The sequence below is a fragment of the Acinetobacter sp. YH01003 genome (genome assembly GCF_013420525.1).
Lineage (GTDB): Bacteria > Pseudomonadota > Gammaproteobacteria > Pseudomonadales > Moraxellaceae > Acinetobacter > Acinetobacter towneri.
The window spans coordinates 1-57,671 of record NZ_VOXY01000013.1; the positions used below are offsets into that span (position 1 = coordinate 1).

39 protein-coding genes and 12 pseudogenes (1 of these 51 running past the window's edge) are annotated in these 57,671 nt (G+C 39.3%); 20 read left to right on the top strand and 31 right to left on the bottom strand.

Annotation, left to right across the window (positions count from 1 at the left end; all coding sequences use genetic code 11):
* Positions 1 to 196: 196 nt before the first annotated feature.
* Positions 197 to 1,362 (top strand): IS3 family transposase gene (locus FTT70_RS10510; protein WP_119285041.1). Its coding sequence is split into 2 segments (ribosomal slippage): positions 197 to 455 and positions 455 to 1,362, totalling 1,167 coding nucleotides; the frame shifts between segments, so codons are not numbered across the junction.
* A gap of 234 nt (positions 1,363 to 1,596) precedes the next feature.
* Positions 1,597 to 2,055, top strand: a complete 459-nt coding sequence (locus tag FTT70_RS10515; protein WP_077170035.1) for a DUF523 domain-containing protein — start codon at positions 1,597 to 1,599, stop codon at positions 2,053 to 2,055.
* 126 nt (positions 2,056 to 2,181) lie between these two features.
* Here FTT70_RS10515 and FTT70_RS10520 read toward each other — a convergent pair whose 3' ends face one another.
* Positions 2,182 to 2,970, bottom strand: a complete 789-nt coding sequence (locus FTT70_RS10520) for an aminoglycoside adenylyltransferase domain-containing protein (protein WP_038350081.1) — start codon at positions 2,968 to 2,970, stop codon at positions 2,182 to 2,184.
* A gap of 277 nt (positions 2,971 to 3,247) precedes the next feature.
* Here FTT70_RS10520 and FTT70_RS10525 point away from each other — a divergent pair.
* A protein-coding gene (locus FTT70_RS10525) for an IS3-like element ISAba14 family transposase (protein ID WP_099046175.1) occupies positions 3,248 to 4,392 on the top strand; the annotation gives its coding sequence in 2 pieces (ribosomal slippage) (positions 3,248 to 3,512 and positions 3,512 to 4,392; 1,146 coding nt in all).
* A 172-nt stretch (positions 4,393 to 4,564) separates the two neighbouring features.
* Here FTT70_RS10525 and FTT70_RS10530 read toward each other — a convergent pair.
* Positions 4,565 to 4,786, bottom strand: coding sequence for a helix-turn-helix transcriptional regulator (locus tag FTT70_RS10530; RefSeq protein ID WP_004658364.1), 222 nt, complete (start codon positions 4,784 to 4,786; stop codon positions 4,565 to 4,567).
* Positions 4,787 to 4,980: 194 nt separating this feature from the next.
* On the opposite strand from FTT70_RS10530, the gene FTT70_RS10535 reads away from it, so the two are divergent.
* A complete protein-coding gene (locus tag FTT70_RS10535) occupies positions 4,981 to 5,232 on the top strand; it encodes a hypothetical protein (protein ID WP_004658363.1) in 252 nt (83 codons plus the stop codon).
* Positions 5,233 to 5,484: 252 nt separating this feature from the next.
* Here FTT70_RS10535 and FTT70_RS10540 read toward each other — a convergent pair.
* A pseudogene (locus FTT70_RS10540) lies at positions 5,485 to 5,628 on the bottom strand (antitoxin HicB); the annotation flags it as partial.
* Here FTT70_RS10540 and FTT70_RS10545 point away from each other — a divergent pair.
* Positions 5,628 to 5,852 (top strand): annotated as a pseudogene (locus tag FTT70_RS10545) (efflux RND transporter permease subunit); the annotation flags it as partial. The pseudogenes FTT70_RS10540 and FTT70_RS10545 sit on opposite strands and share 1 nt — an antisense overlap.
* Positions 5,853 to 5,936: 84 nt before the next feature.
* Here the strand turns inward: FTT70_RS10545 and FTT70_RS10550 are convergent.
* Together FTT70_RS10550 and FTT70_RS10555 are read right to left on the bottom strand one after the other, a co-directional pair.
* Positions 5,937 to 6,824 carry a cation diffusion facilitator family transporter gene (locus FTT70_RS10550; RefSeq protein WP_127800877.1) on the bottom strand — a complete coding sequence of 296 codons (888 nt, stop codon included), beginning with the start codon at positions 6,822 to 6,824 and terminating at the stop codon, positions 5,937 to 5,939.
* Entirely contained in the window at positions 6,811 to 7,542 is a 732-nt protein-coding gene (locus FTT70_RS10555; protein ID WP_005245162.1) for a transglutaminase family protein, read from the bottom strand. Before FTT70_RS10555 ends, FTT70_RS10550 begins: the two co-directional genes overlap by 14 nt.
* Positions 7,543 to 7,621: 79 nt before the next feature.
* Here FTT70_RS10555 and FTT70_RS10560 point away from each other — a divergent pair, with 79 nt between their 5' ends.
* A complete protein-coding gene (locus FTT70_RS10560) occupies positions 7,622 to 8,035 on the top strand; it encodes a Cd(II)/Pb(II)-responsive transcriptional regulator (protein ID WP_179989169.1) in 414 nt (137 codons plus the stop codon).
* Positions 8,036 to 8,076: 41 nt separating this feature from the next.
* Here the strand turns inward: FTT70_RS10560 and FTT70_RS10565 are convergent, their stop codons facing one another.
* Both FTT70_RS10565 and FTT70_RS13715 read right to left on the bottom strand, forming a co-directional pair.
* Positions 8,077 to 9,276: an integrase arm-type DNA-binding domain-containing protein gene (locus FTT70_RS10565; protein WP_005245164.1), complete on the bottom strand. Its 1,200-nt coding sequence runs from the start codon at positions 9,274 to 9,276 to the stop codon at positions 8,077 to 8,079.
* Positions 9,277 to 9,461: 185 nt separating this feature from the next.
* Positions 9,462 to 9,563: pseudogene (locus tag FTT70_RS13715) on the bottom strand (recombinase); the annotation flags it as partial.
* Positions 9,564 to 10,053: 490 nt separating this feature from the next.
* Here FTT70_RS13715 and FTT70_RS10570 point away from each other — a divergent pair.
* Positions 10,054 to 10,530, top strand: a pseudogene (locus tag FTT70_RS10570) (transposase); the annotation flags it as partial.
* Between the two features lie 33 nt (positions 10,531 to 10,563).
* Positions 10,564 to 10,827 (top strand): annotated as a pseudogene (locus FTT70_RS10575) (integrase core domain-containing protein); the annotation flags it as partial.
* A 120-nt stretch (positions 10,828 to 10,947) separates the two neighbouring features.
* On the opposite strand, the gene FTT70_RS10580 reads toward FTT70_RS10575, so the two are convergent.
* The 6 genes from FTT70_RS10580 to FTT70_RS10605 all read right to left on the bottom strand — a co-directional run bounded on the left by FTT70_RS10580 (position 10,948) and on the right by FTT70_RS10605 (position 23,781).
* Entirely contained in the window at positions 10,948 to 11,466 is a 519-nt protein-coding gene (locus FTT70_RS10580; protein WP_179989170.1) for a hypothetical protein, read from the bottom strand.
* Complete coding sequence (locus tag FTT70_RS10585; RefSeq protein ID WP_179991388.1) at positions 11,456 to 12,844, bottom strand: hypothetical protein; 1,389 nt, start codon at positions 12,842 to 12,844, stop codon at positions 11,456 to 11,458. Before FTT70_RS10585 ends, FTT70_RS10580 begins: the two co-directional genes overlap by 11 nt.
* Positions 12,845 to 12,942: 98 nt before the next feature.
* A protein-coding gene (locus FTT70_RS10590; RefSeq protein ID WP_179991387.1) for an IS3 family transposase occupies positions 12,943 to 14,018 on the bottom strand; the annotation gives its coding sequence in 2 pieces (ribosomal slippage) (positions 12,943 to 13,766 and positions 13,766 to 14,018; 1,077 coding nt in all).
* 236 nt (positions 14,019 to 14,254) lie between these two features.
* Positions 14,255 to 14,875 (bottom strand): hypothetical protein, encoded by a 621-nt coding sequence (locus tag FTT70_RS10595; protein ID WP_154320123.1) that lies wholly within the window; start codon positions 14,873 to 14,875, stop codon positions 14,255 to 14,257.
* Between the two features lie 18 nt (positions 14,876 to 14,893).
* Entirely contained in the window at positions 14,894 to 21,937 is a 7,044-nt protein-coding gene (locus tag FTT70_RS10600; RefSeq protein WP_167846512.1) for a hemagglutinin repeat-containing protein, read from the bottom strand.
* Between the two features lie 86 nt (positions 21,938 to 22,023).
* Positions 22,024 to 23,781, bottom strand: a complete 1,758-nt coding sequence (locus FTT70_RS10605) for a ShlB/FhaC/HecB family hemolysin secretion/activation protein (protein WP_154320126.1) — start codon at positions 23,779 to 23,781, stop codon at positions 22,024 to 22,026.
* Positions 23,782 to 24,086: 305 nt separating this feature from the next.
* Here FTT70_RS10605 and FTT70_RS10610 point away from each other — a divergent pair, with 305 nt between their 5' ends.
* Positions 24,087 to 24,425, top strand: a complete 339-nt coding sequence (locus FTT70_RS10610) for a transposase (RefSeq protein WP_154320127.1) — start codon at positions 24,087 to 24,089, stop codon at positions 24,423 to 24,425.
* Here FTT70_RS10610 and FTT70_RS10615 read toward each other — a convergent pair.
* A pseudogene (locus tag FTT70_RS10615) lies at positions 24,410 to 24,712 on the bottom strand (transposase); the annotation flags it as partial. The gene FTT70_RS10610 and the pseudogene FTT70_RS10615 sit on opposite strands and share 16 nt — an antisense overlap.
* A 335-nt stretch (positions 24,713 to 25,047) precedes the next feature.
* On the opposite strand from FTT70_RS10615, the gene FTT70_RS10620 reads away from it, so the two are divergent.
* Together FTT70_RS10620 and FTT70_RS13720 are read left to right on the top strand one after the other, a co-directional pair.
* The gene (locus FTT70_RS10620; protein ID WP_094069408.1) at positions 25,048 to 26,280 is read left to right on the top strand and encodes an ATP-binding protein; all 1,233 of its coding nucleotides are present in this window, start codon (positions 25,048 to 25,050) and stop codon (positions 26,278 to 26,280) included.
* Between the two features lie 38 nt (positions 26,281 to 26,318).
* Positions 26,319 to 26,405, top strand: a pseudogene (locus FTT70_RS13720) (HNH endonuclease); the annotation flags it as partial.
* A gap of 268 nt (positions 26,406 to 26,673) precedes the next feature.
* Here the strand turns inward: FTT70_RS13720 and FTT70_RS10625 are convergent.
* Positions 26,674 to 27,501 (bottom strand): annotated as a pseudogene (locus tag FTT70_RS10625) (TonB-dependent receptor domain-containing protein); the annotation flags it as partial.
* A gap of 474 nt (positions 27,502 to 27,975) precedes the next feature.
* Between FTT70_RS10625 and FTT70_RS10630 the strand changes: the two are divergent.
* Together FTT70_RS10630 and FTT70_RS10635 are read left to right on the top strand one after the other, a co-directional pair.
* On the top strand, positions 27,976 to 29,529 hold the full coding sequence (locus FTT70_RS10630) for an esterase-like activity of phytase family protein (RefSeq protein WP_167846514.1): 1,554 nt from the start codon (positions 27,976 to 27,978) through the stop codon (positions 29,527 to 29,529).
* 67 nt (positions 29,530 to 29,596) lie between these two features.
* Complete coding sequence (locus FTT70_RS10635) at positions 29,597 to 30,478, top strand: hypothetical protein (protein WP_094069355.1); 882 nt, start codon at positions 29,597 to 29,599, stop codon at positions 30,476 to 30,478.
* Between the two features lie 22 nt (positions 30,479 to 30,500).
* Here the strand turns inward: FTT70_RS10635 and FTT70_RS10640 are convergent, their stop codons facing one another.
* A complete protein-coding gene (locus tag FTT70_RS10640; protein WP_094069354.1) occupies positions 30,501 to 30,704 on the bottom strand; it encodes a hypothetical protein in 204 nt (67 codons plus the stop codon).
* 390 nt (positions 30,705 to 31,094) lie between these two features.
* Between FTT70_RS10640 and FTT70_RS10645 the strand changes: the two genes are divergently transcribed.
* The 3 genes from FTT70_RS10645 to FTT70_RS10655 are packed head-to-tail and all read left to right on the top strand — an operon-like array spanning position 31,095 to position 34,234.
* On the top strand, positions 31,095 to 31,397 hold the full coding sequence (locus FTT70_RS10645) for a type II toxin-antitoxin system HigB family toxin (RefSeq protein WP_154320130.1): 303 nt from the start codon (positions 31,095 to 31,097) through the stop codon (positions 31,395 to 31,397).
* Between the two features lie 31 nt (positions 31,398 to 31,428).
* Positions 31,429 to 31,800 (top strand): type II toxin-antitoxin system HigA family antitoxin, encoded by a 372-nt coding sequence (locus tag FTT70_RS10650; RefSeq protein ID WP_000354814.1) that lies wholly within the window; start codon positions 31,429 to 31,431, stop codon positions 31,798 to 31,800.
* Between the two features lie 25 nt (positions 31,801 to 31,825).
* Positions 31,826 to 34,234, top strand: coding sequence for a DEAD/DEAH box helicase family protein (locus FTT70_RS10655; RefSeq protein ID WP_094069352.1), 2,409 nt, complete (start codon positions 31,826 to 31,828; stop codon positions 34,232 to 34,234).
* A gap of 44 nt (positions 34,235 to 34,278) precedes the next feature.
* On the opposite strand, the pseudogene FTT70_RS10660 reads toward FTT70_RS10655, so the two are convergent.
* Positions 34,279 to 35,193: pseudogene (locus FTT70_RS10660) on the bottom strand (type II toxin-antitoxin system HipA family toxin); the annotation flags it as partial.
* Positions 35,190 to 35,495: pseudogene (locus FTT70_RS13725) on the bottom strand (transcriptional regulator). The pseudogenes FTT70_RS10660 and FTT70_RS13725, both read right to left, overlap by 4 nt.
* 237 nt (positions 35,496 to 35,732) lie before the next feature.
* On the opposite strand from FTT70_RS13725, the gene FTT70_RS10670 reads away from it, so the two are divergent.
* The gene (locus tag FTT70_RS10670) at positions 35,733 to 37,046 is read left to right on the top strand and encodes an ATP-binding protein (RefSeq protein WP_070153175.1); all 1,314 of its coding nucleotides are present in this window, start codon (positions 35,733 to 35,735) and stop codon (positions 37,044 to 37,046) included.
* Positions 37,047 to 37,189: 143 nt separating this feature from the next.
* Here the strand turns inward: FTT70_RS10670 and FTT70_RS10675 are convergent, their stop codons facing one another.
* The 13 genes and pseudogenes from FTT70_RS10675 to FTT70_RS10735 all read right to left on the bottom strand — a co-directional run bounded on the left by FTT70_RS10675 (position 37,190) and on the right by FTT70_RS10735 (position 52,307).
* Complete coding sequence (locus tag FTT70_RS10675; protein WP_154320131.1) at positions 37,190 to 38,308, bottom strand: hypothetical protein; 1,119 nt, start codon at positions 38,306 to 38,308, stop codon at positions 37,190 to 37,192.
* Between the two features lie 10 nt (positions 38,309 to 38,318).
* The gene (locus FTT70_RS10680) at positions 38,319 to 39,323 is read right to left on the bottom strand and encodes a YecA family protein (protein ID WP_070153169.1); all 1,005 of its coding nucleotides are present in this window, start codon (positions 39,321 to 39,323) and stop codon (positions 38,319 to 38,321) included.
* A gap of 18 nt (positions 39,324 to 39,341) precedes the next feature.
* Positions 39,342 to 40,691, bottom strand: a complete 1,350-nt coding sequence (locus FTT70_RS10685; RefSeq protein WP_154320132.1) for a type II toxin-antitoxin system HipA family toxin — start codon at positions 40,689 to 40,691, stop codon at positions 39,342 to 39,344.
* On the bottom strand, positions 40,681 to 40,971 hold the full coding sequence (locus FTT70_RS10690; RefSeq protein ID WP_070153163.1) for a helix-turn-helix transcriptional regulator: 291 nt from the start codon (positions 40,969 to 40,971) through the stop codon (positions 40,681 to 40,683). The genes FTT70_RS10685 and FTT70_RS10690 overlap by 11 nt, the downstream gene beginning before the upstream one ends.
* 467 nt (positions 40,972 to 41,438) lie before the next feature.
* Positions 41,439 to 41,546, bottom strand: a pseudogene (locus tag FTT70_RS10695) (helix-turn-helix domain-containing protein); the annotation flags it as partial.
* A gap of 110 nt (positions 41,547 to 41,656) precedes the next feature.
* Positions 41,657 to 42,220, bottom strand: a pseudogene (locus FTT70_RS10700) (response regulator transcription factor); the annotation flags it as partial.
* Between the two features lies 1 nt (position 42,221).
* A complete protein-coding gene (locus tag FTT70_RS10705; RefSeq protein WP_154320133.1) occupies positions 42,222 to 43,898 on the bottom strand; it encodes a phosphoethanolamine transferase in 1,677 nt (558 codons plus the stop codon).
* A 368-nt stretch (positions 43,899 to 44,266) separates the two neighbouring features.
* Positions 44,267 to 45,631, bottom strand: coding sequence for an ATP-binding protein (locus FTT70_RS10710; RefSeq protein ID WP_004974307.1), 1,365 nt, complete (start codon positions 45,629 to 45,631; stop codon positions 44,267 to 44,269).
* A complete protein-coding gene (locus FTT70_RS10715; RefSeq protein ID WP_242770618.1) occupies positions 45,632 to 46,282 on the bottom strand; it encodes a response regulator in 651 nt (216 codons plus the stop codon). It lies immediately after the preceding gene.
* Positions 46,283 to 46,366: 84 nt separating this feature from the next.
* Positions 46,367 to 47,674, bottom strand: coding sequence for a TolC family protein (locus FTT70_RS10720; RefSeq protein WP_004974304.1), 1,308 nt, complete (start codon positions 47,672 to 47,674; stop codon positions 46,367 to 46,369).
* The gene (locus FTT70_RS10725) at positions 47,674 to 47,997 is read right to left on the bottom strand and encodes a DUF3240 family protein (RefSeq protein WP_004974301.1); all 324 of its coding nucleotides are present in this window, start codon (positions 47,995 to 47,997) and stop codon (positions 47,674 to 47,676) included. Before FTT70_RS10725 ends, FTT70_RS10720 begins: the two co-directional genes overlap by 1 nt.
* Complete coding sequence (locus tag FTT70_RS10730; RefSeq protein ID WP_004974298.1) at positions 47,990 to 51,073, bottom strand: efflux RND transporter permease subunit; 3,084 nt, start codon at positions 51,071 to 51,073, stop codon at positions 47,990 to 47,992. The genes FTT70_RS10725 and FTT70_RS10730 overlap by 8 nt, the downstream gene beginning before the upstream one ends.
* Positions 51,074 to 51,083: 10 nt before the next feature.
* Entirely contained in the window at positions 51,084 to 52,307 is a 1,224-nt protein-coding gene (locus FTT70_RS10735) for an efflux RND transporter periplasmic adaptor subunit (protein WP_004974297.1), read from the bottom strand.
* 686 nt (positions 52,308 to 52,993) lie between these two features.
* On the opposite strand from FTT70_RS10735, the gene FTT70_RS10740 reads away from it, so the two are divergent.
* The 3 genes in view from FTT70_RS10740 to FTT70_RS10750 are tightly spaced (each overlapping or abutting the next) and all read left to right on the top strand, a layout consistent with a single transcriptional unit that may run on beyond the window.
* Positions 52,994 to 53,698 carry a hypothetical protein gene (locus FTT70_RS10740; protein ID WP_094069346.1) on the top strand — a complete coding sequence of 235 codons (705 nt, stop codon included), beginning with the start codon at positions 52,994 to 52,996 and terminating at the stop codon, positions 53,696 to 53,698.
* A complete protein-coding gene (locus tag FTT70_RS10745) occupies positions 53,685 to 55,955 on the top strand; it encodes a hypothetical protein (protein ID WP_070153152.1) in 2,271 nt (756 codons plus the stop codon). Before FTT70_RS10740 ends, FTT70_RS10745 begins: the two co-directional genes overlap by 14 nt.
* Positions 55,939 to 57,671, top strand: partial view of a tyrosine-type recombinase/integrase gene (locus tag FTT70_RS10750; protein ID WP_154320135.1) — the 5' portion only. 1,456 nt of this gene lie beyond the right edge of the window; the window shows 1,733 of its 3,189 coding nt (coding positions 1-1,733); it begins with the start codon at positions 55,939 to 55,941; the stop codon falls past the right edge of the window. The genes FTT70_RS10745 and FTT70_RS10750 overlap by 17 nt, the downstream gene beginning before the upstream one ends.

Consider the following 57,671-nt stretch of genomic DNA (forward strand, 5'->3'; position numbering starts at 1 on the left):
GCATGTTCCGCGTCCTTGCAATACTGTGTTTACATACAGTCTATCGCTTAGCGGAAAGTTCTTTTACCCTCAGCCGAAATGCCTGCCGTTGCTAGACATTGCCAGCCAGTGCCCGTCACTCCCACTCTATTGATGTGTGCTTAAAAAACAGGAGGGTTTAACTTGGTAAACTATACATACTCATTAGGAGTTTACCATGAGCAAGAAACAGAAGACTTACACCGCAGAATTTAAAGCTGAAGCCATAAAAGCCATTGAAGAGAACCAAGGTAATGTATCGGAATCCGCTAGACAACTTGGCATTTCAATGCAAACCCTTTCGAACTGGAATAACAAAGCAAAGGCTGGAACTTTAGCAGGCACAAAACAGTATTCGCCCGATCTAAACGCCTTACTCGAAGAAAATAAGAAGCTTAAACAACAGCTCAAAACAGCTGAAATGGAACGTGAATTTTTAAAAAAGGCAGCAGCGTACTTTGCCAAAGAAAGTCAGTGAGGTACGCCTATATGAAATCGCAAAGCCACTTATTTCCGATTATTTTAATGGCTCGATTACTTCGTGTATCCGTTTCTCGCTTTTATGATTGGCTAAAGCGAGGCATGAGTAAAAGATCAATTCAGCGAAATCAGCAGACAATTTTGGTCAAAATAGCCCATGAAGAAACCAAACAAAGCTATGGCTATGTTCGATTAACCAAGCATTTACAAGCGCAAGGTATCAAAATAAGTACGTATGCTGTGCGCCAAATAAAAAAATCAAATCAGTTGTATTGTAAGCGCCATAAGCGTTTCAAAAGAACCACGAACAGTGATCACAACCGTTCTATTTATGACAATTTACTCAAGCAACAGTTTTCAATGACGAAGCCTAATCTTGCGTGGTCGAGTGACATTACCTACATTTGGACGGCTGAGGGCTGGTTGTACTTGGCAGCTGTCAAAGATCTTTACACGAAACAGGTTGTTGGCTATAGCTTAAATGAGCGCATGACAGCCAAGCTTGTTTGTGATGCATTGAATATGGCTATTCGCAATCAGAAACCTGCTAAAGATCTCATTGTACATTCAGATAGAGGCAGCCAATATTGCAGTAATGAATATCGAAACTTACTTGAGAAATTTGATTTTCAGGGTTCAATGAGCAAAAAAGGCGACTGCTTTGATAATGCACCGATAGAGAGTTTCTGGGGCATACTCAAAAATGAACTAGTCCATCATCGCAACTACAAAACAAGGGAAGAAGCCAAAGCGGATATTACAAAATATATAGAGTTATTTTATAATCAGCGAAGAATTCAAAAAGGCTTGGATTTTAAGACACCAAATCAAATGGCAGAAGACTTTTATCGGTTAGCTGCCTAGAATCTCCCAAGTGAAAGTCTCCTGCTAATTCAGCACACATCACTGTTGATAAATTTTCTAAACAAAAAGGATCAAACTAATCTATAAGCTTTGTGGGTTAGAAAAAAAATAACTCACTTTGCATTGATCATATTTAAATTCTTGTTTTATCCATAGCACTAACCTATTAATTTTAAAAAATAATAGGTACTGGCTAAATAGCAAATCGATACATATCTTTTTCATAGAGGAAATATGATTTTAGTAAGTTCTTGTCTGGCTGGCTTAAAGGTACGTTATAACGGGACGCATAGCTTAAACGAAAAAATCGAAAAATTAGTCAAAGATGGAAAAGCTACTATGGTATGTCCAGAGATTCTTGGCGGTTTATCAACACCACGCGAACCTGCCGAGATTTCGGGAGGTAATGGCGATGATGTCTTAGATGGAAAAGCCTGTGTAATTGAAAAATCAGGAAAGGATGTGACTTCAATCTATATTGAAGGGGCATATAGAACTTTAAAAAAAGTTCAATTATTAAAAGCTACTCTGGTAGTGCTTAAAGAAAATAGCCCTTCATGTGGTAGTTCAATGATTTACGATGGTCAATTTAATGGGAATAAGATCTATGGCAATGGAGTTACCTCCGCTTTGCTTAAACGTCATAATATAAAAGTCATTTCAGAAGAAACTTTTTGGCAACTTTTACCCTAGTTCCTCCGCTTTTATTTAAAATCTTCATGCAACTCCAACCACGCCCCCCTTTGCAATATCAAGTCTCTTCGGTATTTAGAGATATAGTGAGGTAATAATCTAAGAAGCATATCCATTACTTCCACATCAGTTAAAAAGTAGTGGTTCAATTTTATGCTGTAATTCTTTAACAATTTTAGCAAGCTGATCATGTAAAACTAACCAACATTGCTCATGACCTTGCCCAATATATTCATCTATTATGAGTTGCAAAATGTCTTGATCTATCTGACTTAAGAATTCTAAAAACCATGTCGCAGCAACATCCTTGGCAACTATTGTTTTATGATCTAATGTATAAGCTATACGGCATAGCGCTAAAATTTGATTACATTCATCCTGATCGTCTTTCCAATGAGCAATAATTTGTGGATAAGTTTTTTGCATGGCAAATATTAATTGTTCATAGCTAATTGGATTTAACCAATCGCAAATATCAGGTCCAAAGATAGTAATGTTATGTAATTGGGCAGTTTTAAGTAAAATACTAATATCTGGATCAGATTGACTATAAAGTAATTCACCTTTGAGTAATTCTTCTCTCAACCACTCGCCATATTGTAGCTGATATGTATATGGATGATTTTTATTGGTAATACTCCCTTTTTCTAATATCGTAATTTCTAAGGCACGCGCTGTAGCATGACCAATCGGAACAGATATATTTAGAAAATTCTGCGCTAATTGTTTTCTTTCCTGATCGGTAATTTCACGTTCAATAATAACTAAAATATCAAGATCACTTTTATGTTTTAAACCACCATCAACATACGAACCATATAAATAAATAGCATAAAGCTTATCTTTAAAATTTTTTTGTAAAAGCTGTTTTACACTTTCAACTTGGCGACACTCTTCATCATTTAAGCTTTGCATATGATTTTTAATTTAAAAAAATAAGTAATGAATTCATAGAGCATTATACAGAATAAGTGTAAATAATTTAATCAATTAGTAAATAACATACTATTTTTACAATATATTTACTTTCAATATAGAGTTTAATACATAAAACTCTATCAATCAAAAAAAGCTTGAAACAACATCTGAATAGTAAGAGTCATTTCCTCCTCACTTAGAGATGGATCCGGAAATTTGAACAACTCCTATAAGTGATACTCTGCTCCTCAAATGATGTTATAAACATCAATATATGGAGTATTTTATGGCACGTAGACCAAGAAGAAATCATTCAAACGACTTTAAGGCTAAGGTAGCACTTGCTGCGATCAAAGCAGAAAAAACACTTGCTGAATTGAGTTCTGAGTTTGATGTTCATCAAAACCAAATTATTGACTGGAAAAATCAATTGATCTCAGCTTCCTCACAAGCTTTCGATCAATCAAAAGCTCCATCAGAACCTCCCATTGATCTTAAAAAGTTACATGCAAAAATCGGTGAGCAGGCATTAGAAATTGATTTTTTAGAAGGTGTGTTGAAGAAACTGGGCCGCTTCAACCACAAAAGTTAATCGATCACTCACTTCAGATTTCAGTATCTAAACAAGCTAAGTTACTGAAAGTCTCTCGTGGTTGTTATTATTATCGCCCAAAACCTGTTAGCTCATCAGATCTGAAGCTGATGCGATGTATTGATGAATTACATATGCAATATCCTTTTGCAGGCAGTCGTATGATGCGTGATTTGTTGAATCGTCAAGGGCATCATATAGGACGACGTCATACACGTACTTTAATGAAGAAAATGGGTATTCAGGCGTTATATTGCAAACCAAATTTAAGCCAGGCTAATCAAGCTCACCGTAAATATCCATATCTGCTCAAAGGATTGGCTATTCAGCGCAGTAATCAAGTGTGGTCTACTGATATAACGTATATCCCTATGGCAAAAGGCTTTGTTTATTTATGTGCTGTGATTGATTGGCATAGCCGCAAGGTACTTGCGCATAGGGTATCGATTAGTATGGAGGTGGATTTTTGTATTTCGGCTTTAAATGAAGCGATTGAAAAATATGGATCACCTGAAATATTGAATACAGACCAAGGCAGTCAGTTCACCAGTGATGCATTTATTGATGTATTGAAATCAAATGGCATTCAAATCAGTATGGATGGTAAAGGTCGATGGGTAGATAATGTGATGGTTGAACGATTATGGCGGAGCGTTAAATATGAAGAGGTGTATCTCAAAGCTTATAGCAGTGTCACAGATGCGAAAAAGCAATTGAGTGCATATTTTGAGTTTTATAATCTGAAACGACCTCATTCGAGTCTAGACAAAATGACACCAAATGAGTTTTACTATGATCAGCTACCCCAACAAAACAAGGTGGCTTAACTAGAGCGGAATATCACTTATAAATACGCTTTTAGTTGTTCAAACAAGTGGAACCACCTCTGTTTGTAATGATATTTTATAAAATTCAATATTAGATCTGCAGAGAAAAACTTATCAAACTAAGTATTGGCTAGTCTTTTTCTTCGAAAAACTTATCAAACGAAGTATTAAGTTAATCTTTTTCTTCAACTTCTTCCTTAAACTCAAACAAATCATTCATCGTACAGTTAAAGTACTTACACAACTTATCGGCGACTGGTAATTCAATACGTACAGCACGGTCATAATACATACTTGTGAGCGTGTTGCGATTGATACCTGTTGCATGCACCACTTCACTTAATTTTAAAATTTTTCTATCGCCCATGAGGCTAGATAACTTACAAGTAATCATATTTAAATTAATTTACAAAAAATAACTTGCTGTGGGTTATTTGAAGTTGTTGACTGAGTAATACTTTGCTAAAATTAACCTACAGCAGGTTATTACAACTTATAGAAAGTATATTTTATCCATTTCAACTAAATTATAACTTTTTAAATATAAGGATTGAACCTGCATTAGATTATTTTGTGGAGATGACCGCCGTGTTACCAAATGAGTTATTGATCAGCCAGCAAGCTCGTGACTTAGGAAATCAATTAATTAAAGAAATGAACATCAATAGAAGTTATGGAATGGCTAATTTTCTTGGAGTAAATACTTGCTATGATAATCATCAGGCTGTACTTATTTGGACATTTCAACTGCTTGAAAGGGAACCTGCCTTAAATGAATTAGCAGAAATTAAAAAATATTTTCTTTTAATCTTTCCAGATAGTGTTTATCAATTAGCCTAAGTTGTTTTTAAAATTAATTTATTAAATAAAAAGCACTAAATCAAAGAAAGCTTTATTTAAAAATACCTATTAATTCAAAAACATACCATTTACTGAATATATGAAGCATAGGTTCCTGCTCTATCACTCACTCGTACTAAAATTACATCGCTCTTTTTACTGATACTAAACAATTTATGTCCACGCCACGTTCTGCGGCTTCGAGGGCTAGTTTTTGTTGAACCACTGAGAACAAGGACAACAAACTGCCTACTATATTTTCCCGGAGAGTGGTGTAGGAACTTTTTCATTATTGCTAATCATATCAGCGACAACATCAGCAACGAGCTCCTCTATTCCTGAGAATGCTTTAGACTGATCCGCATCAAGCCAAGACAATGATGGAAACTCAGCACATCATTCGTTTAAGACCTATTTTAATGACGGCACTGGTCGCAAGTTTAGGTTTTATTCCAATGGCGTTAAACACTGGAATTGGTGCAGAAGTACAACGACCACTAGCAACAGTTGTTATCGGCGGTATTGTATCTTCTACAATTTTAACTTTGTTTGTATTGCCTATTTTATATCAATGGGCGCATGGCTCTGAGAGTAGCAAACAGCAATCCGACGAAATTTAAAATCAAAAAAAGCAGCTTAATTACTAGGTTATGCCTAATTAAGCTGCTTTTAATATTGTATGCCCAACATTTTATTGATAAAGCTTACTGCGCTTCATCCCGACAATTTTCATTTAAAAACTCAAACTCTATCGTTGTATGCGATAAATGATAGGAAGATAATTTAGCTGCAACTTCTTGTTTAAGCCTAATTAATTCTTTAACGTCAAAGTTGTCACTCAGCTCAAGGTGCGCTGTTAAAACGTGACTTTCACCATCTAGTGACCAAAAGTGCATGTGGTGGATACCATTAACTTCAGGAAATTCCATTAGTGATAGTTTAATACGCTTTTGAGTCTCTTTATCGGGTGCAGCTTGAAGAAATAAAACGAGTGTTGATTTCAGGTTTTTGAAAACATTAAACAAGATGAACAGCGTGAACCCTATTGATAAAAGGGGATCTAATATCGGCAGTTCAGCGAACAACAGTACGATAGAGACTATAAGAACGGCAACCCATCCAAGTACATCTTCAAGAAGGTGCCATGTCAGCACTTTCTCATTTAATGTTTCACCCGCTTTTAATTTTAATACAGCATATCCGTTAACGGCAACGCCGAGTATCGCTAGCCCTAACATCCCCTCGACTACAGGCATTTCAGGATTGGACAGCTTTGGAATTGCTTCAAATAAAATCCAAATTGAGCCAATGATTAAAACAATACTGTTTATCAATGCGCCAAAGAGAGTAAGTCTACGATAACCATAACTAAACTTATCTGATGCTTCTTTATCTGAAAAACGACTTAAAATCCACGCAAAACCTATTGAAAGACTATCACCAAGATCGTGAACTGCATCTGCCATTATCGCCGTACTGTTAGTGAGCCAACCACCTATAAATTCGATAATAGTGAATGTCACATTAAGGAAAAATGCCCAACCAATACGGTCATCTTTACCATGTTGATGACTATGATTATGGTTGTGCATTTTGTACCTCTAGTACTTTTCTATTTCTTAGTTTTGATACATTCATATTAATCAAGTGACGTATCAAGCGTTGATATATCCAGCGTTTGAACCCCGACAAGTTAGTCCCTTTTTCGAGATAGAACTCATCAGGGGAATCATAAAGCCCAAAGTCATCATGAATACCTTCTTTTTGAATATAGGTATTTTCTCCACGCCAATCTGTATCTGGTGATGAAAAGCACTTTGTTGCAACACCATAACCACAAAAATCATCTTTTACTTGGTCAAATTTCTCCTGTAGAGAGCTTAAGTATTGCTCATCCAATATAAAGCCCTCTAAGTTTATCCAACGCCCTTCAAAGTAAACTTCTACCCAACTATGAATGATGTATTTAGGTGCTAACCAAAATACATAGCTTGGGATAGCACCTTTTTGTAGTTGCTGGTCTATGGTAAACCCATGAAATCGGCATTGAATGCCTAGTCCACGCAATAGTGCCATTAACAGATTACCCTTAGTATTACATTGTCCATAACCATCTGCTAGCACATCGCTTGCTGCAATATCATCGCTTTCATTATAACCAAAGAAAATCTCATCTTTTACAAACTGATAAGCGGCACCAATTTTGTTGAAGTTATCCAAGTTTTTCCACCTACGTTGATCGATCAAGGATTGGATATCTTTGTGTTCAAAATTAACGATATTCGTATTGTTTAAATATTTCTCAGTCATTTTTTATATATCCTTTTCGTTGCATACTTATACTATAGACTCTATAGTAACTATAGAGTCAAATGTCTGGGGGAAATTGATGAAAATAGGCGAATTGTCAAAAAAATCGGGCTGTTCAATACAAACGATTAGATATTATGAAAGAGAAGGATTTCTGTTAAATCCAAATCGTTCAGAAGGTAATTTCAGGCTGTATGATAGCAAAGCACTTAAACAATTGGAATTCGTAAAGCATTGTCGCAGCCTAGATATATCACTCAATGATATTAAACGTCTTATCGAATTAAAAAATAAGCCAGAAGAAAGCTGCTCTAGCGTTAATGCATTAATTGATCAGCAACTTGCACTAGTGAATAAACGCATGAAAGAATTAAGGGCGCTTAAAGCTGAATTACAACAAATGGCTAGTGCTTGTGGTTCGAACAACCCAACATACTCATTATATTCTGCTGACCATGTAACACGGCAAGTATATTGTTTACTATCCATTTGAAACCCCATAATGTTTTAAGTCTATGTATAAAAGTACGATTTTCACTTAGCAGTACTTAAATAATCACCCCACCACTGCATCATTTCAGTCCGCTGGGCTAAATAGTCAGCGTGATTATAGCTGGCACGGGTACGGTTCTTATCAATATGTGAAAGTTGTGCCTCAATCCAGTTATCCTGGAACAAACCTGAGTCATTCAAAATGGTACTAAAAGTGGAACGTAGTCCATGAGAGGATAATTGATGTTTTCCATAGCCCATCTTACGTATAGCCATATTTAATGTATTAAAATGAATCGGTTGATTATGTTTCCGTGGGCTAGCAAAAATGTACTTTTCACCGTATGACCATTGCATGACGTCTTTTAAAATATCTAAAGCCTGATCTGAAAGTGGAACTAAGAAGTCGGGAATCTCATGGCCTAATATGACTTTTCGTCGAAACTGTTTAATATGCAAGGCAGGTATTTTCCAGACTTTTTCATTTAAATCAAAATGATGAGGCTCAGCCAATAACAATTCAGCCCCTCGCACGCCAGTATGTAATTTGAACAGCAGTGCTTTTTTAATAATCGGATGGGCATCCAATTTTTGTAATTTATACTTAAAATCAGATATATCCTCCGCTTTCAAATACGGATAATTTTTCTTGATTTTACTGTTAATGGCGATTTTATTTAAACCATGCGCGATGTTGAATTCACAATAACCCATCGCTACAGCGTAGTCATAAATTTGGTTCAAATAACTACAAGCTTTCTTGACAGGTTCTTTTACTTGGCGTCCCTCTATTTTTTTGATTACTGAAACCAGGTCATAACGCTTGATGTTTTGAAAAGGTAGATCCTGAAGGTCTGGATAAATATCTTGCTGTAAGCATCTTTCTGCTAACTGTAGTACACCACAGCGGGGTAGATCGTTGAAGGCATTTTTCAGTTTGAACTGTAACCACTCCTCCCCGACCTTACCAAAGGTGATGACATTAGAGGCAGTATCTTGTTCAAAACAGAAATCATTGTCTTTAAAGTCATCTCTGACTTGTCGTGCCTTTTTCAGCGATAAATCAGGATAACGACCTAACTGAATGCGTCGACGTTTTTTAGTTTGTGGATCTGTATAGCGATAGCACCAAGATTTTCTTCCACTCGGCTCAATCTTCAGGCTAAGCCCATCTTCATCGGATAAAAAACTGGTTTTTTCCTTACAATGAGCTTGGCGAACTTTAATTTCAGTAAGACTCATGGAATTTAAATGAAACCTAACAATGGGTTGATTGGATCAATTATATCAAAATAGAACGCTTTATGTATGATGCGTACACTACGCATCATATAGATTTGTAAAGTATTGTTTTATAAATTTATTATTCAATATACTTTAATTTTAGTAACCAGTAGGAGTACCACTTCTTTTTTAGTTCTCAAATATCACGTTTTTTTTGACGCAATGATTCTATCTCGGACTTCGTCAGCTGTTTTACGAGAGATGAGGATATACTTTACCTCCCACTCTGTGAGCCTTTCAACGTCTCACGGCTCTATTTAATGTTATTGAATAATCAATGGATACCAGTAAAGCCTTTTAGGTCTGCTATTGTTTCTAATACAATAGTCTCCACGATCAAGGATTGGACTCAATGCATATTCCAGCATAAACCTACCACCTATTCCTATTCGCACCCTACCACTCATTCCTATTCCAAATCGGCCACTTAGGGTTTATTCAGTAATAGAATTTAAAGGCTTTATTGCCCAAACCTATATTCTTAAAAGCTTATTCAGCAATATAATTCTTAGATAAATTGCATATTCTTATCGTAAAGGACACTGATTCTTCTTTCATTTGGACAGTTACTATGAATTCACTTCCGTCCTAATAATCTGCCCCAAAAGCTTTTTGGCTTCCGATTCGGATCGGCTTTGTTGCACAAATACCTAAGAATATGATTTTATTAAATTTATTCTTAGGTTGAAATTTTCACAAACCTTTAAAAATCAGTGCCTTGCAAAATGTTTATGCAACAAAGCCTATTTAAATCGGCAACTTGAACATATTGATAAGTTAATAAATAATCACATAGATCAAGATCCAACATTGAAACAGGATTTGAAATTACTGCAAACTATTCCTTCAATCGGTGAACGATCAGGCTTATTACTGTTGGGGTTATTTCATTCGCACAAGTTTGAAAAAGCAAGTCAAGCTGCTGCATATGTAGGTTTGGTTCCAGTACATCAGTTGTCTGGCAGTTCAGTCAACAAGCAAAGTCACTTATCAAAAGCAGGTGACAGTAAAATACGCTCAGTATTGTATATGTCGGCATTAACAGCGATTAAATATAATCCACACATTGAAGCTTTATATCAACGATTATTAAGCCAGGGTAAAAATAAAATGTGTGCTTTAGGTGCTGCAATGCGCAAGCTTATACATCTGTGTTATGGCGTTTTAAAACATCAGACTGCCTATCGAAGAGATTATTTAGTGGTCGAATAATCTCAAAACCTGATTGACTACCAAGACGGTATCTCAGGTCCCGAATTTATCAGTCACGAATTTGTGCGCTGGGCTACTGAGCACGGTATTCGTATTGAATATATTCAACCGGGTAAGCCACAGCAGAATGCGTATATTGAACACTATAATCGGACCATACGTTATAGTTGGCTGAGCAAGCATTTATTTGATACTTTGGATGAAGTACAAGATTATGCAACAAACTGGTTGTGGCATTACAACCATGAAAGACCACATCAAGCTAACAAAGGAAAGCCACCTCTAATGGCTGCTTAACCTCTACTTTTAACTTCGGTTATTTATTGAAGGATTACCTTAAAAACTATTAATGTAGCTCCATTTTAAATAAAGAACCGCTTTTTTATTCAAAATAGGGTAGGAACGACTTTAACTAAATCAGTAAGGAATACTTAATGAAATATATCTAATCTCACCTATATTGTTATATGAAATATATATTGTAAATGGAATATCTTCAATTTTCCATTTTTGGCTTCTAACCACGCCATCATCATTCTTAATAAATAATGGCACTCCTAACATATTTTCAATTTCAGCTTTATTCATTGAAAATTTTAAATTAAATGGCAGTTCTTGTTTATATTGAGAAAAGCCTTCCACACCATCATTATAAAAAAATATAGTCGTTAAGTATATTTTTTCACCAGTTATGGGTTTGTCCTCCTGATTTAAATAAAAAGACTCATCAGTAAATATAAAACCCAATCCCTCATCATATTTACTAATATAAAAATTATACTCATCCAATAAATCACCATCTTCATCATAAATTGGTAATTTAATTTCCTCTTGACTTTTCACAAATTGATTTTTAACAAAAAAATCAACTAATTTTTCATCAATATTTGACTTACCCAACAGTGATATTAAATGATCAATAAACTTATTTGTCATTCTTTCTCGCCTCCTCATCCATAATATTTTTCAAAAATTTATCATAATCAGCATTATTTTTACAGCTCAATGTAGTACATGCTTCTTGCAACTTTGTAACGTACTCAGGCGTTAATTTTTTTGCATTATCTATCATTGCCTCAGAATCCCTAATTTGTGCTGCTTGTAAATCATTTGCATCATTTTCAATGAGTCCTTTATTATTTTTTCCTGCATAGGTTGGACCTGCGGCATGCACCTCATTTGGTACAGTTACACTCATTCCTTCATTAATAATACGATTTTTCTCTGCTTGAGTTAAGGGCGCTTCCTTTAAGTCTTCAGCTCTCTTTAATAATGCAGCTTTAGACGGCTGATGATCTCTAGCCACGGTTCCATCTCCAGTGACTTTCTTTTGATTTCCATAATTATCAACCCATCCCACATCAAGAGATTGCTTTTGATTTATTTCAATATCAGCATCTTTCCCCTTAGTGACACCTTTACCTACTCCAGCACCTACAACTCCAGCCACAGCATTAATTAAATATTCTGCACCTTGTTTATTTTTTTCAATTTCATTTGCAAATTTCAATTCATCTAATTTATTTTCAGATGTTGAGGCTTCAATTTCTTTAACTTTCTCTGAATTAGTCCAATTATTAATCGTATTTGAATTGGTAACATGAGCGGCGGCAGTTAATGATGTCGCCAGCGCATCAAATCCTTGAGCTATTTCAGCTCCTACCGCACTATCTAAAGCTAAAGATTTTCCTGTCTCAATTGCTAAACGGACTGGGCCTGAAATCATTAGTCCTACCGCAAGTTGAACAGTACCTAAATCAACTCCAGTATCTTCACTAATCTGCTTTATATTATTTCCTAAATCAGCAATATTGCTTAATATCGTCATACCAACTGTGGTTTGGGTCGTAACTTTTGTCTCAATGTCAGTTCCTTTCGCATAAATTACTTCTTGTTCATTTACGCCTATTTTAGGTTGTTTAAAAATCGTTTCTAAATCAACACCAGATTGAGCTAATGTATCTAGTTGACTCTGAATTTCACTAAACTCTTTTGCTGCATAGAAAAAATCTAATTTAGAAAATAAAGCTTCAACTTCTTTTGGCTCTATCCCTCGTTTGAGCAATTCACTTGCAACTTTGTCACCAACTACACCCGTTTCTTTATATTCACTTGGTAAATTGTAAAGCCTTGCCTGAATATTATTTAGTGTTTGTAAAGCCTTATCTTTATACTCACCCGCTGGTAAGGCTTGTGCTAAATTTTCTGCACTTTGACGGAAATTCTCTGGCAAATCCTTCTGTTCTTGAATAATCTCCTGTCGTCCAGCTTCTGTCAGTAATCGATGATCAATCGTTACTGAACCATCCAGCATACCTGTGGTCTGATCACGAGTAATTTCTTGGGTATTGTTGATATCACGGTTGGTGGTATGGTAATCCTCCCATAAATAACCGAAGTTAAAAGCAGAGGTTAAGCAGCCATTAGAGGTGGCTTTCCTTTGTTAGCTTGATGTGGTCTTTCATGGTTGTAATGCCACAACCAGTTTGTTGCATAATCTTGTACTTCATCCAAAGTATCAAATAAATGCTTGCTCAGCCAACTATAACGTATGGTCCGATTATAGCGTTCAATATACGCATTCTGCTGTGGCTTACCCGGTTGAATATATTCAATACGAATACCATGCTCAGTAGCCCAGCGCACAAATTCGTGACTGATAAATTCGGGACCATTATCGCATCGGATCACTAACGGTTTTTCTCTCCACTCCAGCAATTGATTCAACGTACGAATAACCCTGATTGTGGGCAATGAGAACCCTGCTTCAATGGCTAGGCCTTCGCGGCGGTAATCATCAATCACATTCAATAATCGAAACTTGCGACCATCGGAAAGCTGATCATGCATAAAATCTAATGACCAAACCTGATTTTCTCGGATTGGTTCTTTCAATGGTTCAGGCGCATGCCGTTTTAGTCTTCTTCTCGGTTTAATACGCAGATTCAGTGCCAACTCACAGTAAATGCGGTAAACCCGCTTGTGATTCCAGCAGCAACTCTCAACATGCCGTAAATACGAGAAGCACAAACCAAAGCCCCAATCGGAATTTTCCTCAGTGAGTTCAATGAGCTGTTCAGCAATGAGTGCATTGTCATCGCTGAGTTTGGCTTGATAGCGGTAGCAGGTTTCACTAATGCCAAATGCTTTACAAGCCAAACGAATACTAATGGCATGCTGGGCAACTGCCTGTTGTGCCATCTTACGCTGGCAAGATGGCTTTACCACTTTTTTGCCATCGCTTCCTGGATGATTTCGGCCTTTAATCGCTCTTCCGCATACATCTTTTTAAGTCTGGTATTTTCGGCTTCTAGCTCTTTCAGTCGAGCCATTAATGATGTATCCATACCACCATATTTGGCACGCCATTTATAAAAGGTAGCATTACTCATGCCGTGTACACGGCAAAGGGTCGCTACAGGTGTGCCAGATTCTGCCTGTTTCAAGATGGACATGATCTGACTATCAGTAAATTTAGATGTTTTCATGCAGAATCTCCTGCTCGTATCTTAAGAGAAAATTCTACTTTTAGATCCTATTATTTTTAGGGGGGATTACCGTATCTTTCACATTCGTCACAGTACCTTGACCTAAGGTTGCCTTGGTCAGTTGTTCTGTTTCTTGCCCGCTGCTATTGATACCAATGGTCGTTGAACCTTTTGGAGCTGTAGAAGCTTCTTTAGTTCCCTTTTGTGGAATACCAATACTGGTCGATACATTAATTTCAAAAATTAAAATCCTTTAACGTCTTTCCTTTTTCATCCAATAATTTATATACAAAATCAGGTTCAATTTTTAAAAATAACTCAATAACATCATGAATTTTCCAACCATGTATTTCTGGATGATCAATGATTGAAATTAAATGTTCTTTTAAAAATGGAATATATTCTTTGAAGTCCTCATCGATTATTAAACCAAATAAAGAATCTATTCCAAAAGGTTGAGTATTAGCAAGCTCTATTATTTTGACAATATATGGAAACAATTTTTTTCTTGTTAAGGTACCTAGACCATGGTCAGATTTATCAGCCCAATAACGAATAAATGCTCTAAGAACATGTTGCAATGTATCATCATAACCATTTAGCCTATGATCAATAAAACCATTTAATTTATTGTTTTCAAATAATGCAGTTAAAGCATTAAAACCATAATCATCTCCCCAAAATGTCAACAATTTAGCAGCTTGGAATACAATATAGTCATCCGAATTTGTTAATAATTCTCTTAACTGTTCTATACGGCTAACTGAAATATCTTCAGCATCTAAGTCCTCTGCTATATCTGTATAATTGACACTATCAGGAATCTCATTTAATAAGTCTATAATCTTCTGTTCCAACTCTATACTCCTTACAAACTATTTCTTTATGTATTCTGATGGAACACAACCTTTGATTAAGCATTCCCCATCTCTAATAGCATGATTCAAATCTTTATTTGCATCTCTTAATTTATCTCGATTTTTTTTACTAGGATTACGATCATATTTCGCCTGAGCTGCATCGACTTTAGATTGTAATTCCTTTCTAACTTCGGTATGTGTCACAATCTGACTACCAGAAATCTTACCTGCATCAATATCTTCCTGCAATCGCTTCGTATCAATCTTAATTTGCTCACCACCATAATTTTTAGAATCAATAGCTATTGCTGGATCACTTGTTGAAATGTATGGTGTATTCTCAGAATTACCACCTCTAATATGAGATTGAACAGATCCTGTTCCTTCAGGGTTTGCAGCAACCAAATCACCTTTGTCATTTATGTAAGCTTTTGGTTTACCTTTATAATTTTCTGTAGCAGAAAAATCATGATCATTACGAGTAACATAATCAGGAACAGTAGGTTTTACTGATATTTCATCACTATTTTTAGCTTTTCCTTTCCCTGAAATTAGTGTCTCAGCAGCTATACCAACAATAAAAGTAGCACCTAGCTTTGCATTTTGCAGTGATTCCGCATAATTAAGACTTCGTTGAAAATCATCATCGCTTAGTCCAAGCTGTTTCAACTCACTAATTTTTTCAGACCGACTCCAATCATCATATAGACCATCTGAAAGTCCGTAGAGTGATTTTACTAAATGATCTGATACCGCATTTGTAGCATAATCAATATATTCTCCACTAAATTGATTAACTATATATCCTGCTGTTGCTTTTACAGGCCCTCCTAACAACACGCTAGCAGCAAGTTGTATTTTTTCAATGTCAACACCACTATCTACAGAAATTTTTTCTATATTTTTACTAATTTCTGCTGCCGCATGTAAAAATTTAAAACCTAGTAAATCCGTTTCTTTTACAGCAAGAGAACTATCTGTATTTTCAGCTAATATACTAATTAAGGAGTTTGAGTTGACTATTGGTTGCTCTTTAGAGAGCTCAGAATTAAGAATCTGTTCAATGCCACTACCATTCTGACTCAAAATATCTAATTGTTCTTGGACAGCAGATAATTTTTGAATTGCATACCAATAATTATCTGTATCTATAATCTTTTCGACCTCTTTAATTTCAAGACCATTTTTCAATAGCTCCCCTGCAACTTGCTGCCCATATTCCTCTAAACCCTCAAAATCTGCTGGTAAACTATAAAGTTTTGCTTGTATATTATTTAAACTTTGTAAAGCCTTCTCTTTATATTCTCCCTCAGGCATTTGCTTCACAATATTTTCAGCACTTTGACGGAAATTTTCAGGTAATTCCTTCTGCTCTTGAATAATCTCCGCCCGTCCACTCTTACTCAGTAAACGCTGATCAACCGTCACAGAACCATCCAGCATGCCCGTCACTTGGTCACGAGTAATTTCTTGCGTATTATTAATGTCCCGATTGGTGCTGTCTGAGGCATTTGCAACAGTCCCTTGACCCATCGTTGCCTTAGTCAATTGTTCTGTTTCTTGTCCACTGCTGTTAAGGCCAATGGTGGTTGAACCGTTTGGATATTTGGATTTTTCTCCATCTTTGTTGTTCGTGGTTTTGCCTATCGTCGTTGATACATTAAAACCACTGCTACTGTTGTAGTTATGATCTTCTATGTCTTTCAGCGCAAGTTCGCCTGAATAGTTCAGCTTACCGTGATCCGTTAATGTGCCGTCTTCATTCTTCGTCGCATTGGCAATCACACCACCAATACTGGTAATATTTTTAACACCCATCGCATCTAGATCAGCATCGTTCTGCGCATTGCCAATCAGCAGCTTACTAGTGTCATTTACCCATGCACTGTCAATGCTGCCCTTACTTTGGTTATAGCCAGCGCTGATATTGCTGGCTTTACCGTTAGAACCAAAACCTAAGCCAATATTTCCGCCTTTGCTGCTATTACTGCTAGTCTCTGTATCCTGCAAGCTTTCTACATGGATCTGATTTACTTGTAGATTACCTCGGTCAGCGATAGAAACCTCACCGCCCTGAATATTCAGTTTGTCTATTGCACCTTCAGTACGATTCAGCACAACTTCACTATTTACGTGGGTGAGGCTTTCGTTTTGTGATTGGCTGGTTTGCTTGCCTATTGAAGCACTGCCGCCACCGCCATAGGTATAGCTCACACTTTGGCTATTGGTTTTACTATTGCTGTCCTGTTTACTATGCTCGACGCCTGCAGTCACATTGAGGTCTTTGCTGCCATCAAAGGTCGTGGTGCCTGTTGCATTCACTCGGCTGCCTTGGATATTGATGTCTTGGCCTTCTGATTTAAGCTGAAGGTTATTTAAATCTAAGTTGCTACCTTGCCATTGGCTTTGTTCTGTATTCGTGGTCGTCGTAGTTTCAATCCTTTCACCATTGGCACCAATAGTAAAGCCATAGGTTGCACTGCTTGCAGCCGCAGATGCGGCTGCTGCCCCTACAGCAATCTGTGCACTTGCCACATTGGCCGTTGCCATTGCGACATTGGCTTTGCTGTCATCTAAGGCTCCTTTGGTAATTCGACCCGCTGCATAGTCACGTTGTGCTTGGCTATAATCATCTTTAGCTTTAGATAAGGCTTTAGTTGCATCTGCAACAGCTTCTACCGCTAAGATTGCATCTAAATAGGCATTGCGAATGCCGACTTCTGTACTGATGGTTTCAGTATGAGTCTTTTCTTCTGTGGTGGTTTTATTTTCATAACCGCCTATGTTAAGATTTCCTCGACCATGATCAATGATCGTATCACCTGTCGCTGTGATATTTTGGCCGAGGATATCTACACCTTCTGCACCTTGAATTGTTAAATTTTCAGTATTGATATTGCCTGACTTATGCGTTGTGGCTGTAGTTTTAACGGTATTCTCTGCGTCTTCAAGTACAAAGCCGCCCACTCGAATGCTGTCTTTATTCAGCTTAACCCCAAGACCTTGTACCGTTTCTTTGCTGTTTGACGTAACAGTTTTGTGTTGTTCTTCTGCTGCATCGAGCGTGACTTTTTTGCCCGCTAAGACCGTGTTCTGTGCATCAATGTTGCTACTGGTCAGTGTCGTTTGACCTGCTGAACCCACATAGACATTATTGGCACCAAGATCGGTCCCTGTTTGTGTTCTTTGCTCAGTCCGTGTGCTCGATGATTCTCCGATCGTGATCTTCGGTGCTTTTAATCCCGGAGCTAAAGCCTCAATACCCGCTAAGCCAACAGCAGTCACTTTCATTAAGTCTTTGGCAATGCCACGATAACCTTTTTGGGTTTCATCCCATTGCTGATCATTGGTTTCTAATGTCGTCAGACTGACATTTTCGGGCAGGGCATTACCATCTTTGGATTTTAAACTGCCATCCGCTTGGCGTTCGAATTGTTTATTGCCAATATAAATATTGTCTTGAGCTTGTATATCATTGGCTTGCAGCTCGATATTTTTACCGGCATTGATATCAACATTTTTGCCAGCTTTGAGCTGTGTTTGTGCAACATCTTCGTCGATATATCCTGATTGACGGTTTTTAAATTGAATTGTATTTTTCTTGGCTGTTTCCGTGCTCTTTATATCAGTATCAATATCTGACAAAAGTTTTACATTGCCTTGGTTTGCCGTAATTTGAATGCTGTCTTTCGCACCAGCTTGCAGGTGCGTGGCTTGAATATCTCCTGTTTGGCTATTGATCAGGATATTGCCACCCGATTGGATGTCGGTTGCAATCGATTGACTGGTCGAAGATTGGATTTTTTTATCTGTTGTAGAGAAGCCACCTTTTTCTTGGGCTGCAAGCTGAGAACTGCGTTCATCTCGTCCATTTTCGATCAAGACATTTTGTCCAGCATCAATCACTACATTGCCCGACGTACTGTTCAAGGTGCTGGCTTTAATCTGAGTATTGGCACCACTTTGCAGGGAAATATTTCCTTTCGCCTGAATCTGCGTCCCTACATCTCGACTCGAAGCATTCAGAATCTGATCCTTGTCACCTGCTGAGCTTAAATCACTGCGACTGACATTCACCGTAGAAAGATTCAGGTCTTGTCCCGCTTGGATCGCAATGCTACCTTGGCTTTGTAGATCTGATGCAGTCAGATTGATATTATTCTTGGCATTGGCAACCAGCTGACCATCCGCATCTTGTACATACAGCCCAGCAACACGGCCAATGTTTTCAGCGCTAAATTCACTTAAACCGTGCTTATTTTCAGTTTTAATCGTCGTGGTGATGTTGTTAATGTCTCGGCCCGCATCAAGGGCAAGGATTTGATTGGCGGTCATTGTCCCACCAATATTATTGATATCGGTGTGTGCTGTCGCAAAGACATCTCGACCTTGTATTAAGCCACCCACGTTATTAATGTTATTGGCTTCAAGACTCACCAATTGGCGTCCAGCAATACTGCCTTGGTTGTTTAAATCCCCACTCAGTTTTAAATTGACCGTCTCGCCTGCAATCAAGGCACCTTTGTTGTTTAAGTCCCCCGACTGTACCGCAACATACACTTTCGGTACCAAGACTTGGATTTTTTCGCCATCAACGGTAATGGTTTCTGTCACCAGCCACACCATATCACTGGTCAATCGAGCAATCTGTGCTTCTGAGAGCTTCACTCCAACACTTAAATTAAGATCTTTGGCAGCACTTACCCCAGAATCCATCAAGGCTTTGAATTGATCCTCGAAGTTCGTATAACCATCTAAATAAACTTGACCCGTCAGTTGTGCAATTTGGTCATTGACCAGTTTTTGCTCGTAATAACCATCCCCTAAACGTTTTTGCATATTTTGTGGGTTGGTCGTGAACATTTGCAGCATGTAATCACTGCCTAACCAATTTTTATAATTGGTAAAGGCATCGCTGCTTTCAATCAAAGGGCGGTTATTATTTTCTTTATTAACGCTGTATAAGGATTGCAGCGGTAAGCTGAGTTCTGAGGTATCACCATTTAATGTGCCTTGGTGAGCACCATCATATTTCACCACATCAAGTTTTATTGGCGTTACGATATCAGCTGGATTATAGGGTTTAACACTGTTCCACTTACTTCGTTTACTTGTACCTAATGTATTCCAACCTACATAGTGATACTGTGATGTCCCCGTTTTAATCACACGATGCTCACCCTCAGCATCAATATTATTCACTTCATTTTGTTCAATATTAATGCCTTTCGTCGCTAGAATTTGGCTCTTGTCATTGGTCAGGCTTTGGCCTTTTAGCGTCAGTGTGCCACCTGAAATAATCTCCGCTGGTGCACTGGAATCCACATAGTGTTGGGTTTCGTACTGGTTGTAGATATATCGGGTATAGTCTTCATATTTTTGACCATCCAGATAAATGCTGTCATAACTGCCACGACCTGTAATATGCGATGAATCAAGAATTTCAGCGCTTCCAGCACCTTGATAAGCGGTCACATCTTTGCGGGTTTCTGGTATTTCTTTGACACTTGAACTGAAATGCAAATTTCGGTTGGTCAAAATATCCACGCCTAAGTACATATCACCCACGGATTGAATACGTGCACTGGCATTGTCTAATAATGCGGCAGAGCCTTCTGCCATATGGTTTGCATTGAGTTGTCCACCAACAGTCAGCGCACCTTCGCTGGCAATTAAGGCTTGTTCTCGGTTTTCAATTTTTCCGCCTGCAATATCTAAGCGTTGACGTGCCGCAATCGTGCCTGCTTTGACATCGCCATTGGTTTGCTGTTCTGCATTGAGAAGATGCGCGGCTTGCAGGGCAATATGGTCACCATAGATTTGACCTGTACCCACGTTTTGGATGCCTTGACTGGCATCAATACGAGTTAAACCTTGGCTATTAATGAGGCCGGTATTGTTGACGTTTTCAGCCTGAATGCGTTGATCGCCTAGACTTAATATCTTGCCATTATTGTTTAAATCTTTTGCTTGAAGATTTAAACTCGCTGGGGTGCTATCGACTTTATTTTCTGCAACTACTGCACCGCTATTTTGCAGCTCGCCATTGGCACTGATTTTAATATGCCCGGCTGAAGCAAACACTTGCCCTGCATTGTTAATCCCAACCCCTTGTTCGGTACTGATTAAACTGATTTTGCCCGCATACATTCCGCCTAAGTGACTGGTATCAATGGCAAACTGTGGCACAGTGCCTGCCAACCCCGAAGCCGCCTGTATCGCACCAGCCTGCGGATTAACTTCAATATCATTTTGTCCAGCAACCACCGTCAATTCTTTAGCCCAAATCCCCGCATTGATCTGTGCAGCACGGCTGAGTAACTGGGTATAGTCGGCTTTACTGGCATCCAAGCCCTGACCTGTGATGTTAATCACCCCGTCACGGACTTGATAACCTGTCACTTGTCCATTTTGAATATTCGGATTGGCGGTACTTAAAGTCACCCCACCTGCATTGATAAAACCGCCACCATCGACATTAATCCCAGCTTGGTTGGCAATGATCACATCTGCTTTACGTCCACCGACCTCTACATAGCCATTTAAGTGACTTGGATTGCTGCCGTTCACCTGATTAACAATGACTTTGGCTTCACCGCCTGCAAGCCACGGATTGGCTTGGATATAACCCCCAAGCTGCGTTTGAGTATTTTGGCGGCTGTTATTTAAAATGACACCGTTCTGATTCACATCAAATTGCTGGTAGTGATTCACCGATACCCCAGCTTTGCTTGGGGTTTGAATATTCACCTGCGTTGTGCCATTGGCACTGTTCAATATCGTTGGACGCTGATTGCCTGCCGCATTCGAGTCTGCAACAACATTGCTGTGCGATACACCAATAGATGCATTGATCAGGGCAGTGCCTGTAATCAGCATCAATGAAAATGAAAGAACTTTTAAAGCTAAACTTTTTTCAGAAGCAACGACTGGTGTTTCAAGATCAACCGCTTTATTATTCTGTGTTGAGGCTTGTCCTGCAGCTGCGACATTTTCTGCAACAGCAATCATTTCACCACGGGTTTGACTAAAAATCGTTTTATAGCAGTTCTTATTCATTTTTCAATTACCAATGTGTCTTTATTTGGGAGATTTTTTCGCTTTAATACTACGAGCTCATTTTTTAGTTTGTACTTTTCTTTAGATCAGAATGAATAACTGGCACTAAAACCATAATTCAAATCATAATTTTGGAAATATTCAGGCTTCTTGATTGGTTTACCGATAAATATATCGTAGTAAAAAGTGCCACCCACCTTAAATTGACCACGTAGCCCCATCGCACCACCCACAAGGGTTTTACCTAAAAGCCATTGGGCAGATTGACCATCAACATGCCCAGCATCCAAGGCCATATAGAATTGATGTGCGGGAAAAATAGACATGGCTAAATCATTGCGCCAGTAGAAGCCACGGTCTGCTGCTAGGGTTAGGTCACCATCAAAACCGCGTACTGTATACCTTCCACCAATGGAAAGCCGGTCTTGGATGGTCAGCGGGGTGTCATTGTATTGCGCTCTAAAGGCACTTGAGTAGCTATATTGCTGGTTCTCAAATTGGAACGGAACATTCAGATTGGCATCTAGCGTCCAGATCTTCATCCGTGATGTACCTTCGTTCAGCGCTTCCTCAACTGCTGGTAATGAATCGAATGCACCTGTGCCTCGCTTATACCCTAGACTCAAATCCAGCACTGCAAATTGAATATATTCACGATGATCAAGGTTTAACTGCCAACCCGCAACATCTCTGCGCTGTATGGTCAGTTCGGCATCATCAATATAGCTTTTAGATTCTCGATGCCAGCCTTTCAAGGTCGCTGAGGTTTTACGCTTGGCATCCCGATAAAGCAATCGGGTCAAGCCTAAGTCTTGAGTCTGACTTTCTCCATTATAGTTATAGACATTATTGGTGCCTGCAACAGCTTGGTCATAATTGTATCGACTCGCATTGGCGCTGATCAGCCAGTTTTTATAAGGGACTGAATAATGAAGGGCATAGTTATGGGTTCCGCTCTTCACAGTGGTTCCATTTTGATCCGTAATCTCTTGCTGATCTGCTAAGTTACGGCCCATGGTGACGTAAAATAAGTCACTTCTAAATAAAGGGTTATCGACTGAAACGGTGATGTTACCTTGGTATTTACCGGTTTGACGACTACCGGCATCATCAGCACTTAAGGTCACGCGAATTGGAATTTTTCGCTGTTTCCATTTGACGATAACATCACTTTGATTGGGCGCATCTGCAGGAATAATTTGAATATCAGCTTCCGCTGTAGGCAGTCTTTTTAAGTTTTCTAAGCCTTGCTCTAAGTCACGTAAATTGAGAATATCGCCACTCTTCATTGGAAAGATATTTTTGGCATATTGAATTCGGCCTGCTCGGGTATTTTCCTCATCACTTAAATCGAGTTTGATTTCTCGAACTAATCCCGGAATGACGGTGAGTTTTAATACGCCTGTACTTAAGTTTTGAGGTGCAGCCAATATTCGTGTCGTAGTAAAGCCTCGGCCAATGATGATGTTCTGCGTTTGCGTCATCAACAGATTAATTCGCTGCTCACCCATGCATAAACCTGGAGTAAAACTTAAATCTTTTAACGCTTGTTGCACATATTGATCAAAATGCTTACTCATTTCGCCATCAAGTTCAACTGTCTTGATTTCAAAACAATTCTGATCTTCAAGGTCGGTAAGTTGTACAGCTTCTTTTTTTTGGATGACATCTAAATTAACATCACGTTCTGGTTGTATAATTTTTTCTAGTTCTGCTTGGCGCTGCTGGTTTCGAATCAAACCATCTATCGCTGGATCAAATGTTTCTGCAAATGCAAAAGGAGTAACAACAAAACCACCCAAAGTAAGCAAAATACTTTTTAATACTATATTTTTTTTGAACATAAATTTATTGCATGTTAAATTTTGCGCAGAAATTAACAAATAATGACCAAATATTCAATGGTATTTTATTTTTCAATTTCTCCCATTAGATTGTACCCCTCAATAGACACTTAACTTTCATTCTGCAGGACACCTTCACTTGCCACATGTGTCGTTGATAGCCAATCTGACCATTGTTCTTGATATAACTGTACCATATGAGCACTTGGCTGTTTTTTCGTAAGCGTCCGCTGAACACACCTTATGAATTCATCCTATAAGCCTTAATTTAGTCCCCACTTAAAAACAAGTGGGGACTTAAATTTATGACGACAAATAATCAGACATCCATCGCATCTCTAGCGAAAAAACGAAGAACATACAGTGCTGAATTTAAACAGCAGATCGTTCAGGCTTGTAAAGCACCTGACGTTTCAATTGCTTCGGTCGCTTTGCAACATGGATTGAATGCAAATCTTGTATCCAAATGGATTCGCTTATTTGATGGTAAACCAAAGAATGATCGCTCACCACCACCGAATAAACCTGCATTTATTGCCTTATCCTGCTCTGCACCATTAGATCCTATTTCTACTAATATGTTAACGGTTCAAATTGCTTTACCTCACTCAAAAGCAGAAATTGGCTTTGTGATACGGGTCTGATTTTTCTTGATAAGCTGTGGCTCAAATTTACCCTCACGATCTCTAGGGGTATCTAGTTCAAACTCACCATCATCAGTCAGTAGACGCTTCGTTGTGTAACCATTGCGAGCATTTTTACCTGTTCGTGGACTATTCTTTTCGTAACCTAAATGGTCGGTGAGTTCCGCATTAAGGGCAGTTTCAACAGTCAATTTCTTTAAAGCCCGACTAAAATTATTGAGATCGAGTTCGGTTTTTAGGTTCTTGGCTAACTCTTTAGCGAGTGCCAACATTGCTTCATCTTTCATGGTAAACACCTTTTGTTTGACCCCAACAACGTTGGGGGAGTTTAAGCGTTTACATAGTTTTATTTACAGTCTCAACAAATCCGAAAACAAGGCATCACCATTGCTCATCTAAGGAGTAGACCCAGATACGATATTAGGCATATTTAGGTTTTTTGTCGTGTACAGAGTCAAAAAAGATAGAATCTGGATTTTTATTACATTTACTATCCGTATACTTCAACAGCAGCTTTGAATGTTTCACTTAACCTTAAACTTTTTTTAAAATTAAATATATTTACATATACGTTCTAAAATTTGATATAATTTATTAAAACTTTAGATTCCAAGTGTAAATAATGAGAAGCGCTAATATTCGACGTGATGGCTACTTAAAATTTCTGAATACATGGCAAGACCGTGATGTCATTAAAGTACTTTCAGGTGTGCGTCGCTCTGGAAAATCCACCTTATTGGCAATGTTTCAACAAATCCTAAAAGCACAGGGTGTACAAGCCGAAAACATCATTGCCATCAACTTCGAATTTATGGAATTTGAAGAACTCACCGATTACCGTAAACTACATGATTATGTATTGTCCAAAGTTGATAAAAGTAAAAAAAACTATGTTTTCTTAGATGAAATACAACATGTTACAAATTTTGAGAAAGTAGTCGACTCTTTATATGTTCGGGATTATATCGATTTATATATTACAGGCTCAAATGCATTCTTTCTAAGTGGAGAACTTGCGACTTTACTTACAGGACGCTATATCGAGCAACATGTTCTACCTCTGTCATTCCAAGAATTTAAACAGTGGCATATTGAAAATAATCCGATCATCCAACAATTATCAAATCGTGATTTGTATGCCATGTATACGCGCAGTAGTTTCCCTTATACGCTTGCCATGACTAGCCAGCAGGAAACTTATGATTACTTGCAAGCAGTCTATGCCAGTGTAATGTTTAAAGATGTTATTCCCCGTTTGAATACTGCCGATATTAACTCTCTCGAGCGTGTCGCAAGATATTTGGCAAGCGTGACAGGCTCACCTATTTCCATCAATAAAATTAAAAATACCTTTGTTTCAAGTGGGGTTAAAATTTCATTTGAAACAGTAAAACGCTATATTCAGGGCTTACAGGACAGTTTGTTATTTTATAGTGCCGCACAATTTAAAGTACGCGGGCGTGAGTTATTACAATCCTCTGAAAAATACTATTTAGTTGATGTCGGATTGCGCCGGATTATGTTGCCTGATGCTAATGCTGATCAAGGTCATATCTTAGAAAATGTGATTTATCTTGAGCTTGTCAGACGAGGTTATACGGTCTATGTAGGGCGGGTTGATGAATATGAAATTGATTTTGTTGCTGTCGATACTTTACAGAATTTAACTTATTATCAGGTGGCATTAGAAACGCTCAATGAGGAGACACTCAGCCGAGAGTTACGTCCATTACAGAAAATTTCTGATTCGTATCCCAAGTATTTGCTTACCTTAGACACGATAGGGACTGAAGCGAATTATAATGGTATTGTAAAAATGAGTGCTCTCGATTGGTTGCTATCTGAAAATAAGTAAAGTTGAGGGTAGACATGGATACACTTATTTATTAATTAAAACTCAAAGACTTTTCAGCATTAACCAAGAGTGTGATCAAGCATAATTTCTGCTCCATTTGTGATGGATTGATTTACCTCGACTCGATTTCTATCTGATTAAGATGTATGGTCCGCTTGCATCATGTGAGGACAGGAAAAGGCGAAACGGCTACTTTTTGCATGTGATTAGATAGTTACGGCTGTTATAATCCGTTACTTAACGGGGGATTAATATGTTTAAAAATTTATTACTGAGTTTATTTGTGGCTGTTCCACGGCTTTGTTGCATAAAGATTTTGTAAGCTTCTGATTTAAATAGGTTTGTATGAATTTCAACCTAAAAATTAATGAACAAAATCAGTTGGTTATGTATTTATGCAACAAAGCCTATGTTAGAATATTTTTTTATCGATAGTCCAACATTAAAATTTCGTCTATCTGCGGGCTCAAAGAAACGATTATTACTATCATTGACAATCACGGAACCCACATAGTTTCGATCTAATAAATTATCTAGTCGTGCATAAGTATTTACTTTCCAGTCTTTATTGACCCACAAATAGCCAACATTTGCCGCAACGACCGTATAACTTGGTGCAGTATCAGAGTTGATATCATCGACATAAATCTTGTCCATATAACGTGCTTCTAAGCCTGCCTGAAATCCCTGCTCAGGTTGCCATGCCAAGCCTACAAAAGCTTGATTCTTGGCAATACCTGGAATATATGTTCCTTTTTGTATCAGCGGTTTGGTTGTGGTCGCTGGAATATCAGCATCAAAAGTCGCATCTAAATAACTATAACTGGTTCGAATATTGAGTGCTTGCCAGAGCTGTTTTTGCCACGATAACTCTAAGCCTTCACGTAAGGTTTTTTCTGCATTACGAAATGTGCTTCGCCCGCCATTGGCATCGTCAGGCACAATGTCATTTTTAGTTTCAGTATGAAATACAGCAAAAGTAAATAACCCTAAGGTATTCTGCGATTTTAAGCCAAGTTCTACGGTATCACTGGTCGCAGGTTTTAAATTAAAGTTAATGCCTGAAGTCCCTACTGTAAGATAGGCCATCTCGGTAAAGGTTGGTGTTTCGAAGCCTTTGCCATAGCTAGCATAAGTATAAAGCTCAGGTAATATATCCCAGCCTAAAGCGACAGTTGGAAGTAACTTTTGATAATCTGTTGAACCACTGTCATCACCATTGCCTGTGGTTTAGTCATGGTGCTGAAGCTATTTCTGATGTCTTAATTCTATTACCTGCAACACAGTACATTTAAGTTGATGATGCTACTAGCAATGTTTTAACTATTGGAAAATATTACAGTAATTTAAATTATTTGGGGGAATTTTCAATAAACATAAATTTCGACACGTCACATTGTGTCGTTAGTAAGTAGGATGATTCAATCACTTCAAACTTAGCATTGGTATAACCCTGCCCTATGAGACAGCTTCATAATAAGGCTGCTTATATCTAGAATACTGTGGCAGTTTAAAGTTTTATTTTAATTTTACCTCAAACCACATTTGATAAATAATGAAGAAAACCTAGATATAACCCCCACAAACTACTGATATTTTTAATTTGCTAAAATTTTACATTGATCATATTTCATTCATGTAATTGTCATTTTTGCTTCTTATGATGAAGCTTTTTAAACATGATGCTTCAAAAAAATGAAAAAAAAACCACTAACCTTAGCTTTATTAGCTTCGACAATTTTATTAACCGCATGTACTGATGATGGGGACAATGGTCAAAATGGATTGAATAGTTTGATTCAACAGACGCCTTTAGTACTTGGAAATGATGATTGCTGGAGTGCTGGAACACGTATTGAAAGTGGTTTGGATAAAAATCAAAATGGTGAGTTGGATGCGAATGAAATCCAGCAAAGCTCCATCCAGTGTGGTCCAAACTTATTTGCCCAAGGGGTTGCATTGCCTTACCAAAACTTAACAAGCTTTAAGGCGAATGGAACAACTATTGCGAGTGCATTTACACTTCGACAGGGTGGCTTTGGCTCTGATGTTGCTGCCCATCCTACGAACAATAAACAATTTTACGCAATCACAGATCGTGGCCCAAATGCTGACTATAATGATGGCGTGAATGGTGCTGGTAAGATTTTTCCAATGCCAGACTATATACCTAAAATTGGGTTGTTTGAGGTACAAGATGATGGCTCAATCAAACTCATCAAAACGATTTTATTAAAAGATCGTGATGGAAATAATATTAGTGGATTACCGAATACTGCTGCACTAGGTGGTACAGGCGAAACACCTTACGATATTCATGGCAAGGTCATCGCTAAAGATCCATCAAAGCCTTATGACCCAATAACGAACCCTATCAAACTTGATGATTACGGTCTCGATTCTGAAGGTTTGGCAGCATTGAATGATGGTACATTCTGGGTGAGTGATGAATATGGTCCTCACATTGTGCACTATGATGCCAATGGAAAAGAAATTGGTCGTATTAATCCTTTTGTAAATGATGTGCGCAATACCTTCACTTTACCGCAAGAATTTAGTTATCGTCGTGCCAACCGTGGTATGGAAGGTTTAACTATTACACCTGACCAAAAAACATTGGTTGGGATTATGCAATCGACAATGGACTTACCGACTAAAGCTGTTAATAAATCAACCTTAACACGTATTGTGACGATCAATCTTGAAACAGGAAAAGTTGCTCAGTATCTCTATCGTCAAGAAATTGATGCTAACTCAAACTCAGCTATTATTGCGATTAATGATCATGAGTTTTTAGTACTGGAACGTGATGGCAAATTCCTTAAAGACGATCCGAATATCATGAAACATGTTTATCGTATTGATCTGAAGGATGCTACCAATTTGGAGGATATCGCAACTCAGGGCGATCTAGTGCAAGATCCTAAACTTGGTTTAACGATTGCAGGTAAAACCCTCGAGCAATATTTCATCAATAACGATAAAAAATGGGAAGCATTACAAGCACTAAATATTCAGCCAGTAAGTAAAACATTGGTATTGGATATGGGTAAACGTGTAAGTTATGCGCATGACAAAATGGAAGGTCTATGGTTGATTAACCGACAAACTCTTGGCATTGTGAATGATGATGACATGGGTCTTTGGACAACCAATGGTTTAGAGCAAAAGTATTTGGATAATGTGGGCATGCGTGTCGATACACCTACCTTATATATTGCCGATAAGTTAAATCTTTTCAACCCATAACAATGAATGAAGCCCAAAAGCTAAAACTTTTGGGCTTTTTAAATTCAACTTTTGTCTAGAGAGAAAAATGAGAATAACTCAATCGGCTTTGATAACTTTCTTGGCAATTACAGTGCTACCATCGCTGAGCTATGCATCTCCCAAAGTCACATCTCGCGAATACAAAGTACTATTAGATCCCATAAATTTTAATTATGGAAATGAAGCAAGCAGCATAAATAGCTATTTTTCAGCGGTGAAAAATGCGATTGAAAATAAAATCAGTCGTGACGTAACTGGTGCTATGATCTTTGATACACAAAGAGAAATCCGCTTTTACGATACTCAAGGAAGCTGTACTTTAAAAAATATGGGATACAGCTTCAGAGAGCGTAATGAAAATGGTACAAAAGAAGTAACTTTAAAGTATCGTGGATATGACCATTATATTGCTGACTTCAAAGATTTGACTAGCAATGTATCAGGCGCAAAAACTAAGCTAGAAGATGACATTACTCGTAAAGATAACTTGAGTTTCCTTGTAGTTGCAAGCAAGTCAACAACCGTACCAACCTCGCGAACCATTAACGATTTTGAGGATATCAATATTCTATTTACTGGCTTCAAAAATGACTATAATTTTAATAATAGTCTAGCCCTGAATCAAGTTGGTGGTCTAACTATCTATGAACGAAAATATAGTGGTGCAACGATTGATTTAGGTGAATTCGATGCAGATTTAGAGTTAAGTTTATGGTATACCCTATTGCCTTACGGTAGTCTAAAACCTGTTTTAGCAGAAATTTCGTTTAAATATTCAGATCCCAATGCGAATTTCACAAGAAAAGTAGTTGATCGTGCTGCTTTAAGCTTCAGTGCTTTAAAAGGTTTAACCCAATATAATGCACCAACTTCGACAGCAACAAAGACTCAGTTTGTGTACCAATATCAATCAAATTTCTGCAATTAGCCTTCATACACATCTAGAAAATTTAACCTGATAGAAACAATAAAAAATGGGTAACTGTCAGATCAGGTTTGAGATACAAGTTATCCTTCTCTGCCCCAATTTCAAGCCCAATATTTAAAGCTTGGGCTGTTCTAAACACATTAATCACACAGCCTAAACCGAGTGAATAAATCGGCTGTCTTAATAGAACAACAACAGCACCTAGAATATGCTCAACTTCAGCCACAGTTTCAGGCTCGTATAGGTATTTTCCGTTCGCTTCTACGTGATTGTCAGTTTAGGACGCAAACTGGGGCTCATCCCGCCTGCACGTCCAACGCACAGCTTGGGGTATGAAGAATCACTCTATTGGTTCAGAGTATTGGCCTTCTTCGATGGCAAACGCAGCCGCATGTCGAAAAGGCCCATCAGGCGAAAATAGCAAGCCCCCCATTTGATCACTTACCGTGGCAGTTGGGACAATGGGGCAACACTTGATATGCCGAGCTTAAGAGGGTGAATAAGAGGGATGTGAACCGCCCCAAGGAATGGGGCAATTGGGGATGCGGTAACAACTCCTAACCGCATCAAGAATACCAAACTTGCAAAAGTCCCAAATTGGGACTAATATCTATTTATGAGAATTATCGCACTATCAACCTTAAAAACATTTTGGGAAGACAGCTCAGAATACATTGACGCTAAAGAGCCAACGTTAGCTTGGTATAGGCATGCATTAAACGCTGATTGGGGAGCACCGGCGGATGTGAAACAGGACTTTAGAAATGCCAGCATCCTCAAAGATGGGCGTGTCGTGTTTAACATTGCCGGTAATAAATACCGGTTAGTTGCTTGGATCAATTATGCGTACAAAGTGGTTTACATACGGTTTATCGGCAGCCATGCGCAATACGATAAAATTGATGTACAAACGATTTGAAGCCAAAAGGTAGTAACAAGAGGTAAATATAATGGACATCAGACCTATTAAAACAGATGCCGACTACCGCGCGGCATTAAACGACATCGAAAACCTAATGATGGCGGAGCCTGATACCGTCGAAGGCGAAAAGCTGGACATTTTGGTTACGTTAGTCGAGGCCTACGAAGCAAAGCATTTTCCAATGGATTTGCCAGACCCTGTTGAGGCAATAAAGTTTGAGATGGAGCGCAAAGGCTTAACCGTTAAAGATCTTGAACCCATGATAGGTAAAAGCAATCGTGTTTATGAAATCCTAAACCATAAGCGATCACTCACGCTAAAAATGATTTGGAAACTTCATGAAGGGTTAGGTATTCCAGCAGAGTCGCTGATCAAGCCACCGCAAGTTCGCGCTTTATAGTGCTGCGAATCAAAATTAGTTTGTTATGAATGACGCTCGCTACCCAAACATTTCTGCTATTGATAACAGGCTAGCTGAGCTTGAAAATGAAAAGCAGCAGCTTCTCGCATTAAGAGAGGCTTTGCGTAGCGCTCAAATCGAGCGTTCAGTACAGACATTCACGCCAGAACAAAAGGTCGCCTTATTCAGACAACGATTTCGTGGAAGAGAGGATATCTTTGCCAATCGTTGGCAAAATCAACAGGGGCGCAGTGGCTATTCCGTAGCCTGTGATAATGAGTGGGTAAGCGGGCTATGCAACAAACCCCGCATTAAATGCCAAGACTGTTCACACCGAAAGTTTAGCGAATTAAACGAGCACATTATTTACAGGCACCTTGCCGGTCATCAAGTGGTTGGTCTGTATCCACTACTTAAAGATAATTCGTGCTATTTGTTGGCAGCCGATTTTGACAAAGGCTGTTGGCAAGAAGAAGTCAAAGCAATGTCTAAAGTGTGCCAAGCGTTTGATATTCCGCACGCGATAGAAATCTCGCGTTCTGGCAACGGGGCTCACTTATGGATATTTTTTGAAACCAATATCCCAGCGAACCATGCTCGGGCACTGGGTTTCGCTTTGCTTGATAAAGCCATGGAAATATTTCCAAATCTATCGTTTGACTCCTATGACAGGCTCTTTCCTAACCAAGATGTACTTCCTGAAGGCGGGTTTGGCAATCTCATTGCGTTACCACTTCAAAAGGAGGCTCGCCTTTCAGGTCGTAGTTGCTTTGTTGACAGTGACCTGAATGCCATCGATGATCAATGGCGGTACCTTGCTGAGCTTAAAACGCTCACTCAGTCGAGTATTGACCAACTCATAACAACTATTTCACCCAACACCCTATTACTGTCCGAGCAAGGGCTAACAGACAACCGCCCTCCTTGGGAAATCACAGCCAAAGCCGCACCAATAAAATTAGAGTCTTTGCCGAAAAACGTGACCATTACCTTGGCCAACCATATCTACTTTTTGATGAGCGAGTTACCTGGGCCATTACTGGCCGGACTAAAGCGATTAGCTAGTTTTTCTAATCCTGTGTTTTTTAAAACACAAGCGTTGCGCTTTTCAACCCATGGCATTCCGAGGTTTATTTCCTGTGCTCGTATTGAAAACGGTTATCTAGCACTACCGCGAGGCTGCCTCGATGATGCGATTGCTTTGCTACAAGAGCAAAACATTTCGCCACTATTTGACGATAAGCGTGAAATTGGTAAACCATTATTAAAGCTTACCCCTGAGTTCACTTTGCGAAAGAACCAGCGTGACGCAGTGGCCGCAATATCTAAACATGACTTCGGTATTTTGCATGCGCCAACTGCATTTGGAAAAACGGTTACTGCCATTGCTATGATCGTAAAACGCAAAGTAAATACCCTCATACTGGTTCATAGCCGACAACTGCTCGAACAATGGCAAGAGCGCTTACGCACGTTCCTACCCGAAGTAACCATTGGCAGTATAGGCGGAGGTAAAAGAAAGCCGAGTGGCATTATCGACATAGCCACCTACCAAAGTTTGGTTAATAAAAAAGACAATTCCATCACTCCTCTCATTCAAGACTACGGCCATATTATTGTTGACGAATGCCACCACCTATCTGCACCAAGGTTTGAAATGGTACTCAACGAGGTAAGAGCAAAATATGTATTGGGCCTTACAGCAACACCAGAGCGACAAGATGGTCATCAAAAGATCATTTTTATGGCGGCAGGGCCTATTCGCTACAAAGTGAAACAAAGCCCTGATGAGCAATTTACTCAAACCGTGATGATTCATCAGCTCTACGATGTACCAGCAGCAGAGCTTATAAAAACAGATGAGCGCCCCAAAATAAGCGATGCCTACCGCTGGCTCGTCAATAATGAGCAGCGCACTTCAAAAATCGTCTCAGACGCCTACGAGTGTGTTCAAAATGGCGGACACCCGTTAGTCCTTACAGAGCGTAGAGAGCACGCAGAATCCATACACTCACGACTTACCGAAATGGGTATAAGCACTGTCGTACTTAAAGGCGCCATGAAAGCTGCGGAACGCAAGAACGCTGACAATCATCTGCAATCGGCTCAAGTCGTCGTCGCAACAGGAAAATATGTAGGCGAAGGGTTTGACCTACCAAGACTGGATACGTTGTTTTTGGCCATGCCCATCTCATGGAAAGGAACATTGGCTCAATATGCCGGTCGTATTCATCGTGAATCGGAAGGCAAAACACAAGTCACTATTCACGACTATGTGGACTGCACTCTCCCTATGCTGCAACGCATGTTTAAAAAACGCGAGAAAAGCTACAAGGCTATGAGGTACGCCCTTGAGTACATTGATGACAACAGTAACAAGCAACCTTCATTGAAATTAGAAAACATCCCTTCACCAAATACCAAGCCAAAATAAACAGCAGCACTTCATTAAACACTTCCCCATGCCTTTACCCCCATACGCCAAAACTGAGCTAAATCAGCTGTGGTTTGTGCTCCACAATTGGAAATAAATTCAGCAATCTCTAAGTAGCTGGCACCTTGAGATTGTTCACCATCATAGTATTGAAGCTGTGTCATGGCCGACGAAAAATGCAGCCGCTTGTCACCGTCGCGGTCAAACCGTTTTGTTAAGAAGGTATGGTGCTGTGACGAAAATTGCCTCATCTCACTTGGAAACATGTCAACACCTGCCGCTAACGCCAATTCATAACAGACCATCTCCCACGCGCCCACATCATGGGTATCGTTTAAATTGGGAAACTTAGCAATCCACAAGTGGTCTTGTTCATCTGTGACACAAGCTTTGGGCCTTGCACCACCTAATGATGAGCCTGGAGAAATCAGCATTTTCAACCAGCGGTAATACTCGTCACTGTCGATGTTATCGTCTTTTTCAATCTGCATTGCTGCATGCTCTAGCTCTCGCAAAGAAGCCATTGGCGGCGCAGCAAATTCAGAATTGTCGTCCAAAAAAGCATTCGAGCCTGTTCGCTTAAATCGAATACCACCCATCCGGTAAGAGTCATTTACGCCCAGCAGGTAATCCAATTCGTTTAATCGACTTGTTGCTCGAATGCCTTTGCGCGCCTCAATCGCCGCACGCCGCTGCATTAAAATACGCCCCCATCTATCAGGCGATGAATCAAGAAATGCGCGGAAGCTTTTATCGACTTCATCGTTTTAGAGTACACCGGAGTGGAGGGTCAGGATGGGATCAATTTGCAAGCGATAGGCTGAGGTTAAAAATGCTTTATCGTAGGCAAAACTAAACACGCCACCTCGGCTTGAATCGCTGTAAGAAAGCAGCCCTATTAGCAAAGGTGCTTCAATTGGCTGCCAGTCGGCATAGACTTCAACGATTTCACGGCTCATCTTGAACCTTCCAGCAATTTTATGTTTTGCAGCTTGATACCCACTTCATCATGGGCGGCCATTTCTGCAAAGTTGCTTTCCATGCCAAGAACGGCCATCACCTTTAAGTAAGTGCCTATGGCAACGCCCGGATCACCGGCTAAGACTTAATTCACGGTTTTATGATCAAAACCAGTACGTTCACACAGTAGCTTTTTGGTAAAACCACGTCTTTTCATCGCCAACAGCAAGTCTTCACCAAACTGCGTCAGGATTTTACGCTGCTTTGGAAACAATATATTGTGTAAGTCACGCTTAGCCATATCACCAACCAAAGGGACTATATTCCCACTTTACTCAATATAATTGGATTTATATCCTACTTTTAGGTTTAGCTTGCGCGTTGGCCAAGGCGATGATGTGAATCCCTGAATGCCAAAGGTCATCAAATTACACTTTTATGCGCATAAAAATGTAAAATTCCGCACTTTTCTGCGCGTAAAAGTGTAGGCTGAGTTATACTACAGGCAGTTAACAGTCTTAATTGGCGGGAAATGACAATGCAGCGCAACTTACTAAACGCCCTAATAACATGGAAAAATCAACCGGTGCGCAAGCCATTATTGATCGATGGTGCAAGACAAACAGGTAAAACCTATCTGCTACAAGAGTTATTTGGGAATACCTTTGCCAACATCCTTCGTATCGACTTCCTTGAAAACCCTGCCTACAAAGAAGCGTTCGATGGCTCTCTGTCACCTGACGAGCTAGTAATGAATATTGAGTTGTTAACCAACCAAGCGTTCAACCCAGAAACCGATCTGCTGATATTAGATGAAATTGGCGAATGTGAACGTGCCGTTACCTCACTAAAGTACTTTGCTGAAAAAGCACCGTCCTATTTTGTCGCTGCCAGCGGCTCGAATATTGGTTTGCTCAACACCTTCCCTGTGGGCAAGGTAGAACAATACAATTTACGACCACTGACCTTCCAAGAATTTATTTACGCATCCAACGAGCAAGCGCTGATCAAAGCGTTTGATAGTCAAGCAAGCACACCGGCAGTACACACCAAATTGATGGACAAACTCACTGACTACTTTTTTACTGGTGGTATGCCGGAAGCCGTTTCTGCTTGGTATCAGTATAAGGATTCAAGCATTCTAGAGCGTGTTGAAAAAGTCACAAAAATTCATGCCGATTTAGTGGAAGGTTATCGCCGCGATTTTGGTAAGTACGCGGGCAAGGTCGACACCACACTGATTGAATCGGTATTTAATAGCATTCCAGCCCAGCTATCACTTGTCAGCGATGAGTCGGTTAAACGCTTTAAATTTAAGCATGTGCATGAGCGTAAATCTCGTTATAGCGATTTTGAAACCGCGATCCATTGGCTTAACTGCTGCCGCCTAGCTTTGCCAAACTACCCTATTGAAGGATTGCCGAAATCTCCGTTAGCGGCCTATAAAAAAGAAAATATGGTGAAACTGTTTTTGTTTGATGTGGGTCTGCTTAATCATATGCTCGGCAGCAGTTATAAAGAAATTAAGCAACAAAACTATGAATACAAAGGTTATGTGGCTGAAAACTTTGTGCAACAAGAGCTCACTGCCATTGGCGTTGACCCAAGCTATTCATGGAATGACGCCCGTGCCGAAATCGAATTTATTTTGGCGACCGATGAAGGCGATATCGTCCCTGTGGAGGTCAAAAGTGGTAAACGTACAAGAGCAAAATCGTTGGCATCCTACGTTGAAAAATGTACTCCAAGTAAAACCTTTAAGTTAACGGGTACACAAGGCTCATCCGCATTAGAGCAAACCAATATCGTGATGCCTTTGTATTTCACGCAGTATTTACCACAGAGATGGTAAAAGCGCGTTACTTAGACCCCGAGGTCTACACAAAGTGACTTCATAGGTAACAATTTGTAGACCTTTGGTGGGCTTACAACCTTTCAACCAACCCTCAATCGGTTTTTTGCTAACGTCATTTGGCCAGCCTATCGCCTCATCGTTTAAAGCAAATCACTCAAGCGATTTAACAGTGCTTTACGGCTATTATTCGCCACAACAAAGCGCTTAAAACGTTGTTCAAACGCCGCTTCATCAGCTTTGAACTGATAGGCCTCAAACAGCTGATGCAGATAGCGTGATGCCGCATCGTAACCACTGGCGCAAGTTCGATCCGCTTGCTCTTGTGATTGCTGCCAGTAGTGCTCACGTTGATTGTAGATATACGTCAACGCTTTTTCTTTTTCCGCTTTTTCGATAGCTAATTTTTTTGCGAGTGCTGCGGCTTGCTCTTGCTGTAATTGACTTTGCGCTTGCTCAATGAAAGGAGAAATGACGGCGGAAGTTAACCAGTATTGATAGATCTCGTCTGTGTTGACAGGTTCTTTTCGCGTCAGCGCTAAGGCTTGGTGACGGGTTAGCTGGCCTTGCTCAAACAACGTGCGTAATAGCGTGTCTTTCTCTGCTTGCGAGAGATTATGGATCCACGCATCAAGCGTAAGCTGAGTTTGTTTGGCTTGGTGACTGGGTTGTTCGCTCAGCACCATGGCGAGCGCCTTAACCAATGCTAAGGGAATATCATACAGCGCAGCAAACGCCTGCTCCTCTTCCCTGAGGTGCTCAAAATCGAATTGAATTAACGGCACTCGCTCAACGCCATCATTAAAATCAAACGCTTTGAGCCACATTAAGTACACAAGGCGCCAATCCCCTTGCATTAACCCGCCGCGTAAAGCGGCTAAATGCTGGAAAAAGTCGTCAGCATGCTCATCGTCAAAATACTCATCACACTCCTCAAGGGAAAAAATCAGCAACTGCCACTCATCGTTTTCGTGAACATGAAGTCCATCACTTGAAAAGCCAAGTAACGCATCTGGAAGCGTTCCTGCTGGTAGCTTGATGTATACATCGATTGAGCCCCAATCGGCATAGTAAAAACCGATATCAAAGTATTTTAACATCAGCTCAAAAGGCTCGGCCTTTAGATCACTGTAGGTGTAATACACCTGAAAGGCCGTAGCGCTGATCTCGGCACGGCTTGAAATGGCTCTGAGTGCTTGACGTGCTTTAGCATCTAAATACCCATCCAGACGCTCAAATTTATAGTATTGAAATTCGCTCACGGTGACCTTGCTATTTATTTATTGTGAATTGAAAAGTTTGTTTTAACAAAGGCTGTACCTGAATCACTCTGGCGACTTGTTCAGCGTTTATATAACGTCTTGGGTCAATCGTTACAAATCCCCAAAACTGCAAAAATCGCTCAATAAATCGTGATTCGATGAGCATACTTAAGTTTCTTTCTGGCGAGAAGTAATCATCCGTAGGGAATACCAGCAATAGATTAGGGAAAGCTGTCATCACCTCTTTCACAAGCTGCTCCACACTGTTGTGGCTTTGAATACGCCACAGCATAAACAACCAAAAAGTGCGCAAGTCGACATCGTATTCGAAACTGTCCAAATAACCCCAGTTATATTTGCTGATAGCGGCCTCTAACATAGGTTTGAAAAAGGCCTGTATGCCTAGCGCTTGATACTGCTTTTGCGCTGATTTTTTTACATGGTAGCGGCCACTGCGCCGATAAATAATACCGCTAATTTCGGCAAGCACTCGGGTGTAGTGCAAGGCATTAAATTTGTCTTCATTGCTGCCCGAAAACTCGCTGATGCTTATACTACGTTCTAATTGAGCAACGGCAAACTCAGGCAATAACTCACTGGCCTGTTTAACCAACTTAGCCGGTAAGTTGCCTTTACTCGTGGCTTTGAAGGAGCCTTCTTGCGCCATGGCCTCATCAAGAATGAGGGCTAGATAACGCATTATTGGGCTGGCAGAAAGAGAGTCGGGAGTGCAAATTGTCACCCACTTTAATTCATCAAAAGGCGCATAAAGCCAATTGGCCATTTGCGTTGGCGTTACGCCACAAAAATCGGGATGAGGTTGATGATTGCGTTCTTGCACTTTGTGCTGCAAAGCGGCATTGAGTTCATCAAGACTCAAATTTGGGTTCATTGCCAGCATGGTTTCAACATCATCGAAGACTTGGGCATGTTGCTTGGAAACGCTGCTCATACAACAACGTTTAAATTTTTTACCACTGCCACAATGGCAAGGATCGTTTCGGCCGAGCTTCATTACTGTCCCTTCTTATTGTTATAGAAAAAGCGCTGCATTTTCTTGTTTACGCTGCTCCAATGTCTTAGCAATCACGGACATTGTTGTTTTACTGATCCCTTGTTGCTTGGCAAGATACGTAAATTGGCTGATGGCTTCTGCGACTTCTTCAATAACTTGCTTTGCATCATTCCAATTCGCAAAGCCAGCACTAGTAGCAAGTTTTTGCATCACCTTAAGCGATGGCGCTTTGCCATAACCGCCGAAAGCAGTGGCGTGTTCGTTGAATGGATGTGGGCTGTAGGTAACATCGTAAAAAGGTGCAGGGTTCCATTGACCGTCATCCGCTTGCAAAAACGCCCAGTTTTTACTGTGGTCGTCTTGGTTAGACGACAGCAGGTTAAAAACGGCACGGCGAAATTGCAGCTGCCCAGCAGCAGGAGATTTACACAACTGACGGCTGGCTTTGATCAAGTCAATATAATCTAAACTTGGCGTTCGAAAGTCTGCATCCAGCAGCCCGCAAGCGCTGTGCATATGCAAGCGACCTGAACTGCGATTACCGCTTAAACGGGCCTGCTCCGTGACATAATCAAAACGCTTAAGCGCCAACCAGGCAGACGCACCGCTTGTAGTTGGTGCTTCAATGAGTTGCCAGACTGGTGGTTGGCACTTGGCAAGCTCGGCCATTTGCAAATAAACCGCTTCACACAACCCTTCTTCATGCCCGAGCGCGAGATTTTTCGAGGTAAACTTAATCAGCCAAGCCTCATCTCCAGGCTGAGCAAAGGTTCGACAATGCTGAGTTTCCCCTGCAGGCATATAAATCTGCGCCTTAGGCCTTGCTCCACCCGAACTACCACCGGCGACTAATGCGGCCAACACCTGTTGCGTATGCCCATCTAACTCATCGTGATTATCATCCATATAATCTGACATTGAAGCATCGAACAGCGTTTGTGCTTCTAAGCCCAAGGTTGCTAAATCAATGTCCGCGTATGTCGTGGCTGAAAACTCAGACACCGGAGCAAAAGACAGCGCTCCCATGCCTTTATCACCGACAAAGGCCAGTCTATCCATCGCCGTTAATTGATTAGGTAGGATGCCCTTTTGCCGGAAAATACGATCTTGTAACAACATGCCCCAGCCATCGGGCAAACAATCCCCAAATACGCCATGTACACCTTGGTGCGGCGCTTTAGGTGCGGCTTGAACTAGCGTATTCGCTTGCAAGGTAAACGGTGATAAATTGCCAAACTGCTGCAAATAGTCGTCAGTATACTGAAAAAAAACGCCTTGCCGATTCTGCGCCAAGACTCCAACAGATATCTGCTCACCTGAGCTTAGCGTACGAGTAACATTAAGCTTCTGAATCGGTTTAAAACTCATCTTTTAGCACCTCATCAATACTCATGGGTATAGCAGCGCGTTCTTTGCTAAGTTGCGTGAGCTGATAAAGCCTATCTAGCGAATCAAGTGTCTGCCATAGCAACAGCAATTGACGAAATGAAATTTGCCCGGTCAGCTCAAATTTCTTAATGGTGGCCGCAGGTACGCAGCTTCGCTCAGCCAATGCAGCGCGCGACAGCTTTGCCTGCTTGCGTAACTCACGTAAATAAGCCGCATAAGCTTGGCTTACATCGGTATCATCAAGTAAGGTAAAATTCATCCGTAAAGACCAAATGGATACAGTTATATCCATTATAGCGAAATAAAACATAAAGTGGATACTATGATATCCATAATTGCGTAGAGTGTTGAAAAAATCACTCGATAAAGCCCTTCAAAACTGCTATTTTTAGACCCTAACAGCAGCATAAGATTAACCCGTTAGGTCAGGTGGCCTAACTTAAATAAAAAAGTCTCCGACAAACCCGGTACGGTTCAGCCATATATAACTCCATCAACCTGATTTTTTACCATTCGGTTTACCTAATTAATCATCACAAAATTATGTTGGTGATTATTTGGTAAATTTTTAAAAACTTATGTGACCAAAATTAAACGATCTTAATAAACATTAATTCCAATAAAAATATTTTAAAACGTAAGTTATTGATGTTATTGTACTTATATACACAGCAATTTATACAATTTAATGTAAATTATGTTGGTGACTATTGCCAAGGTTGGGGTTTCTTGTAGAGTGGCAACTTCCGCAACACTTTTACCTTCAGAAAGCCAGAGAATAGTTTGGGCACGTTGTCTTTCACGCCAATGTTTTGCATGCTTGGCCAGAAAAATGAGTCATTCTCGCTGTTCTAAACTAAGTGGTACAGAAACAATTCGAGGCATGTGTGAACATCTGTTAACTAAAAAAACTTTTTCGCATGATTAGTTATTTTTGTCAACTTATCGAAATCATAAAGTTTGTCTTCTAAATCGTTTTTAGAAAAAATTTTGCTAGGATGCATGAGGAGTGCAGTGAGAATAGACCATTCCCGATTAGACAACTCGATCGGTTCACCATTAAAGCATACGATGTGCTGTTCCAGGTCCAGTTCCAGCCCACTGTGTGATAATTTCTTATTCATATCTGTCACAGTATTTTTTAAGCCGGCACGTCGGATTAAGGCATGAATACGGGCCAGCAGTTCGTCAAACTCATAGGGTTTAATCAAGTAGTCATCAGCTCCCTGATTCAGCCCATCTACCCGGTTTTGTAATTGATCCCGGGCAGAGATAATCAATACCGGTAAATTCGGAAACTTCTGCCGGATATTTTTTAGCACCAACATGCCATCCATCATTGGCAAACCTAAATCGAGCAGCACAATATCGTAGACCTGCTGCTGTAATTGTTTTAAACCCTCAATCCCATTATTGACCCAGTACACCTCAAACTGATGCAGTTTAAGCAATGTTTCAGTCGACTCGGCAATCATAAAGTCATCTTCAATAATCAGTATTTTATGCATTTCAAGCTCTGTTTTTTAATGATGATGAGCATTGTGCAAGCATATCATTTTTAGCTTCAATCACTTGCGTTTTTATATCCAGCATACTTAATAAGCTGGGGAAAAGATGATCGTGACTGCGTGCCTGTCCGGTCTGTGTTTTTAAACAGTTTAGCTGCAGGGCATTATACTGTTGCCAGGTATCAGAAAACCACATCAGCATTGGGATATGGGTTTGCTGCGTGGGCGCCATGCTATAAGGAGCACCATGCAGGTATAAACCGTGCTCTCCGGTAGATTCTCCATGATCAGACAGATACCAGAAACCGGTTTGATATTGAGTCTGTTGCTTTAAAGTTTCAATGATCTCGGCAAGAACATGGTCTGTATATACAATCGAATTATCATAGCTATTCTTTAATTCTTCTGTACTGCAGCCCTGAATGGCATTGGTATTACAGGTCGGTTGAAATGGCTGATATGGTGCTTTGGAGCGCTTGAAATATGCGGGGCCATGACTGCCCATCTGATGCAGTACAATTAACTGCGGTTTCGAGTTGTTTTTATCCAGATGCGCCAGATAATCTTTCAGGCTATCCACCAGGATTTCATCAAAACATTCACCACCAGCATCACACCATCTCTGTTTCAGTTGGGCTGGAATCTGGTATTTTTGTACGCGGTCACAGGCACCTTTACAGCCCGAATTATTATCAATCCAGGTCACCTGATAACCGGCCCGCTGAGCAATATCCAGCAAACCTTCTCGGTGGCTAGCCAACTGTTCATTATAGTTTTGACGTGTCATCCCTGAAAACATACACGGTACTGAAACAGCTGTGGCAGTTCCGCAAGAACTGACTTGATTGAAATTAATTATCGGTAACTTGCTCAGTTCAGGATTGGTATTGCGTGCATAACCATTTAAAGCAAAACTCTCGGCACGTGCAGTCTCCCCAACCACCAGCACCATCAATTTGGGTTGTTTCTGTATTTGAGCCTGCTGCAGCAGATGGGCATCTTCACCATAAGGAATCAAAGGCAAATTGGCTTTAGGTGCTTTCTTTTTATAGTAGGATACGGTGGATGCAATACTATTTTGCGGGGAAATCATGCCCTTCAGATCGCGGTGCTCGCGGAAGATGGCTGCATAATCGACATAAAAACAGAATAACAGTCCTAGAATCAATACGGCCGAAAACAGACTGCTCAGGCTTTTATGCAACAATTGACGCCCGAAAGATGCAGGCTGAATGTTCAGCATCCAGACGATACACAAAGGAAAAATCACAAAGACCAGCGTCCAGATCACCAGCCGTATTGACCAGAGATCACGGACTTCCCGGGCATCGGTCTGCAGCATATTCTGGATCTGGTCCGGCGTAATAACAACCCCCAGACTATTGACAAAATAAGCACTAAAACCGCCCAGAATGATCAGCACACTGGCCAGTATCTTGGCATTCCATTTCCAGTTCAGCCACTGCAAGACCAGATTGTACAAGCCGATAACTACCAAGACTGTAGCCGCCAATAATGCGTCTGCCTTGAGGTTGGTATAAGGCGTCAGTTGATGGATTTTCTGATAGAAAGCAAAGTTTAAGACCAGTCCCAGCCAAATGGCGAGTAACAGGTTGAAGCGTGCAAGGCTGAGGGGTTTGATCTGGCGTAGACCGGGAAAAGAAGGCAGCTTAAGCATTTTTTTTAGTTCAAAGACTTTAATATGCTTTAGCCTAAAATTTGAATCTTAAAAATGACTTAAAATAATCTGAGAGCTACAAAAACTTATACATATTTTGATTTCAAATCAAATCTGATAAAACCAAAAATGCAGCCCAAGCACGTTGGGGAAAATCCGCAAGTAATGCTCAAGCAAATCATGAGCACAGCCCGAGTATTACTCAAGTCATGCTTGAACCAGGCCCTGGACTGCCACCATTCTCCTAGACAAATTTCGTCTATTCTTTTTGCATAGGAGAGAACATTATGAGTGGACAACGATATACGCCAGCATTTAAATTAAATTTATAAATCAATATGATAAAATCTATTTTTTTGACTATCGTTTTAATAAATATTCAATTTTTTGAAAAATTCAATTCTGACAATCAATCCTCCAACTGCATTTGCACGTTGTAAAGTAATCTTGCCTAAATGAGAGTCAATAATCTGCTTCACAATAGATAATCCCAGACCACTTCCTACTACAGAACTGGCTTGATTTATTCTATAAAAACGCTGAAATATAAATGGGATTTGTGCTTCATCTAGACCTATGCCGTTATCTTCAACCTGTATAAAACTACCATTTCCAATACTTCCACAACTGACTTTAATAATAGGTTTATGTATTGAACTACGATAAAGAATGGCATTTTCGAGTATATTTCTCAACATAATTTCCAACTGATCTGACTGCCCCCAAACGCACACTGAGGTGAGATGCAATTGTAAGTCTACACCTGCTTTTCTGAACTGAATACCCATCATTTCAACTGTACCTTTAACAATATCTACCAAATCAATATTGCTTTTGTTTTGTGTGGCATTCGGTTCAAGCCTCGCTAATGTAAGCAACTGAGTAATCATTCTTGATGCTTTGTCTACTCCTGTAATAATGTCCTGTGCAGCTTCCTTAGACTCCTCATTGGAACGTGCATTTTGAAGTACTTGGGCATGTAAGCGTATAGCAGCTAATGGTGTACGGAGTTCATGAGCGGCATTTGAGGTAAAACGTTTTTCACGTTGCATACTTTCAGCAATCTCACTAAGTAAGGTATTTAAAGAGCTCACTAAAGGTTCTATTTCTTTCGGTACAACTGGCTTAATTGGATTTAAATGTTCAATGGATTGTTTTTCTAAGTTTTGACTAATGCTATATACAGCCAATAAATGACGACGGATCGTGCAAATAATCAACCATAATAATAATGGCAAAAATATGATTGAAACCAAAATCAAAAACAGCAACATATCTTGCTGAATATCTTTTCGAATTGTCCAAACCTGCGCAATTTGTACCTGTATTGTATGCGTACTATCCCAAACAGAATAACTACGATAAGTATTATTATTCAGTTTAATCCAACCAAAATTATCTTGCTGAACAAATGGCTGTGTTTCCACACCAATAGAACGATAAATTAATTGTCCATCACGATGCCAAATTTGAAATACAATTTGGTCATAATGCTCACCCTTAGCTTTTTCAATCACTGTATGCTGCGGTACTTTTCCATCTAGGGTACTTAGAGTCGTAGACAATAAAGCATGAGCAGTTTCTGCTAATGACTTATCAAAAATATTATTGGCAGTGTTTTGCATTCCCCAATAAATACTTCCTAAACTACCCAACCAAACGCTAGTGGTAATTGCCAGTAAAATTATAGATAAGCGCTGGGTTAATGAATAGCTGCGAATTGGATCAGCCATTTAATGCTGTTCATCCATGATATATCCAAAACCTTGTACTGTACGGATAATATTTTTACCTAATTTCCGACGCAAGTTATGAATATGGACTTGTACAACATTACTACTCACATCAACGTCATAAGCATAAAATGAATTTTCTATATTTTCACGCGAAATTACACGACCACGATTGAGAGTAAATAACTCCAATAAATGAAACTCTTTATGTGTCAACTCAATTTCGACTTGATTTAACAGTACTTGTTTACTCGCTTTGTTAATACTAATATTTCCAACCTGAATTAGGTCCCCTACCTCTCCTGAAATTCGGCGTAATACAGCATGAATCCTTGCTACGACCTCATGTAAATCATAAGGTTTAACAACAAAATCATCAGCTCCTGCCTCTAGACCTGTAATACGATCATCAACTTGATCTTGAGCAGTCAGAATAATAATTCCAACTTGATTCTTTTTGCGACGTAGTGATTTTAAAATTTCAATCCCATTTCGATCAGGCAAACCTAAGTCTAGTAGAATAAAGTGATAATGATAACTCACTAAAAAATGGTACGCTTGCTCTGCTGTGCTCGCAATGTCAACTACAAAGCCCATTTGATCTAGACCACGTGCAGTTGCTTTTGCCAACAAGCTATCATCTTCTACCAATAGAACTCTCATAACACCTTTTTCTCTTGCTTACCAAACTACAGCGCAAATTTATAATCCCTACTATGCTCGTAAATATTACTGTTAAATTCTATCCATCTCATGTAAAGGCCACAATTGATGAGAATCAAGTAATAAGGAACTCATACTTTCTGCATAATCTACTTTAGCTTGATCGACTCGGCTACGTGCTTCAATCAATTGCTGCGAATGCAACAAAAGCTCATTGAGATTCAACTCACCTAATTTATACGCTTTTTGCATCAAGTGATGTTGTTGTTGCAACAGTTGTAAGTTTTCTTGCGCCTTCGTATTCCGTACAGTCGCTGACTCCATTTGAATCACCCACCCCTGTATTTCTTGACGCAGACGTTTTTCTACACGCAATACCTCCAAATCCGCTTTTTTTGCTTCTGCCGCTGCCATTCCTGAAGCAATACCGACTTGTCGCGCAGTCAAAGGAATTGAAACACTAACCCCTAATAAATTCTCCTCTCCCGATTGCTCCCTACTGTAACCAAAACCAATCGTAGGATCTGGCAGTCTATTAAGCTGCTCTCTTTTTAATACTGCGTATTGCTGTGTAGCTTGCATCCTTACGAGTGCTAACTCATGATTAACTGACAAAATTTTCTGTACCCACTCTGCTTGACTATACTGTATAGGGCTAGGCTGTATAACATCGCTGCTCCACTGTTCAGGGATCTTTCCTCTATAATCGCGGGCCAACAATTGCTGAGCTTGAATATATGCAGCTTTAGCTTGCATATATTGTTCCTCAAGTTGTTGGTACTCATTCTTCAAGAGCATTAGCTCAAGTCGTGGTGCATCTCCTGCTCGAATACGTTGTTCAGTCACTTGGATAAATTGCTGAATTTGATCCAGCTGTTCTTGCAGTCGCTTCAAATGCAATGTGCTTCGCATATAAGCAAACCAACTATTTAACAACATTTTAGATGCTTGATGTTGAGCATTCTCATACTTCAGTTCTGCAATACTTGAAATACGTTGTGCTAGATCTTGATCTAGCCGGTATTTATTAGGCAAACGTATTTGTTTTTCTATCCCCAAACTAGGTTCATAACTATTGGCTTGTTTTCGCTCTAGTTGTGTATCCGTCTTACGTACTTGCATACCGGCTGTAACAGTCCACGGATTTTGCCCTACTTTTAATCCTTGTCGGGCAAAGTCTGCATAATCTTGCTCTGATATTGCAGCACGCACATTCGGATGTTCTACTAGACTCTGTTGTACTGCTTCAAGTGGTGGCAAAGCAGCTTCAAGTTGAGGTTTTGCAATTGCTGTCGAAGCCACTGTAAAACAATAGCCCAACCCAAACAGATACCAAATTTGGCCTAGAAGTGTTGATTTAAATTTGATATTTAATGTCATTAGTCAAGTGCTCCTTGGCTCATATAACCAGAAATTAATGTAGGTATGACCCAATAAAAACAATCACTTGATTTAAATTTTTGCTGAATATGCGCCAAAACCAATGATACAGATTCGTGTTGTACAATCAGCAATATAAGATTCCGTTCAGTTGCTCCGCGAATTTTTTCCTGAACATTACGATAATGTTGGCGATTACCAAACCCTTGTGCGTTGACACAAGTACACCCTGAAATCAACTCAGGAATTAACCACAAATGCTCCATAAGTTCTTCAGCAATATCAGAGGACACGTTAATAGAGAGTTGGCATATTTCAGACATGATGATCTCGCGCTAAACCAAATTTTTTAAACAAGTTAGGAAGTAAAATCAGAGTCAGCAAAGTACAAGAAATAAGCCCTCCAATCACAACTATCGCCAATGGACGTTGAATCTCGGCACCAGGGCCAGTAGTAAATAACAATGGGATCAAACCTAAAGCTGCAATACTCGCGGTCATCATGACTGGACGTAAACGGCGCATAGCACCTTCACGAACAACTTCCTCAATTGCAACACCACGAGAAATCAGTTGATTAAAATAACTAATCATCACTAAACCATTCAGTACAGCAATCCCCATCAAGGCAATAAAACCAACTGATGCAGGAACAGATAAATACTCACCTGTTAATGCTAATGCAAATACTCCACCGACTAACGCAAAGGGAATATTGACGAAAACCAATACGGCTTGACGCACCGAACCCAAAGTCGTAAATAGTAAAAAGAAGATCATTGTTAATGCAGCAGGTACAACAAGCATTAAGCGAGCAGCCGCACGTTGTTGGTTTTCAAATTGCCCCCCCCATTTGAGTGAGTAGCCGGTTGGTAACTTGACTTTCTCTGCAACCAATTGTTTTGCTTCATCTACAAAACTAACTAAATCACGATCACGTACGTTGGCACGTACCACTGACATTCGTGATGCATTTTCACGATCAATTTTTACGACACCCTCAGTCTTAACCACTTCTGCTAAAGATAACAATGGCACTGCAGCTGCATTCTCAATTGGCAAGGCAATATTGGAAAATTCAAAACTCGACTCTCCCAAACGTGGATCCCCTTTCATCATTAATGGAACAGGGCGCCCCTGTTCAATAATGGAACCTATTTCTTTGCCTTCCACGAGCATCTTGAGTTGGGCTTGAACATTTTGACTGTCCAATTGATTTCGTATAGCCATATCACGATGGATTCGCAGCTCTTGATACTGTACTCCCGAATTTTCGAGTGTCATGACATCTTCATTGCCTTCAATGCCTTGTAGAACTATTGCAATTTGCTTTGATAAATCATTAAGCTGGTCTAAATCACTTCCAAAAATTTTGACAGCCAAATCTCCTCGTACTCCAGACAACATTTCTGAAGTGCGCATCTCTATGGGTTGACTAAATGTTAAGTTCACGCCAGGAACATCTTGAAGTACAAGACGAATTTTTTCTAAAATTTGCTCTTTATTTTTGACTTGCCATTGCGTTTGTGGTTTTAGCACAATGAAACTATCTGTTTCATTTAACCCCATAGGGTCTAATCCCAATTCATCAGAACCTGTACGTGCCACAATTCTTTCAACTTCAGGCACTTGTTCCAAAATACGTTTTTGAATATCCAGATCTAATGCAATTGAGTTTTGTAAGCTAATCGAAGGGATTTTTTCTAACTGTAAAATAGTATCTCCCTCATCCATGGTTGGCATAAATGACTTTCCAATGAATGGGAAAATCAATGCAGCCAGAAGTAAGGTACCACCTGCTAAGACATAAATCTGTTTAGGATGGGCTAAACTCAGATTCAAAAGTTTTCGGTAACCAGTTTCTAATTTAGCTACTAAAAAGGGTGTGTGATGTGCTTTCGGTTTTAGAAAGAATGAACACAGTACAGGAATCACTGTCAAAGAAAAAATTAGTGAACTTGATAAAGCAAATACAATTGTTAAAGCCACAGGTGAAAAGAGCTTCCCTTCCAATCCTTCAAGCGTGACCAATGGAATAAACACTAACATAATAATGATCATGCCTGCTGTGACTGGTACTGCAACCTCAGACACTGCGCGGTAAATCATATTTAATGGCGGTAAAAAAGAACGTTGCGGTGACTCTTTTGCTTCAGCAAGTTGCATTTCAATATTTTCAACCACTACAACTGCAGCATCCACTAATAAACCAATCGCAATCGTCAAACCACCTAAAGACATTAAATTGGCACTTAAACCAAAATGGTGCATCATCAAAAAAGTACTTAGTGCAGATAATGGTAAAACTGCCGCAACCACTAAAGCAGACCTTAGGTTTCCTAAGAACAATAAAAGTAAAATCAAGACTAAGACAATAGCTTCTAATAACGTTTTACTTACGGTATGAATGGCTCGGTTTACCAACTCACCACGATCATAAAATGGTTCAATCGTTGTACCCTGTGGCAGAGTTTTTTCAATGTCGGACAAATGCTCACGAACATGTTGAACGACTTGACGTGCATTCGCACCTTTTAAAGTTAATACAATACCTTGGACAGCCTCACCTTGGCCATTTTCAGTCACTGCACCATAGCGTGTGAGTGCTCCAGTATGTACCTGTGCAACATCTTTAACCCGCACCAATGTTCCTTGATGGCTAGAAACAATAATATCGCCTAACTCTTCAAGGTTTCTGACGCGGCTATCGCTTCGGATCAGTAATGACTCTCCATTTTCATTAAGCCGCCCAGCACCATCACTGGCATTATTTAGCTCGATTGCCTGTTGTAGCTGTGTTAAAGATAAGCCTCGTGCCGCCAGGGCCTCTAAATTAGGGGTCACTTCAAATGTACGAACAAGTCCCCCCAAAGCGTTAACATCGGCGACCCCTTCAATTTTACGAAGTTGTGGACGAACCACCCGATCAAGTAGAGTTCGTTTTTCCATATCACTGAGTGGCCCATGTAAGGTAAACATAAAAGATTCACCTAATGGGGTCGTCATGGGTGCAATTCCACCTGACGTACTACTTGGTAATGCAGACATCACATTACTTAAACGTTCATTCACCTGTTGTCTAGCCCAATAAGGGTCAGTGCCTTCAGCAAAGTCTAATGTGATAATCGCAATCGCGTATTTAGATTGCGAACGCATTACTGTCTGATGAGATATTCCCAACATTTCTTGTTCAATGGGTACAACAATACGGCTTTCCACCTCTTCGGGCGTCATGCCGGGCGATTTCATCACAATTTGTACTTGCGTACTTGACACATCAGGAAAAGCATCAATTGGTAGTTTCGTAAAAGCAATGTAGCCTGCCACACTGATCGCCAATGTGAGCAATAATATTAAAATGCGCTGACTAAGTGAAAAGGCGATAAGACGTTTTAACATATGTCTCACCTCAACGTTCTGTAGTGCTAATAGGTGCTTGCTCTGCACCAAAGCCAGACCACACCGCCTTGAGACGCTCTACACCACTGATAGCAAGTTGCATTTTGGGTTTTAATTTTTCAGCTGTAATATAACTTTGCTGCTGATCAGCTGATAGAACTTCAACCGTTACAGCTTCAAACCCCTTCTGATTTTTAACAAAAATAATGTGTTTACCATCTTGTGAGGTTATGGCAGTACTTGGTACTGGCCATGCTGCAATTACTGTTGGCTGCTTACTTTGAACATGAACTTTGACAAATTGTTGCACCCGCAAACAATTATGTTTGGTATCCATTTGTACGATGATATTTTGAGTTTGTGTATTCCCTACAAGTGCTGGAGCGATATTTTGTATATGCCCTGTAATATCACAACCTTCAACCTGAACAACATCCCCAATATGCACATATTTACTGTCAGCTAAATTAGCTTGTAATAACAATTGTAACGGTGAATCAGCGTTTACAAGTTGACCTAATACTGTACCAGCCTCAACATACTGACCTGTAGAAACCTGTAAGTTTTCTATATAACCACTTGTTGGGCTTTTAACATAGACAATGGAATTTAGACTATTTACCTGCCCTCCTCCCATAAATTGCAGCATTCGCTGTTTTGCACCTAAGTTAATATTAAGACGCTGTACTTGATTCTGTGCCTCTTGCACACGCTTCTCGGCAATAATGCCTTCAGCATATAAGCTACGTTCACGTGTTAAATTTTGCTGGGCTAATTGTTGTTGAGCACGAAGCTGCAATATTTCATTTTGAATCTGAATTAAATCTGGACTATGTACAGCAAGTACATGATGATTCCGGGTAACTTCTGCCAAGGGTTGTACCAAAACTTGCTGCACCATTCCTGAAACAGGACTAGTCAGTACAACTTTGCTTTCTGGTGACCACTGTACTTGCCCTTGTAAAATAATTTGTTTTTGTATGTTAGTAGAAGAAGCACCTAATGTGTGTAATTTGATCCCAACTTGCTCAATTTGTTTTGAAGAAATTAAGATTTGTTGCTCTGAGACTTCAGGACTCCTCTCAGCCTCTGAAACCTGTCTCTCTACTTTAGCCTCTATATTTTTATTCGAGAGCAGCTTACTTCCCCACCATAGCCCAAGGCTAATCAAGATCAAGACGCTCATTAGATATAATAGTTTTTTAAAATTTAGTACATCTACTCGCTGATCCACTCGTTTCATCCTTCAAGAGATTTTCTCTACAAAGCTAAGATTAAGTTCTTAAGATCAGATTAAGTTTATAAACCTATTTCAGACTGCATAGGCCCAAGTGAACCGTATTGGGTTTGTGGGAGACTTTTATTTAACTGATGTTACGTAGTAAGTGCATTTTGAGCATCTTCGCTACTACATGTTGTAGTCGATTTATAAATTATTAATAATCATTATATTAAACTATATATTGTTATTATTTCTCACGAAAATCAGCATCAAAACATAGGTGACTTTTATAAACTAAAATGTCTAAAATGAAGTGACCAAAACCACATTAAATGATCTAAATTGATCAAAATTTTACTCCACCAAAAACTATATACCAGTAATCAAATCATATACTTATAATTAAGGTCATTTAATGGAATAAATCTCGGTGACCTTGCCAAGGTTGGGGTAAATTTTTATGATCTAACTTTTACTACTTTGTAGCAGGAATCACAGCCATACAATCAATCAATCCCAACCTCGGTAATAGCTTAAAAATATTACTAATAAAAATAGAACCAAATTAAATTATGCACACCAAAACTATAAATTGTGTCTACTTTTCTACACTTACACAATAAATACCGTTAGATTACTTGAAAAGTAAACAGTTAAATAGTAGAAATGTATCATAGTTATATTTTAATAATCTAAATATGTGCCGTGGAACGCGTAAACAAGTAACTTCTGAATGTTCATTTAATTTTGATAACCCCAAAATTATCTTCAAGCGAGATCTTTCTAAACTCGCATTAAACACTCATCCAGATTTTGCTGGCATTCATCACTGCTATCACATGGCCTTTCGAGCTCTACGATTAACTTCTCATTTTCGTTTAGCATCAAACAAACTCAATGTTTGGTCTATAGCAGGAATATCCAATTTCTGGATCGCTGATAATTTTGATTTGTACCTGCATCACATGAAGCTTCCGCCTTCACCTCAGGAATTACATGTATATACGTTCCCACCTGATGCCAACTTACAACAACAACTCAAACACTATGCAAGCTTTGAATTCTTAAGTTTTTTGCAAGCAAATACTTTTGATATACACAATTTAAATCCGCAGCATCTTCAGCAAGCGATCAACCGATATATTTCGACTGAAGTTTTACTCGACTTTAATCGCTTACATTCATTCAAAGCACATAAAACGCTCAGTCTTGAGGGGCTTGGTAAGTTACTCAATTTTAGCCATACACAACTCCACAATAGAAACAGAAAAATCCATGCACGTCGCCAGCATCTACTTGACGAAGTCAGCAAGCAATCAAAAGTCGTCGATCATTATTTAAATCAAAATGATTTTTCACCAAATCCAACAGATTTTTGGAATTGTTCATATGCACGAAAGTGAAACTAAGCCCCTTCCTCAACCCAAAATTTTATTATCAGACTTATTAAAAAAGCTTTTTAATGCAGAGGATTTGTGTCTTCATGCACATATTAACTTTATCGCAGATCTATTGGTTTACCATGACTGCTCAGATTATCTTAAGGGGCTTGTTCTCAGTGAGATTGAATCTGATATTTCTACAAGTTCACCACCTCGCATTCCCGCTACTCTCCAAGCGTCTAGAAAATCTAAAATTGGTGATTCCCCAATCACGTATTACATCAACAGTATTGCCAGCATTTATCATGCGCACACGGAACTACTCACCTGGAATGTGCTCGTCCTTAAAGCAGCACTATATTTATTAGCATTGCCGCAGATCAAACCAGATTTATTTGAAAAACAACATACAGAGCATCTCAATACGATTAAGCGCTTATTTCAGCGTTTCCGCGTTGCAAACAAGTCTTTTTTTGCAAAAAAAAAAGATGCTCACGCATTAGATTATCAAGCATTCTTAACTCTTAAATTCCCTGCTTTATTTCTATCATTAGAGCAATTTGTAGAGTCTGCTCTTCAACCTGAAGCAGATCAAGAACTAAATGATTTTCAGAAAAATTTCTGTGATGAATTACGTATTGCATTCAATTATGTACTAAAAAGCCGTCCAAAAATTGCCAAATCAAGTGTAGATAGTAAACTGCAATATCGTACATGGGATACCGATGGAACTATTAACGAAATCATTGAGACTAAAAAAAGTAATAGAGGTTTAGCTAATGAGCAAGCCCTTGACGAGCAAGAAGACCCCTCTGTTATTGTTCAAGCAGATCAGATTACACCACTTGCCAGACATTCTAAAAATGCCCAACGTATGGCACTTTCGTTAATTCCAAAACATATGCAACGACAAGATCATTTGCTCACTGCAAGTTGTTTACTCCCAAGTGTTTATACTATTTCTGACCTAATTACATACCTGTATCATGATGATAAAAAACATAATGATAAAAGCGTGCTCGTTGTATTACTTTGCTTAATCACAGGCGTTGGCTTTAAAGACTGGTTAAATTTTCAAAAAAGGCGTGTAAAAAGATTAAATCATCGCCAAGTCATTAAATTGCAAAGTGACCAATACTATCTCTCAACCAAATTCAGCATTTTTGAAGATGCAACGTTTGAATATCCGGAGTCACTGATCAATAACACCGTTCATTTAGATATCCCTATCCCAAATCACTTTATTGATCGTATCAAAGCAGAACCAATCATCACTGAAGATGAGCTAAAGAAAAAAATTAGAATAATAAAAGATGAAGTCAAAATTCCTCAGCTGAACTTATCAAAAACTAGCTCATTACTGCATCATGTTATTTTGCAAAAAACAGGCAATAGGCAACTTGCTGACATCATCACTGGTGTAGATGCAAGTCACTCTTCTTCAAGCTCTTACTGCCATTACAATGTAAATAAATTACAAAAAAATTATGTCAAAGTTTTATCTGAACTATGTACACAGCTCGCTGAAAATGACTACGGTGATATTGTCTATAGTGATCAGTCCATCTGCTTTGGTAGCCAAAAAGCACCAAGTAAAAATGTCATAAAGGACATCCTTTTCTATCTTTACACCAAAATTTATACGACTTCAGATAACGACTGGGTAGAAAGTTTTAATGCTTATAGCATTTGGATGTGGCATATCCTACTTTTGTTTACCGCTGCACGACCTGTTCGGGACTTTCCAGGTTTTTTGAATAATATAAGTTTTCAGCAACAGACAATTATGCTGTCTGACAAAGAGGTCGGTGGTAGACGTGGCTTTGGACGCTTGATTCCACTTTGTGCATTTCTCATCGGTGAATTAAAGAAATATCTTCGTTTCCTCGAACATATCCAACAACATTACATGGCGATTAACCGCGAAATCTCAGCCCAAATTGATGCCATATTTAATAATGAACAGCCTCTGTTAAATCTTTTACAAAATGGCACACTCACTCCGCTTACACCTTCCAATGTGCGTGACTTTCATCCTGAAGTTGGGTTAGCACATCCCAACTGGCACCGCCATACAACACGTGCCTTTCTCACCAACAAACAAATCCCCGAGCCTTTAATACTTGCACTTTTTGGACATGAAGCCTTCCAACAGGAAGCCGCACATCCATTTTCTAGTTTGTCTCTGAACCAATATCGCGCGCTCGCAACACATTTAAATGAAATGCAGGAATATTTTGAAATTATTGGAGTGAATTTAAATGTCCTCATCGCTTAAAAAAGCAGATCAACTGTTTGCCGAAAAGAAACGAGAACTTACTCGACAATTAAATGAACAAAAAATTCAAAATGAAGTTCATGCTTCACTCCGCAAATATTTTTCAGAACAGCAGTTTGATCAGAATCCACATTTGCTAGGTGATTACGGCGAGGTTTATAGCCACATCAAGAAAAACTCTACGAGTAAAAAGTGGATCAAGTTTGCATATGATTTTTTTGAAGATTACATCAAAGAGTTAAATGCTCAGCATCGCTTGGATTTAGAGCTGCCTCATGCTGTTTTAGATATTAAAAGAGATAAGCCTATCGTGACCATGAGCTGGAATGCCGATGGTCATGAAATAAATGACCTCGTACAACAGCTTTATAATTATTGGGAATTGGCTGAAAGCTGTGACTCATTCTCAAATGAGGAAATCGTGGGCAATATTATATTGTCTGCCATTCTATTTGGTGGCTTAAATGAAAAAGCTGAACTTAATGCCTTGCTTGAACACCTCAGAAATCCAGTAAAAGTACGCCATTATAAAGACCTTAATATTCTTTTTTTAGAATCCCATTCTAATCATTATGGCGATATTTTTATTGATGAATATACTGTTCGAAAATCTAGAAATTTTATTCCAGACCCCGTCACACGTCTGTGGCTAATACATTTTAATCTGAGAGATATTCGACATGTTCATCTTCCCGTAGAGGGCTATCTTGAGTATATCTTTCGAAAAATAAAGAAAAAGTTTAAAAAAAATAGCTTATCGCATTTACTTCAGCATGCTCGCTACAACTGGTTACAGCTTCCCAACGTAGATATAGATCCGGCGCTCTCTGAATGCCTCATCGGGAATTTACTCAGTTGTGGTTTACCCGAACAAGAGTTTGAGCGTTTTGTGCAACCAAAATTTAAATATAAGCATGAGCTCACTACTGAAGTCATTCATCAGTCTAAGAATTTACCTCCACAAACTGTTTATTTGCATCATGAGCAAGATGCACTAAAAGATGTACTAAAAATTCATAAAGACTTATTAAAAATTATTCGTCTTCGCCAAACAGATGCCCCAATCTATCAACTCATGATCGATTATTGTATGGAGAATGCAAAACTCTTTAATGAATACAGTAAACGAATCACCCTGTGGTTAATTAGTCTCTTTAAACCACCTCAAGAAGATATAGATCTGCTAGCTCAGAGATTTGATTTTTGCGCTACAATTTTTGCTAAAATCATTTCCAACAATAGCCAGTTAGCCAAAAGCTCAATTTACACATACTACACTCGAATTGGTGAGCCTTGGCTAATCTATTCTTTACAATATCAATTTTCTGAGGACGATGAAGAAACACGCCTGCAAAAAATATATGCACAGATTTATCAAAATAACTGTATTGCTGAAAGTCTGCTCGAAGATACTGTTAAAAAATCGGCTGCTCAAATTGTAAAAACACTCAAACGTTTTCATCAATTTCAAGAACAACTATTCGATGCCCCAGCATTCACTTTAGAGACGCTGGATCAACAAACCAGACCACGCACACGTATTATCAGCCCAGTCACATTTCAACTGTTAATCAAAAAACTTCAACAAGCACATCTACAAAATATCATCTCTCAACATGACTATGAAAATCTTAGTCTTATTTATACGCTTGCTTACAGAACTGGGATGCGAATTAATGAAATGATTGGTTTACGTATCAAAGATACTGAAGGATT

Excerpts from the sequence above, each read along its gene's own strand:
- FTT70_RS10530 (WP_004658364.1), bottom strand. The coding sequence starts at position 4,786 with ATGATTACTTGTAAGTTATCTAGCCTCATGGGCGATAGAAAAATTTTA.
- FTT70_RS10655 (WP_094069352.1), top strand. The coding sequence starts at position 31,826 with ATGAATGACGCTCGCTACCCAAACATTTCTGCTATTGATAACAGGCTA.
- FTT70_RS10650 (WP_000354814.1), top strand. The coding sequence starts at position 31,429 with ATGGACATCAGACCTATTAAAACAGATGCCGACTACCGCGCGGCATTA.
- FTT70_RS10730 (WP_004974298.1), bottom strand. The coding sequence starts at position 51,073 with ATGTTAAAACGTCTTATCGCCTTTTCACTTAGTCAGCGCATTTTAATA.
- FTT70_RS10565 (WP_005245164.1), bottom strand. The coding sequence starts at position 9,276 with ATGAGTCTTACTGAAATTAAAGTTCGCCAAGCTCATTGTAAGGAAAAA.
- FTT70_RS10555 (WP_005245162.1), bottom strand. The coding sequence starts at position 7,542 with ATGACTGAGAAATATTTAAACAATACGAATATCGTTAATTTTGAACAC.
- FTT70_RS10670 (WP_070153175.1), top strand. The coding sequence starts at position 35,733 with ATGCAGCGCAACTTACTAAACGCCCTAATAACATGGAAAAATCAACCG.
- FTT70_RS10605 (WP_154320126.1), bottom strand. The coding sequence starts at position 23,781 with ATGTTCAAAAAAAATATAGTATTAAAAAGTATTTTGCTTACTTTGGGT.
- FTT70_RS10745 (WP_070153152.1), top strand. The coding sequence starts at position 53,685 with ATGCACGAAAGTGAAACTAAGCCCCTTCCTCAACCCAAAATTTTATTA.
- FTT70_RS10690 (WP_070153163.1), bottom strand. The coding sequence starts at position 40,971 with ATGAATTTTACCTTACTTGATGATACCGATGTAAGCCAAGCTTATGCG.
- FTT70_RS10560 (WP_179989169.1), top strand. The coding sequence starts at position 7,622 with ATGAAAATAGGCGAATTGTCAAAAAAATCGGGCTGTTCAATACAAACG.
- FTT70_RS10580 (WP_179989170.1), bottom strand. The coding sequence starts at position 11,466 with ATGACAAATAAGTTTATTGATCATTTAATATCACTGTTGGGTAAGTCA.
- FTT70_RS10550 (WP_127800877.1), bottom strand. The coding sequence starts at position 6,824 with ATGCACAACCATAATCATAGTCATCAACATGGTAAAGATGACCGTATT.
- FTT70_RS10740 (WP_094069346.1), top strand. The coding sequence starts at position 52,994 with ATGTGCCGTGGAACGCGTAAACAAGTAACTTCTGAATGTTCATTTAAT.
- FTT70_RS10720 (WP_004974304.1), bottom strand. The coding sequence starts at position 47,674 with ATGACATTAAATATCAAATTTAAATCAACACTTCTAGGCCAAATTTGG.
- FTT70_RS10600 (WP_167846512.1), bottom strand. The coding sequence starts at position 21,937 with ATGAATAAGAACTGCTATAAAACGATTTTTAGTCAAACCCGTGGTGAA.
- FTT70_RS10520 (WP_038350081.1), bottom strand. The coding sequence starts at position 2,970 with ATGCAAAGCTTAAATGATGAAGAGTGTCGCCAAGTTGAAAGTGTAAAA.
- FTT70_RS10710 (WP_004974307.1), bottom strand. The coding sequence starts at position 45,631 with ATGGCTGATCCAATTCGCAGCTATTCATTAACCCAGCGCTTATCTATA.
- FTT70_RS10610 (WP_154320127.1), top strand. The coding sequence starts at position 24,087 with ATGACGACAAATAATCAGACATCCATCGCATCTCTAGCGAAAAAACGA.
- FTT70_RS10515 (WP_077170035.1), top strand. The coding sequence starts at position 1,597 with ATGATTTTAGTAAGTTCTTGTCTGGCTGGCTTAAAGGTACGTTATAAC.
- FTT70_RS10725 (WP_004974301.1), bottom strand. The coding sequence starts at position 47,997 with ATGTCTGAAATATGCCAACTCTCTATTAACGTGTCCTCTGATATTGCT.
- FTT70_RS10680 (WP_070153169.1), bottom strand. The coding sequence starts at position 39,323 with ATGAAGCTCGGCCGAAACGATCCTTGCCATTGTGGCAGTGGTAAAAAA.
- FTT70_RS10705 (WP_154320133.1), bottom strand. The coding sequence starts at position 43,898 with ATGCTTAAGCTGCCTTCTTTTCCCGGTCTACGCCAGATCAAACCCCTC.
- FTT70_RS10585 (WP_179991388.1), bottom strand. The coding sequence starts at position 12,844 with ATGCTGGATGGTTCAGTAACGATTGATCATCGATTACTGACAGAAGCT.
- FTT70_RS10645 (WP_154320130.1), top strand. The coding sequence starts at position 31,095 with ATGAGAATTATCGCACTATCAACCTTAAAAACATTTTGGGAAGACAGC.
- FTT70_RS10620 (WP_094069408.1), top strand. The coding sequence starts at position 25,048 with ATGAGAAGCGCTAATATTCGACGTGATGGCTACTTAAAATTTCTGAAT.
- FTT70_RS10635 (WP_094069355.1), top strand. The coding sequence starts at position 29,597 with ATGAGAATAACTCAATCGGCTTTGATAACTTTCTTGGCAATTACAGTG.
- FTT70_RS10685 (WP_154320132.1), bottom strand. The coding sequence starts at position 40,691 with ATGAGTTTTAAACCGATTCAGAAGCTTAATGTTACTCGTACGCTAAGC.
- FTT70_RS10630 (WP_167846514.1), top strand. The coding sequence starts at position 27,976 with ATGAAAAAAAAACCACTAACCTTAGCTTTATTAGCTTCGACAATTTTA.